61 protein-coding genes, 1 pseudogene and 1 other annotated feature (1 of these 63 running past the window's edge) are annotated in these 57,671 nt (G+C 44.2%); of the genes and pseudogenes, 47 read left to right on the top strand and 15 right to left on the bottom strand.

The features are described from left to right. The 14 genes from alaS to B2751_RS02650 all read left to right on the top strand — a co-directional run. On the top strand, positions 1 to 2,577 hold the 3' portion of the coding sequence (alaS, locus tag B2751_RS02715; protein WP_290772614.1) for an alanine--tRNA ligase. It extends 66 nt beyond the left edge of the window; the window shows 2,577 of its 2,643 coding nt (coding positions 67–2,643); its start codon lies off the left edge, out of view; it ends in the stop codon at positions 2,575 to 2,577. A gap of 34 nt (positions 2,578 to 2,611) precedes the next feature. Then, positions 2,612 to 2,881, top strand: a complete 270-nt coding sequence (locus B2751_RS02710) for an IreB family regulatory phosphoprotein (protein ID WP_029342229.1) — start codon at positions 2,612 to 2,614, stop codon at positions 2,879 to 2,881. Next, entirely contained in the window at positions 2,878 to 3,300 is a 423-nt protein-coding gene (gene ruvX / locus B2751_RS02705; protein ID WP_056062458.1) for a Holliday junction resolvase RuvX, read from the top strand. The genes B2751_RS02710 and ruvX overlap by 4 nt, the downstream gene beginning before the upstream one ends. 14 nt (positions 3,301 to 3,314) lie before the next feature. Then, on the top strand, positions 3,315 to 3,602 hold the full coding sequence (locus B2751_RS02700) for a DUF1292 domain-containing protein (RefSeq protein ID WP_023468909.1): 288 nt from the start codon (positions 3,315 to 3,317) through the stop codon (positions 3,600 to 3,602). Next, positions 3,589 to 3,882 (top strand): DUF1292 domain-containing protein, encoded by a 294-nt coding sequence (locus B2751_RS02695; protein ID WP_023468908.1) that lies wholly within the window; start codon positions 3,589 to 3,591, stop codon positions 3,880 to 3,882. The genes B2751_RS02700 and B2751_RS02695 overlap by 14 nt, the downstream gene beginning before the upstream one ends. A gap of 78 nt (positions 3,883 to 3,960) precedes the next feature. Further along, positions 3,961 to 5,109: an endolytic transglycosylase MltG gene (gene mltG / locus B2751_RS02690; RefSeq protein ID WP_290772610.1), complete on the top strand. Its 1,149-nt coding sequence runs from the start codon at positions 3,961 to 3,963 to the stop codon at positions 5,107 to 5,109. 71 nt (positions 5,110 to 5,180) lie between these two features. Further along, on the top strand, positions 5,181 to 5,819 hold the full coding sequence (locus B2751_RS02685) for an O-methyltransferase (RefSeq protein ID WP_081780346.1): 639 nt from the start codon (positions 5,181 to 5,183) through the stop codon (positions 5,817 to 5,819). A 16-nt stretch (positions 5,820 to 5,835) separates the two neighbouring features. Beyond that, complete coding sequence (gene udk, locus B2751_RS02680; RefSeq protein ID WP_035406565.1) at positions 5,836 to 6,483, top strand: uridine kinase; 648 nt, start codon at positions 5,836 to 5,838, stop codon at positions 6,481 to 6,483. Positions 6,484 to 6,539: 56 nt separating this feature from the next. Further along, a complete protein-coding gene (gene greA / locus B2751_RS02675; protein ID WP_029342224.1) occupies positions 6,540 to 7,013 on the top strand; it encodes a transcription elongation factor GreA in 474 nt (157 codons plus the stop codon). A 52-nt stretch (positions 7,014 to 7,065) separates the two neighbouring features. Next, positions 7,066 to 7,764, top strand: coding sequence for a 5'-methylthioadenosine/S-adenosylhomocysteine nucleosidase (mtnN, locus tag B2751_RS02670; RefSeq protein WP_029342223.1), 699 nt, complete (start codon positions 7,066 to 7,068; stop codon positions 7,762 to 7,764). 106 nt (positions 7,765 to 7,870) lie between these two features. After that, the gene (locus B2751_RS02665; protein WP_290772607.1) at positions 7,871 to 8,815 is read left to right on the top strand and encodes a beta-ketoacyl-ACP synthase III; all 945 of its coding nucleotides are present in this window, start codon (positions 7,871 to 7,873) and stop codon (positions 8,813 to 8,815) included. Position 8,816: 1 nt separating this feature from the next. After that, complete coding sequence (fabF, locus tag B2751_RS02660) at positions 8,817 to 10,055, top strand: beta-ketoacyl-ACP synthase II (RefSeq protein WP_035406574.1); 1,239 nt, start codon at positions 8,817 to 8,819, stop codon at positions 10,053 to 10,055. Between the two features lie 97 nt (positions 10,056 to 10,152). Next, the gene (locus B2751_RS02655) at positions 10,153 to 11,709 is read left to right on the top strand and encodes a peptide ABC transporter substrate-binding protein (protein WP_290772603.1); all 1,557 of its coding nucleotides are present in this window, start codon (positions 10,153 to 10,155) and stop codon (positions 11,707 to 11,709) included. 205 nt (positions 11,710 to 11,914) lie between these two features. Next, positions 11,915 to 13,558 (top strand): peptide ABC transporter substrate-binding protein, encoded by a 1,644-nt coding sequence (locus tag B2751_RS02650; RefSeq protein WP_035406580.1) that lies wholly within the window; start codon positions 11,915 to 11,917, stop codon positions 13,556 to 13,558. Positions 13,559 to 13,658: 100 nt separating this feature from the next. Here B2751_RS02650 and trpS read toward each other — a convergent pair whose 3' ends face one another. Both trpS and B2751_RS02640 read right to left on the bottom strand, forming a co-directional pair. Further along, entirely contained in the window at positions 13,659 to 14,660 is a 1,002-nt protein-coding gene (gene trpS / locus B2751_RS02645) for a tryptophan--tRNA ligase (RefSeq protein WP_035406584.1), read from the bottom strand. A gap of 51 nt (positions 14,661 to 14,711) precedes the next feature. Continuing rightward, positions 14,712 to 14,918, bottom strand: a binding site (T-box leader). 56 nt (positions 14,919 to 14,974) lie between these two features. Then, entirely contained in the window at positions 14,975 to 15,355 is a 381-nt protein-coding gene (locus B2751_RS02640) for a DUF3899 domain-containing protein (RefSeq protein ID WP_290772597.1), read from the bottom strand. 272 nt (positions 15,356 to 15,627) lie between these two features. Between B2751_RS02640 and B2751_RS02635 the strand changes: the two genes are divergently transcribed. The 5 genes from B2751_RS02635 (at position 15,628) to B2751_RS02615 (ending at position 21,590) form a co-directional block, all read left to right on the top strand. Next, positions 15,628 to 17,241, top strand: coding sequence for a peptide ABC transporter substrate-binding protein (locus B2751_RS02635; RefSeq protein WP_290772594.1), 1,614 nt, complete (start codon positions 15,628 to 15,630; stop codon positions 17,239 to 17,241). A 332-nt stretch (positions 17,242 to 17,573) separates the two neighbouring features. Beyond that, entirely contained in the window at positions 17,574 to 18,500 is a 927-nt protein-coding gene (gene opp3b, locus B2751_RS02630) for an oligopeptide ABC transporter permease (RefSeq protein ID WP_035406592.1), read from the top strand. Further along, complete coding sequence (gene opp3C / locus B2751_RS02625) at positions 18,500 to 19,531, top strand: oligopeptide ABC transporter permease (protein WP_035406596.1); 1,032 nt, start codon at positions 18,500 to 18,502, stop codon at positions 19,529 to 19,531. The genes opp3b and opp3C overlap by 1 nt, the downstream gene beginning before the upstream one ends. A gap of 32 nt (positions 19,532 to 19,563) precedes the next feature. After that, positions 19,564 to 20,637, top strand: a complete 1,074-nt coding sequence (locus B2751_RS02620; RefSeq protein WP_035406599.1) for an ABC transporter ATP-binding protein — start codon at positions 19,564 to 19,566, stop codon at positions 20,635 to 20,637. Continuing rightward, positions 20,637 to 21,590 (top strand): ABC transporter ATP-binding protein, encoded by a 954-nt coding sequence (locus B2751_RS02615; protein WP_035406602.1) that lies wholly within the window; start codon positions 20,637 to 20,639, stop codon positions 21,588 to 21,590. The genes B2751_RS02620 and B2751_RS02615 overlap by 1 nt, the downstream gene beginning before the upstream one ends. Before the next feature lie 46 nt (positions 21,591 to 21,636). On the opposite strand, the gene B2751_RS02610 is transcribed toward B2751_RS02615, so the two are convergent. Further along, on the bottom strand, positions 21,637 to 22,170 hold the full coding sequence (locus B2751_RS02610) for an HD domain-containing protein (RefSeq protein ID WP_035406605.1): 534 nt from the start codon (positions 22,168 to 22,170) through the stop codon (positions 21,637 to 21,639). A 223-nt stretch (positions 22,171 to 22,393) separates the two neighbouring features. Between B2751_RS02610 and B2751_RS02605 the strand changes: the two genes are divergently transcribed. The 3 genes from B2751_RS02605 (at position 22,394) to mecA (ending at position 23,900) form a co-directional block, all read left to right on the top strand. Next, on the top strand, positions 22,394 to 22,531 hold the full coding sequence (locus B2751_RS02605) for a hypothetical protein (RefSeq protein ID WP_023468890.1): 138 nt from the start codon (positions 22,394 to 22,396) through the stop codon (positions 22,529 to 22,531). 172 nt (positions 22,532 to 22,703) lie between these two features. After that, a complete protein-coding gene (gene spxA / locus B2751_RS02600) occupies positions 22,704 to 23,102 on the top strand; it encodes a transcriptional regulator SpxA (RefSeq protein WP_012370920.1) in 399 nt (132 codons plus the stop codon). Positions 23,103 to 23,273: 171 nt separating this feature from the next. After that, positions 23,274 to 23,900: an adaptor protein MecA gene (gene mecA / locus B2751_RS02595; RefSeq protein WP_035406608.1), complete on the top strand. Its 627-nt coding sequence runs from the start codon at positions 23,274 to 23,276 to the stop codon at positions 23,898 to 23,900. A 62-nt stretch (positions 23,901 to 23,962) separates the two neighbouring features. On the opposite strand, the gene B2751_RS02590 is transcribed toward mecA, so the two are convergent. Then, positions 23,963 to 24,685, bottom strand: coding sequence for an SDR family NAD(P)-dependent oxidoreductase (locus tag B2751_RS02590; RefSeq protein WP_290751705.1), 723 nt, complete (start codon positions 24,683 to 24,685; stop codon positions 23,963 to 23,965). A gap of 70 nt (positions 24,686 to 24,755) precedes the next feature. On the opposite strand from B2751_RS02590, the gene cls reads away from it, so the two are divergent. From cls to pepF, 3 genes are all read left to right on the top strand, one after another. Next, positions 24,756 to 26,267 (top strand): cardiolipin synthase, encoded by a 1,512-nt coding sequence (cls, locus tag B2751_RS02585; protein WP_290772591.1) that lies wholly within the window; start codon positions 24,756 to 24,758, stop codon positions 26,265 to 26,267. Positions 26,268 to 26,285: 18 nt separating this feature from the next. Beyond that, a complete protein-coding gene (locus tag B2751_RS02580; RefSeq protein ID WP_290772588.1) occupies positions 26,286 to 27,236 on the top strand; it encodes a competence protein CoiA family protein in 951 nt (316 codons plus the stop codon). Between the two features lie 64 nt (positions 27,237 to 27,300). Then, positions 27,301 to 29,103 carry an oligoendopeptidase F gene (pepF, locus tag B2751_RS02575; RefSeq protein WP_035406619.1) on the top strand — a complete coding sequence of 601 codons (1,803 nt, stop codon included), beginning with the start codon at positions 27,301 to 27,303 and terminating at the stop codon, positions 29,101 to 29,103. Positions 29,104 to 29,315: 212 nt separating this feature from the next. Here pepF and B2751_RS02570 read toward each other — a convergent pair whose 3' ends face one another. Together B2751_RS02570 and B2751_RS02565 are read right to left on the bottom strand one after the other, a co-directional pair. Beyond that, entirely contained in the window at positions 29,316 to 30,107 is a 792-nt protein-coding gene (locus B2751_RS02570) for a DsbA family protein (RefSeq protein ID WP_035406622.1), read from the bottom strand. A 94-nt stretch (positions 30,108 to 30,201) separates the two neighbouring features. After that, entirely contained in the window at positions 30,202 to 30,783 is a 582-nt protein-coding gene (locus B2751_RS02565; protein WP_231496835.1) for a CYTH domain-containing protein, read from the bottom strand. 96 nt (positions 30,784 to 30,879) lie between these two features. On the opposite strand from B2751_RS02565, the gene B2751_RS02560 reads away from it, so the two are divergent. Genes B2751_RS02560 through B2751_RS02550 form a run of 3 tightly spaced genes read left to right on the top strand, consistent with a single transcriptional unit; the run spans position 30,880 to position 33,248 of the window. Next, positions 30,880 to 31,524 carry a GTP pyrophosphokinase gene (locus B2751_RS02560; RefSeq protein ID WP_035396676.1) on the top strand — a complete coding sequence of 215 codons (645 nt, stop codon included), beginning with the start codon at positions 30,880 to 30,882 and terminating at the stop codon, positions 31,522 to 31,524. A 10-nt stretch (positions 31,525 to 31,534) separates the two neighbouring features. Further along, positions 31,535 to 32,338 (top strand): NAD kinase, encoded by an 804-nt coding sequence (locus B2751_RS02555; protein ID WP_035406625.1) that lies wholly within the window; start codon positions 31,535 to 31,537, stop codon positions 32,336 to 32,338. Between the two features lie 25 nt (positions 32,339 to 32,363). After that, entirely contained in the window at positions 32,364 to 33,248 is an 885-nt protein-coding gene (locus B2751_RS02550; RefSeq protein ID WP_290772583.1) for an RluA family pseudouridine synthase, read from the top strand. A 54-nt stretch (positions 33,249 to 33,302) separates the two neighbouring features. On the opposite strand, the gene B2751_RS02545 is transcribed toward B2751_RS02550, so the two are convergent. Then, entirely contained in the window at positions 33,303 to 34,472 is a 1,170-nt protein-coding gene (locus B2751_RS02545) for an FtsW/RodA/SpoVE family cell cycle protein (protein ID WP_056062414.1), read from the bottom strand. A gap of 144 nt (positions 34,473 to 34,616) precedes the next feature. Between B2751_RS02545 and fabI the strand changes: the two genes are divergently transcribed. Both fabI and B2751_RS02535 read left to right on the top strand, forming a co-directional pair. After that, complete coding sequence (gene fabI, locus B2751_RS02540; protein WP_029342212.1) at positions 34,617 to 35,390, top strand: enoyl-ACP reductase FabI; 774 nt, start codon at positions 34,617 to 34,619, stop codon at positions 35,388 to 35,390. A 119-nt stretch (positions 35,391 to 35,509) separates the two neighbouring features. Then, positions 35,510 to 35,728 (top strand): hypothetical protein, encoded by a 219-nt coding sequence (locus B2751_RS02535; RefSeq protein WP_035406634.1) that lies wholly within the window; start codon positions 35,510 to 35,512, stop codon positions 35,726 to 35,728. A 4-nt stretch (positions 35,729 to 35,732) separates the two neighbouring features. On the opposite strand, the gene B2751_RS02530 is transcribed toward B2751_RS02535, so the two are convergent. Beyond that, positions 35,733 to 36,245 carry a YjcG family protein gene (locus B2751_RS02530; RefSeq protein WP_056062411.1) on the bottom strand — a complete coding sequence of 171 codons (513 nt, stop codon included), beginning with the start codon at positions 36,243 to 36,245 and terminating at the stop codon, positions 35,733 to 35,735. A gap of 145 nt (positions 36,246 to 36,390) precedes the next feature. Here B2751_RS02530 and B2751_RS02525 point away from each other — a divergent pair, with 145 nt between their 5' ends. Genes B2751_RS02525 through B2751_RS02515 form a run of 3 tightly spaced genes read left to right on the top strand, consistent with a single transcriptional unit; the run spans position 36,391 to position 38,050 of the window. Next, on the top strand, positions 36,391 to 36,933 hold the full coding sequence (locus tag B2751_RS02525; RefSeq protein WP_035406640.1) for a phosphatidylglycerophosphatase A family protein: 543 nt from the start codon (positions 36,391 to 36,393) through the stop codon (positions 36,931 to 36,933). Next, complete coding sequence (locus B2751_RS02520) at positions 36,933 to 37,553, top strand: phosphatase PAP2 family protein (protein WP_290772576.1); 621 nt, start codon at positions 36,933 to 36,935, stop codon at positions 37,551 to 37,553. The genes B2751_RS02525 and B2751_RS02520 overlap by 1 nt, the downstream gene beginning before the upstream one ends. Beyond that, complete coding sequence (locus B2751_RS02515; protein ID WP_035406643.1) at positions 37,553 to 38,050, top strand: hypothetical protein; 498 nt, start codon at positions 37,553 to 37,555, stop codon at positions 38,048 to 38,050. The genes B2751_RS02520 and B2751_RS02515 overlap by 1 nt, the downstream gene beginning before the upstream one ends. Before the next feature lie 56 nt (positions 38,051 to 38,106). Here the strand turns inward: B2751_RS02515 and B2751_RS02510 are convergent, their stop codons facing one another. From B2751_RS02510 to B2751_RS02495, 4 genes are all read right to left on the bottom strand, one after another. Further along, complete coding sequence (locus B2751_RS02510) at positions 38,107 to 38,982, bottom strand: DegV family protein (protein WP_290772571.1); 876 nt, start codon at positions 38,980 to 38,982, stop codon at positions 38,107 to 38,109. A gap of 65 nt (positions 38,983 to 39,047) precedes the next feature. Beyond that, a complete protein-coding gene (gene brnQ, locus B2751_RS02505) occupies positions 39,048 to 40,373 on the bottom strand; it encodes a branched-chain amino acid transport system II carrier protein (protein ID WP_035406647.1) in 1,326 nt (441 codons plus the stop codon). A gap of 347 nt (positions 40,374 to 40,720) precedes the next feature. Continuing rightward, positions 40,721 to 41,014: a hypothetical protein gene (locus B2751_RS02500; protein ID WP_035406649.1), complete on the bottom strand. Its 294-nt coding sequence runs from the start codon at positions 41,012 to 41,014 to the stop codon at positions 40,721 to 40,723. 247 nt (positions 41,015 to 41,261) lie between these two features. Next, positions 41,262 to 41,993, bottom strand: a complete 732-nt coding sequence (locus B2751_RS02495; RefSeq protein WP_290772568.1) for a hypothetical protein — start codon at positions 41,991 to 41,993, stop codon at positions 41,262 to 41,264. A 132-nt stretch (positions 41,994 to 42,125) separates the two neighbouring features. Between B2751_RS02495 and B2751_RS02490 the strand changes: the two genes are divergently transcribed. The 7 genes from B2751_RS02490 to B2751_RS02460 all read left to right on the top strand — a co-directional run bounded on the left by B2751_RS02490 (position 42,126) and on the right by B2751_RS02460 (position 47,919). Further along, entirely contained in the window at positions 42,126 to 42,683 is a 558-nt protein-coding gene (locus B2751_RS02490; protein WP_035406655.1) for a GNAT family N-acetyltransferase, read from the top strand. A gap of 8 nt (positions 42,684 to 42,691) precedes the next feature. Continuing rightward, complete coding sequence (locus tag B2751_RS02485) at positions 42,692 to 43,405, top strand: alpha/beta fold hydrolase (protein WP_056062403.1); 714 nt, start codon at positions 42,692 to 42,694, stop codon at positions 43,403 to 43,405. Positions 43,406 to 43,491: 86 nt separating this feature from the next. Continuing rightward, positions 43,492 to 44,583 carry a conserved virulence factor C family protein gene (locus B2751_RS02480; RefSeq protein WP_056062400.1) on the top strand — a complete coding sequence of 364 codons (1,092 nt, stop codon included), beginning with the start codon at positions 43,492 to 43,494 and terminating at the stop codon, positions 44,581 to 44,583. A 359-nt stretch (positions 44,584 to 44,942) separates the two neighbouring features. Then, positions 44,943 to 45,155, top strand: coding sequence for a hypothetical protein (locus tag B2751_RS02475; protein WP_035406663.1), 213 nt, complete (start codon positions 44,943 to 44,945; stop codon positions 45,153 to 45,155). Positions 45,156 to 45,233: 78 nt separating this feature from the next. Beyond that, positions 45,234 to 45,680, top strand: a complete 447-nt coding sequence (locus tag B2751_RS02470) for a BsuPI-related putative proteinase inhibitor (protein WP_035406667.1) — start codon at positions 45,234 to 45,236, stop codon at positions 45,678 to 45,680. Positions 45,681 to 45,713: 33 nt separating this feature from the next. Beyond that, entirely contained in the window at positions 45,714 to 46,532 is an 819-nt protein-coding gene (nadE, locus tag B2751_RS02465) for an ammonia-dependent NAD(+) synthetase (protein WP_056062397.1), read from the top strand. Positions 46,533 to 46,647: 115 nt separating this feature from the next. Continuing rightward, positions 46,648 to 47,919: an FAD-dependent oxidoreductase gene (locus B2751_RS02460; RefSeq protein ID WP_056062395.1), complete on the top strand. Its 1,272-nt coding sequence runs from the start codon at positions 46,648 to 46,650 to the stop codon at positions 47,917 to 47,919. Positions 47,920 to 47,988: 69 nt separating this feature from the next. On the opposite strand, the gene B2751_RS02455 is transcribed toward B2751_RS02460, so the two are convergent. Further along, on the bottom strand, positions 47,989 to 48,384 hold the full coding sequence (locus B2751_RS02455) for a disulfide bond formation protein B (protein WP_035406674.1): 396 nt from the start codon (positions 48,382 to 48,384) through the stop codon (positions 47,989 to 47,991). 65 nt (positions 48,385 to 48,449) lie between these two features. On the opposite strand from B2751_RS02455, the gene B2751_RS02450 reads away from it, so the two are divergent. From B2751_RS02450 to B2751_RS02430, 5 genes and pseudogenes are all read left to right on the top strand, one after another. Continuing rightward, a complete protein-coding gene (locus B2751_RS02450) occupies positions 48,450 to 49,340 on the top strand; it encodes a LysR family transcriptional regulator (RefSeq protein WP_023468861.1) in 891 nt (296 codons plus the stop codon). Then, positions 49,324 to 50,436, top strand: coding sequence for an N-acetyldiaminopimelate deacetylase (locus tag B2751_RS02445; RefSeq protein ID WP_214854656.1), 1,113 nt, complete (start codon positions 49,324 to 49,326; stop codon positions 50,434 to 50,436). The genes B2751_RS02450 and B2751_RS02445 overlap by 17 nt, the downstream gene beginning before the upstream one ends. Positions 50,437 to 50,670: 234 nt before the next feature. Continuing rightward, positions 50,671 to 52,073 (top strand): annotated as a pseudogene (locus B2751_RS02440) (cytochrome ubiquinol oxidase subunit I). A 12-nt stretch (positions 52,074 to 52,085) separates the two neighbouring features. Next, positions 52,086 to 53,108 carry a cytochrome d ubiquinol oxidase subunit II gene (locus tag B2751_RS02435; protein ID WP_035406681.1) on the top strand — a complete coding sequence of 341 codons (1,023 nt, stop codon included), beginning with the start codon at positions 52,086 to 52,088 and terminating at the stop codon, positions 53,106 to 53,108. A 104-nt stretch (positions 53,109 to 53,212) separates the two neighbouring features. Then, positions 53,213 to 53,881 (top strand): potassium channel family protein, encoded by a 669-nt coding sequence (locus tag B2751_RS02430; protein WP_035406684.1) that lies wholly within the window; start codon positions 53,213 to 53,215, stop codon positions 53,879 to 53,881. A gap of 37 nt (positions 53,882 to 53,918) precedes the next feature. Here the strand turns inward: B2751_RS02430 and B2751_RS02425 are convergent, their stop codons facing one another. Beyond that, entirely contained in the window at positions 53,919 to 54,695 is a 777-nt protein-coding gene (locus B2751_RS02425; protein ID WP_035406686.1) for a Cof-type HAD-IIB family hydrolase, read from the bottom strand. A 173-nt stretch (positions 54,696 to 54,868) separates the two neighbouring features. Here B2751_RS02425 and B2751_RS02420 point away from each other — a divergent pair, with 173 nt between their 5' ends. Together B2751_RS02420 and rnjA are read left to right on the top strand one after the other, a co-directional pair. Continuing rightward, on the top strand, positions 54,869 to 55,084 hold the full coding sequence (locus B2751_RS02420) for a DNA-dependent RNA polymerase subunit epsilon (protein WP_029342182.1): 216 nt from the start codon (positions 54,869 to 54,871) through the stop codon (positions 55,082 to 55,084). After that, positions 55,081 to 56,748 (top strand): ribonuclease J1, encoded by a 1,668-nt coding sequence (rnjA, locus tag B2751_RS02415; RefSeq protein WP_035406688.1) that lies wholly within the window; start codon positions 55,081 to 55,083, stop codon positions 56,746 to 56,748. Before B2751_RS02420 ends, rnjA begins: the two co-directional genes overlap by 4 nt. A gap of 46 nt (positions 56,749 to 56,794) precedes the next feature. Here the strand turns inward: rnjA and def are convergent, their stop codons facing one another. Further along, entirely contained in the window at positions 56,795 to 57,334 is a 540-nt protein-coding gene (gene def / locus B2751_RS02410) for a peptide deformylase (RefSeq protein ID WP_290772562.1), read from the bottom strand. Positions 57,335 to 57,671: the final 337 nt, after the last annotated feature.

Genomic DNA, 57,671 nt, shown 5'->3' with positions numbered 1-57,671 from the left:
AAAGGGCATGCGATCGAACCGAGTGCTTCACTCGTGCCGGTCGAGGATCCATCGCTCTTGTGGATCAACTCGGGTGTTGCAACACTCAAGAAATATTTTGATGGTCGTGTCATTCCTGATAATCCACGTATCGTCAACGCACAAAAATCAATCCGGACGAACGATATCGAAAACGTCGGGAAAACAGCGCGTCACCATACGTTCTTCGAGATGCTTGGAAACTTCTCTGTCGGTGATTACTTCCGTGAAGATGCAATCAAATGGGGTTGGGAACTCTTGACGAGTGATGACTGGTACGGTCTTGACCCAGAACGTCTTTCGGTCACGATTCATCCGGAAGATGATGCAGCGCGTCAAATCTGGCTTGAACTCGGCGTACCGGCTGAGCGGATCATTCCGCTTGAAGATAACTTCTGGGAAATCGGTGAAGGTCCATCTGGTCCGAATACGGAAATCTTCTTCGATCGTGGTCCAGCTTTCGGAGACGATCCGAACGATTCAGAACTTTATCCAGGTGGCGAAAACGAACGCTATCTCGAGATCTGGAATATCGTCTTCAGTCAGTACAACCACGACGGACACGGCAACTACACGGAACTTCCGCGTAAAAACATCGATACTGGGATGGGACTCGAACGGATGGCGTGTGTCATGCAGGACGTGCCGACGAACTTCGATACGGATCTGTTCATGCCGATCATTCATAAGACAGAAGAAATCAGCGGCAAGATATACCGTGATGATTCGAAACTTGATGTAGCATTCAAAGTCATCGCAGACCACATCCGTACTGTATCATTTGCGATCGGTGATGGTGCTCTTCCTTCGAATGAAGGACGTGGATATGTCCTTCGTCGTTTACTACGCCGTGCGGTTCGTTATGCGAAGATGCTCGGGATCGAACGTCCGTTCATGTATGAACTCGTTGATACGGTTGGAAATGTCATGGTCGACTTCTACCCACAAGTTCCGGAAAAAGCGGACTTCATCAAACGCGTCATTAAAAACGAAGAAGAACGTTTCCATGAGACGCTTCATGACGGTCTTGCAATCTTGAACACGGTCGCTCAGACGTCTAAGGCAAACGGTGAGCACGTCATCAGTGGCGAAGATGCGTTCCGTCTGTATGACACGTATGGTTTCCCACTCGAATTGACAGTTGAGTATGCGGAAGATCATCAGATGTCTGTTGATGAAGAAGGCTTCAAACAAGCGATGGACGCACAACGTCAACGTGCGCGGGCAGCACGTGAAGAGAGCGGTTCGATGCAACAACAATCGGAAGTCCTCTCGACACTAAAAGATAAAAGTACGTTCGTCGGCTATACCGACCTTAAGGCGGATGCGAAAATCATCGCATTGTTGCATGATGGAGAACGAGTCACAGAAGTCGCTGCTGGTGAAGAAGCACAAGTCATTCTCGACATCACACCGTTCTATGCTGAAAGTGGTGGTGAAGTCGCGGATACAGGAACAATCGAAGGCAAAGACTTCGTTCTTGATGTCAAAGATGTTCAAAAGGCACCAAACGGTCAAAACTTGCATACGGTCATCGTCCGTACAGGAATCGCAACGGAAGCGGCGAATGTCGTTGCAAACGTCGAAGCAGCAGAACGTAAAGCCGTCACGAAAAACCATACAGCAACACACTTGCTTCATAAAGCATTGAAAGACACGCTCGGAACACACGTCAACCAAGCGGGATCACTTGTTTCTCCAGAACGTCTCCGCTTCGACTTCTCACACTTCGGTGCAGTGACACAAGAAGAGTTGACAAAAATCGAACAAGACGTCAACCAAGCGATCTGGGCATCATTACCGGTTGATATCGAAGAGATGAACATCGCTGATGCAAAAGCAAAAGGCGCGATGGCATTGTTCGGTGAGAAGTACGGTGAAACGGTTCGTGTCGTCTCAGCGGGAACTTATTCGATTGAATTGTGTGGCGGAATCCACGTCGGAAACACTGCAGAGATCGGTCTGTTCAAGATAGTCTCCGAGTCTGGGATCGGTGCAGGTACACGCCGGATCGAAGCCGTAACGGGTGCAGGCGCGTATCGTGTGATGAATCAACACTTGGAAACACTCGAACAAGCAGCAGCTGTCTTGAAAACGAAAACGACGGAAGTTCCGGTCCGTATCGAAGCACTGCAACAACAACTTCGTGAGACGGAACGGGCGAACGAATCGTTGCAAGCAAAACTTGCGAACATCGAAGCTGCTTCACTAAAAGACGATGTTGAGGAAATCAACGGCGTACGTGTGCTTGCGAAACGTGTCGACGTCTCAGATATGGATGCCCTTCGCGGTATGATGGATGAGTTGAAGAGCTCACTCGGATCAGCAATCATTGTTCTCGGTAGTGCGCAAGGTGAAAAAGTCAATCTCGTCGCAAGCGTTTCAAAAGATTTAATCGACCAAGGCTATCATGCTGGTAAATTGATCAAGGAAGTCGCAACACGCTGCGGTGGTGGCGGTGGCGGTCGCCCTGACATGGCTCAAGCTGGTGGGAAAGATGCGTCGAAATTAGAAGAAGCACTCGCGTACGCTTCACAATACGTGCAATCACTGGCATAATAGAAACGTAGTGTATATGAAAGAGGTGATGAACGTGAGTCAGATGGATCAAACGATGAAATTCAACTTTCCAGAAGACGATAACAAAGCAGCGACACGGGATGTGTTGTTGACGGTCTATCATGCTTTAGAAGAAAAAGGATATCATCCGATCAACCAAATCGTCGGCTATCTCCTATCTGGAGATCCTGCTTACATTCCTCGTCATAATGACGCACGTAACTTAATTCGTAAGATTGAACGTGACGAATTGCTCGAAGAACTCGTGAAATCTTATTTGGCGGAGAGTGGAAATTCAAAATGAAACGTGCAATGGGACTAGACGTCGGTTCGAAGACGATCGGGGTAGCGGTCAGTGACTTGATGGGCTGGACGGCGCAAGGTGTCGAGACGGTCAAGTGGACGGAACCGGATTACCCAGAAGCCTTCAAACGGCTCGATGTCATCATGGAGACATACAATGTCGAAATCCTAGTCATTGGTCTTCCGAAAAACATGAACGGTTCCATCGGTCCCCGTGCGGAGGCGAGTGAAGCCTTTGCGAAGGAAATCGAACAGCATACTGGGCTTGAAGTCGTCTTCATGGATGAACGGTTGACGACGATGCAAGCAGAACGGATGCTGATCGATGCAGATGTCAGCCGCAAGAAACGAAAACAAGTCATCGATAAGATGGCTGCCGTCATGATCCTGCAATCGTATTTGGATCGGGCGAATCGATGAAGGGGGAGAAACCGATGGCTGAAGAAAAACGTCAGTATCTCTTTCCAGATGAAGAGGGCGGCGAACATCTTTTCGAAGAATGGTACCGTTACTCAAGTGAACGTACAGGAAAAACCTATCTATTTCTTGAAATGATCGGTAACCCTGACGAAGGAGCGGATGATCTAATCATCTGCGAGATCGATGAATATGGAGAAGGCGAAGATGATTTTGAATTGAGCCTGATCGATGAAAATGATGAGCAAACTTGGGATGAACTCGAGCTTGCGTTAAAGGAGCGGATCACTGATGCAACAGAATGAGCCAACACGTTACGTAATTCCGGACGGCGAAGGAAATGATTTCGAATTCGTAGAACGTCTGCGTTATGAAAGCCCACGTTCGAGCAAGACATACATCTTCCTCGAGCCAATCGGAGCAGATTATGACGAAGCAGAAGAAGTCGATATCTTCGTTTACGAACTCGACGAATACGGTGATGGAGACAACGACTTCAACCTCGTACCAATCGACGAAGACGATACAGCGACTTGGGATGAAATCGAAGAAGTCTTTAACACGCTCGAAGATCAGTTAGACTAACCCGACTCATGACAGGTGACGTCGTAAGAGACTTTCTCTTACGGTGTCACCTTGTTTTAAGAGAAGAAGGAGGAACCGATGGAGAACGAATGGAAGCAAAATGCTGAAATCGAAAAAAGGCGACGCCGGACATCACGCCGGATCACGCTGATCATCCTTTCTGTATTGTTGACGATTTTTCTAGTTACCAGTGCGGTCATCTATGTCTTTTTGAAAAATGCGCTTGAACCGGTCGATGAAGCAGCGACGAAATCCGTCAAAGTCGAAATTCCTTTAGGCGCAGGAACGAGTACGATCGCTTCCTTACTAAAGGAAAAAGATTTGATTGCAAACGAGACGATTTTCCGTTATTACGTCCGTTATAAGAATGAATCGTCATTCCAGGCGGGTACATATACCCTGTCACAAGCCATGTCCCCGGATGAAATCATCAATGAATTGAAAACGGGAACGGTCATGAAGGCAGCGGATGTGAAAATCACGTTACCTGAAGGCATCACGATGGATCGTCAAATTGATTTAATCGCGAAAGCGACGAAGTTCAAAGAAGAGACGATTCGTAAAGAATTGACGGATACGATGTTCATCGATGCCATGATTGAAAAATATCCGATGTTGACGGATGAAGTGAAGAAGAATGGCGTCTTGTATGCACTTGAAGGATATCTCTTCCCAGCAACGTATGAGTTCGATAAAGGAAAAAGCATTGATCAAATCGTCGAGACGATGCTCGACGAGACAGAAAAAGTCTACGATGAAAATGAGGATGCCATTCGAAAGTCAGGCATGACCTTCCATGAAGTGCTCAGTCTCGGTTCAATGGTCGAGCGTGAAGCCGCGACACCGAAGGATCGTCGTGAAATCGCAGGCGTCTTCAAAAACCGTTTAGATGATGGCATGAAACTGCAGTCGGACCCGACGGTTTGGTATGGCACTGGCGAGAATACGGCATTGACGACGCTGAAGGATCTTGAGAATAACTCAAAGTACAATACGTATAAGTACGAAGGAATTCCGATTGGTCCGATTTCAACGGTCAGTAAGGATTCCGTATTAGCTGTCTTGAACCCGAATAAAACAAAATATGTCTATTTCTTCGCCCGTCCACCAAGTGATACACATCCACGAGGACAGATTCTTTACGAAGAGACATATGAAGAACATCAACGAAACGTCGTTAAGTATAAACCGGAATGGGTGGAATACGAAGCGAGTAAAGAGCAATGAGCAACGGGTTGGGTTGAAGCGGAAATGACGCTTCAAGTCAACCTGTTTATGCGGAAGAGGGAGTGAATGGCGTGAAGGATTTCACGACCTATGTCGAATCGATGATTCATCCTCGTGATGCCCTACTAGAAGAAATGGAGCGTTATGCGGAAGAACATCATATACCGATCATCGAGTTGACCGGTTCCGAAGTCTTGTTGTCGCTCCTGCGATTACAGCAACCGAAGCGTATTCTAGAAGTCGGAACAGCAATTGGCTATAGTGCGATCCGGATGGCACGTGCGTTACCGGATGCGCGTATTACGACAATCGAACGGAATGCAAAGCGGTATGAAGAAGCAAAAACCTTCATCGCCCGGTCAGATGTGGCGGATCGGATTGACATCATTTTTGGTGATGCAGTAGAATTAGCCGAAACGCTTGAAGACCAGTTTGATGCAGTCTTCATCGATGCAGCTAAAGGACAGTATAAAAAATTCTTTGCGGGATATGGGCGACTCATTCCAGAGGGTGGCGTGCTTTATACGGACAATCTCTTCTTACACGGAGATGTCCTTGAGCCTGACCCGAAGACGTTCGATCGAAGAAGACGTCGGCTCGTGCGTCTCGTCAAAGAATTCACGGTCTGGATGATGGAACAAGAACAATATGATACGACGATTTTTCCGCTCGGTGACGGTGTATCCGTCAGTCGGAAAAAGTCGAAATGATGGAGGAACGAATGACATGCAAAAACCGGTAGTAATAGGCGTAGCGGGCGGAACGGGTTCAGGGAAGACGACGGTGGCACGTTCACTTGTCGATGCGTTCCCAAGCGAATCAATCGTAATGATTGAACAGGACGCATACTATAAAGACCAAAGTGAATTATCAATGGAAGAGCGATATCAGACAAACTATGATCATCCATTTGCTTTCGATAATGGTCTTTTGATCGAACACATTCAAGCGCTCCGCGAAAACATTGCCGTTGAAAAACCGGTATATGATTATGTCGCACATACACGTGCTCAAGAAACGATTCGTCTCGAACCACGTGATGTCATCATCGTAGAAGGAATTTTAGCGCTTGAAGACGAACGGTTACGGGAACTAATGGATATTAAGGTGTTCGTCGATACGGATGCGGACGTTCGCATTCTTCGTCGGATGCAACGTGATATCAACGAACGTGGGCGTTCAATTGATTCTGTCGTTGAGCAGTACACGAATGTCGTCCGTCCGATGCATCTGCAGTTCTGTGAACCGACAAAACGTTATGCGGATATCATCGTACCAGAGGGCGGCGAAAACCACGTGGCAATCGATTTACTCGTAACGAAAATCCGAGCGATCCTTGATTATCGTTCGGCACTTGATCAAAGAGGATATTGATTCCAAAAAAGATGTGAATATACTATACTAGTGGAATAAAAAGGAGCGTGACAAAAATGGCAGAAAAGCAATACTACATGACGCTTGAAGGTAAAGCGAACATTGAAAATGAATTGAATGAATTGAAGTCAGTCCGCCGGAAAGAAGTCGTCGAGAACATCAAGATTGCCCGTTCGTTCGGTGACCTTTCAGAGAACGCAGAGTATGATTCAGCAAAAGAAGAGCAAGCAATGGTCGAAGGCCGGATTGCTCAACTGGAAGAGATGCTTCGCAACGTTGCCATCATCTCGGAAGAAGAGAAGGATATCTCAGTCGTCGGTATCGGAACGACAGTCACTTTCTTGAGTGTCGAAGACAACGAAGAAGATACGTATACGATCGTTGGTAGTGCCGAAGCAGATCCGTTCACGGGTAAAATTTCGAACGAATCACCAATCGCAAAAAGTTTAATGGGGCACCAAGTCGGAGATCAAGTCTCTGTACCAGCACCAGGCGGCGAATACGCAGTAAAAATTACATCGATCAAATAAAGAACACAGGAGCCGGAGCAATCCGGCTTTCTGTTTGATGGAGGAATGGACCATGCCAATCGCAATCATCGGCGCAATGGAAGAGGAAGTCAACTTATTGCGCAACGAGTTGTCAGAACGTAAAGATACAGTCATTGCAAACTATCATTTTTATGAAGGACTCTTGAATAGCGTTCCTGTCGTCATTTTGAAGTCAGGAATCGGGAAAGTGAACGCTGCGATCGGTACGACATTATTGCTTGACCACTACAAACCAACTGCTGTCATCAATACCGGCTCAGCAGGCGGATTTAAAGAAGGCTTAACGGTTGGGGATGTCGTCGTCTCAACAGAAGTACGTCACCATGACGTAGACGTGACAGCGTTTGGTTACGAATATGGTCAGGTACCTGGAATGCCAGCTGCCTACCAAGCAGATCCAAAGCTCGTAGCAACAGCAGAAGCTGTCATCGAGCGCATGGATGCAATTCGTGTCGTTCATGGATTGATCGCGACAGGCGACTCATTCATCCATGATTCAGAGCGTTCTGCTCAAATCAAGGCGCACTTCCCAGAAGTCGCAGCCGTCGAGATGGAAGCTGCGCCAATCGCACAAGTCTGTCATCAGTTTGGTGTTCCGTTCGTCGTGACACGTTCGATTTCAGATAGCGCTAATGAAGAAGCGTCACTCTCGTTTGATGAATTCCTCGAGATTGCGTCAATCAATTCCGCTAAAATGGTCATGGAAGTCGTTCGGACGTTAGCAGAATGAGGTAGAAGGAAGGGCACGGGAGACCTTGCTCTTCCTTTTTTCTTTGACAAAAGCAAATTAACGCTTTATATTAGTACCAGATACTAATAACAAAAGGGGATGCCTTATGAAGATCGGGATTGTAGGATTAGGAACGTCTTTGCCATCACGTCGCGTAACGAATGATGAGCTAGCAACGACGCTCGACACAAGTGATGAATGGATTCGGACACGAACAGGAATCGGGGCACGACGAATTGCAGCCGATGATGTGGATGTAACAGACTTAGCGACAGAAGCGGCTCAGAAGGCACTCGATGATGCTGGATTGACAGTAGAGGACATCGGCTTGATCGTTGTCGGAACGGCAACAGGACGTGCGTTCCCTTCTACAGCCTGTATCGTTCAAGAGCGCCTGGGAGCACGAGGGGCGACCGCTTTTGATATCAGTGCGGCCTGTAGTGGATTCATCTTCGCATTACAAACAGCTGCAAGCATGTTAGCAACAGTCGAAGGAAAACATGCACTTGTCATCGGTGCTGAAAAAATGTCGAGTATCGTTGACTGGTCAGACCGGTCGACAGCGATTTTATTCGGAGATGGTGCAGGAGCGGTCGTCATCGGACAAACTGAGCAAGAGGGATTAAATGCTTTTGAACTCGGAACAGACGGACGTGGAGCCCATCTGTTGTTTAAGGATATCGATGGACCAATCGAGATGAACGGTCGCGAAGTCTTTAAGTTCGCCGTTCGTAAATTACCGGAAATCGTTGAGAAGGTCATTCAAAAAGCAGACAGCACGCTTGAAGATGTCGATATCTTGATTCCGCATCAGGCGAACCTACGCATCATCGATGCAGCGTGTGAACGACTGCATATTCCGCAAGAAAAGGTCATCGTTACGATCGATGAGCATGCGAATACATCTGCTGCTTCGATTCCACTCGCACTCGAAGAAGCACGTAAGCAAGGTCGTCTGACACTAGGTACGAAACTTGTACTTGCTGGCTTCGGTGCCGGATTGACTTGGGGAGCAGCATATATTACTTGGACTAAAGGAGAGAACACATAAGATGATGAGAAAACGCGTTGTAGTCACAGGAATCGGGGCATTGACACCAATCGGGAATGATGCGAATACATTCTGGGATGCATTAAAAGAAGGAACGAACGGAATTCGTCCGATGGAGCGTCTCGATATCGATGAGTATCCAACGAAGGTTACGGGCGAATTACAGAACTTCGATGTCACAGAATTCATTGAGGCGAAAGAAGCACGGAAAATGGATCGCTTCGTTCATTATTCACTTGTCGCAAGCCTGGAAGCTGTAAAAGATGCTGGAATCGACATTAAAGAAATTGCAGAACGTGCTGGGGTCTGGATCGGATCTGGAATCGGTGGCGTTGAGACGATCGAGAAACAAGCGAAAATCTACTTTGAACGTGGACACCGTCGTGTCAGCCCATTCTTCATTCCAATGATGATCCCGAATATGGCAAGCGGTCAGGTATCGATTTATACTGGAGCTAAGGGACCAAATAACTGTTCCGTCACTGCATGTGCTTCAGGAACGAATGCCATCGGAGAAGCACTGCGTGTCATCGAACGTGGCGATGCGGATGTCATGATCGCTGGTGGAGCGGAAGCACCGATCACGAACTTAGCATTTGCTGGTTTTTGTGCCAACAAAGCGATGTCGACGAATCACGATCCTGAAACGGCAAGTCGTCCATTTGATGAAGGACGTGACGGATTCGTCATGGGAGAAGGCGCAGGTATCCTGATTCTTGAGGAATACGAGCATGCGGTAGCACGTGGTGCAAAAATCTATGCAGAGGTCAGTGGGTATGGATTAACAGCTGATGCGTATCACATCACAGCTCCGGATCCAGACGGAGACGGTGGAGCACGCGCGATGGCGATGGCGATTCAAGATGCGGGCATCACTCCGGAGGCAGTCGGATACATCAATGCTCATGGAACGAGCACACCGATGAACGACATTCTTGAAACAAAAGCGATTCACAGTGTCTTTGGTGAACAAGCGAAACAACTCGTCGTCAACTCAACGAAATCGATGATCGGTCACTTACTTGGTGGAGCAGGTGGTGTCGAGGCGATTGCAACAATTAAATCGTTACAAGAACAAACAGTTCACCCGACGATCCATCTGAAACAGCCGAGTGAAGGCTGTGATCTCGACTACGTGACAGAAGGTTCACGTCACGTCGAAATGACTTATGCGCTCAGCAACTCGCTTGGGTTCGGTGGACACAACGCATCACTCGTCTTCAAACGGTATGAAGCTTAAGCTCAAGCGACTCCCTTGAAACATCAAGGGGGTCGCTTTTTTGATGAAATTCTGATTCAATAGAGAAATGCGTGTTTGACGCAGAAAGGAGTCGTTTATGGCTAACATCACAAAAAAGACATCGATCATGGCACTGCTCCTATTTTTACTGATTGCACTTAGTGGCATGCTCATATATCGTCTGTCGTCGTCTCAAGAAACTAAAACAAGTAACGAAACAAAAACAGCAAAAGTCGAACTGATTGAATCATCGCTTCCGAAAACGTCAGATATTGCGCTGGCGACAGATAGTCGTTCACAGACACTTTTAGCGCAATTGTATGAAGGATTATATGTCTTTACTTCCGGAACATCGGTCCGTCGAGGTTTAGCGCAGGATATGTCAGTCTCGAAAGATCGATTGACGTATACGATTCAACTCAAAGAAACGAAGGATGCCAATGGTCAGCCGATTACGGCGCAGCAATTCGTCGATAGTTTTCGGCGTATCGCTGCTAATCAAACCAATTCACCGTATGGTTTCTTGTTCGAAGTATTTAAAAATGGACGCGCCGTCAATGATGGAAAAATGAAACCAGAGCGTTTAGGAGTCAAAGCCAAAGGACGCAATCAACTCATCATCACGTTGAATCAGCCGGTTTCGAATCTAAAGGAATTACTTGCGATGTCCGTCTTCTATCCACAACCGGAATCAAAGAAGTGGGAAGAACTTGTTGGAAATGGTGCATTTACACTAGAAAAAATGTCGAAAAGCGGATATACGCTTAAGAAAAATGATCAGTATCATCAGCAAAACGTTGTCACAGTAGCGAAAATAGAAAGCCGTATCACTCCCGATCATCAGACGCAATGGAGTTCGTATGAGAAAAGCAAGGCGGCTATCCTTCCATTACAAGAAAGTGTCGAAACACAAGGTGATCAGGTTTCACGACCGACCTATCAAAAAAAGCGGAGTGGTGTCTTTTATATCGCCTTTAATCAAAAAAATGACACGTTCCGCGATACGACACTCAGAAAGCGGATTGCTCACGCCTTGATGGAAAAAGAATCGGTTCAACTTCCTTTAGGATATGCAGGTATTCCGACGAATCGATTCGTCGTCACGGATACGAACGTATTGATGTCAGAATCCGTTCAAGAGAAACCTGAAAAATCACAAGAACATAGTAAACAACAAATTGAGATGCTTAATTTTGATGATCCACAAGCAAAACGGATTGGGGAACAACTCGAAACCTATCTTGAGAAACAAATACCTGAGATTGATATCATTCTTAAGCCAGTCGCGATTGAAGAGAAAATCGACAAAGAACAATCATCACGATATGCGATGACTTTGACTGGATGGATGCCAGATTATCCAGGACCGCTAGCCTATTTAAATCAGTTCGTCTCAGATAATCCTTTAAATTCGGTGAATTATCAATCCAAGGTATACGACCAGACAGTTGAAAAAGCAAGAAAAGAAAAAGAGATAAAACGAAAACAAGCACTCTATCATCGAGCCGAAGAACGGTTAATCCATCAGGATGCTGTCGTCGTTCCTTTGTATCAGACGACTGAGAAATTATATGTTTCTGATACGATTCAAGGAATTGAAGTACCGATTTATGGACCGGAATACCTACTCCGCTCGATGAAAATTTTAAAATAATCACTTAACTGGGACCATTATTTCTTAAGGTCCCAGTCTTTTTTGAAAAAATATTTAGAAAAATCGGATAAAAGGTTTGCAAAATTATCAGAACATTGTAAACTATTTGTAACGAAGGGTTTGATTCGAATATAGTAATTCTTTTTTTTTCGGTCAAAAACCTGACAGTATCATTTTTTTAGAAACCTAGGGGGGTCATCGTAACATGAAGAAGAAAAGCTTTGCTTTAGCTACATCGGTAGCACTCGTATCAAGTGCGTTCCTCGCAGCTTGTTCGACAACGGATTCAGGCGACAAATCGGGCGACACAGGTTCAAGCAAAAAATCAAACGATCAAACACTTAATTTGATCGAAGGTTCGGATATCCCGACACTCAACCCGACGACTTCAACAGATGCAGTGTCTTTCAACGTGTTGAACAACACGATGGAAGGTCTTTACCGTCTTGATGACAAGCAGCAGCCGACACCAGGTATCGCTGAAAGCCACACGGTTTCAGATGACAAATTAACATACACGTTCAAATTACGTGATGCGAAATGGTCTGATGGTACACCAATCACGGCAAAAGACTTTGAATATGCATGGAAAGAAGTTCTCAACCCGGAGAACGCTTCACAGTATGCATATGTCTTCTACAATATCGAAGGTGCAGAAGAGTACAACACGAAGAAAGGTGATCGTGATGCTGTCGGCGTTAAAGCGGTTGACGACAAAACGTTTGAAGTTAAATTAAAAGCCCCTGCAGATTACTTCCTCGGACTCACTGGATTCGGACCATTCATGCCGAAATCAGAAGAACTCTCGAAGAAAATCGGGAAAGACTTCGGTTCGACTGCAGATAAATCGCTGTACAACGGACCATTCAAGTTAACAGATTGGACACGTGAGCAAGGCTGGAAAATGGTTAAAAACGATAACTACTGGGATAAAGATGCCGTTAAACTCAAAACGATCAACGTTAAGGTCGTTAAAGAAGTTGCGACAGGCGTTAACTTGTATGAAAAAGGCGACATCGACCGTACAGGTCTAACTTCTGAGTTCGTTGCCCAGTACAAAGACAATAAAGAGTTCAAAACAAAAGGTGAATCAACGATTTTCTACCTTTACCTCAACACAAAGGTGAAAGCGCTTGATAATGAAAAAATCCGTCGCGCAATCGACATGGGTTACAACAAAAAAGGAATCACGGATGTCATCCTTGCAAACGGATCACTTCCAGCGAACTACCTCGTACCAAAAGATTTCGCAAAAGATGCTGACGGAAAAGATTTCCGCGACAAGTATCCGGCATTCAACGAATACAATGCCGATGAAGCGAAAAAACTCTGGGAAGAGGGTCTCAAAGAAATCGGTCAAAAATCGGTTGATCTTGAGCTCTTGAACTACGATAGCGACGATGCTAAGAAAATCGGTGAGTTCTTGAAAGGGGAACTTGAGAAAAACCTTCCAGGTATGAAGGTTACGATCAAACAACAACCATTCAAAAACAAACTTGATCTTGAAAACAAAGGTGACTTCCAGTTCTCATTCGCTGGCTGGGGTCCTGACTACCAAGATCCAATGACGTTCCTCGATCTCTTCGTCACGGGCGGACCATACAACCGTGGTAAATGGTCGGATAAAGAGTACGATAAACTCATCAAAGATGCACAAACTCAAACAGATGCAACAAAACGTTGGTCTGAACTACAAGAAGCTGAGAAAATCCTTCTTGATTCAGCAGCGATCTCACCTGTTTATCAGCGTGGACGTGCATTCCTCGTTAAACCATACGTTAAAGGAGTCGTCGAGCATAACTTCGGCGCAGACTTCTCATACAAATGGGCTTCAATCGAAGGAAAATAAGCAAAATAAAAAACGGTTTCCGATTTGATTCGGAAGCCGTTTTTTATCTGTGATATATAAAAAAGACCGGGACATCCCGGTCTTTCGCGTAGAGGACGAATTATCTTTTTACTTTCGCACGTTTCCGTTGTAAGCCCATTGCCTTTTCGATCTTCGCGAGTTTTTTGGCAGCGACTGCTTCTGCGCGATCACGTCCAGCGTCGAGAATTTGATCGAGTTCTTCAGAGTCAATCAATTCATAATAGCGCTGTTGAATCGGTTCGAGTTCCGCAATGATCGCTTCTGCGACATCTGCTTTGAATGTTCCATAATTCGAGCCCTCGTATTTTGCTTCAAGAGCTGGAATCGAGATACCAGCGAGTAGGGAATAGATCTCAAGTAAATTCGACACACCTGGTTTGTTTTCACGATCGAATTTTACGATGCCTTCTGAGTCTGTGACAGCTGATTTCACTTTTTTACGAATGACATCTGGTGCGTCAAGCATCGAGATGAAGCCTTTCGGATTTTGATCAGATTTTGACATCTTTTTATCTGGCGTCGTCAAACTCATGATCCGAGCACCTGATTCCGCAATGATCGGTTCTGGTAATGTGAACGTCTCATAATAGCGGCTATTAAATCGTTGGGCTAAATCGCGCGTTAACTCAATGTGTTGTTTTTGATCGTCACCGACCGGAACGAGTTCCGCGTCGTAGAGAAGGATATCAGCTGCCATGAGCGTCGGGTAGACGAACAACCCTGCACCAATCCGCTCTTTTCCTTGTGATTTATCTTTATATTGCGTCATACGTTCTAGTTCACCCATACCGGAAAGACATGTCAACATCCAGCCGAGTTGCGCGTGCGCTTTGACTTCTGATTGAACGAAAATCGTTGATTTTTCTGGGTTCAGACCACTTGCGATATAAAGAGCAGCAAGGGCGCGTGTATTGTTCATCAGTTCGACACGATCGATATCGACCGTGATGGAGTGCAGATCGACGACGCAGTAATATGCATCATGACCGTCCTGTAAGTTCACGAAGTGTTTCATGGCACCTAAGTAATTTCCGAGTGTGACCGTTCCGGTTGGTTTGATACCTGAGAAAATCGTTTTCATAATGAAATCCCTCCAAATAATAAGATCAAAATAAAAAACGCCCCTTGAAAATCAAGGGACGAGTCATCGCGTTGCCACCCAAGTTGCTATTTACATAGCCGCTCAATTTGCTGTAATGGGCAAACCCATCTGACTCTACTTGTTTTCGAATCAGCCACTCGAAAGTCCATTCACTTAGGCATCACCTGTCCATTTTCAGCACCATGGACTCTCTGAGAGGAGTGGATCTAAGTTACTACTCTTTGTCGTCGTGTTTTCTTGTTTGATTAGCTTGAGTTTACCATACCTTAGGTAGAGCGTCACGTTGATTTCGTTTAAAAATATGAGATGATCAGTGAGACGACGATGAAGATGATACCGCTTGAGACATAGGGTTTCGTCCGTGCTGAAGCACGGCGTTGCTTTTTGCGAAGCACTTCTTCCTCCTCGTCTTCATCTTCGTAATAATCGCCATCAATCTCTCGCAACTTCGCTTCCCGCTGCTTTTTGAATCCAGCTGTCATGCCACGGAAGAAACCGTTAGCAGACATATTCGAGAAGAATCCTACTGCAACTAACAAGAATCCTGCTATGAATAAACCACCAGACAGATGATACAAGATGCTGTGTGTTGAATCCGTCATAGTCGCCCAAATCGTGTAAAGCAGAACAAGAACGACCGCAATGATGACCGGTCGGAAATACGTCGATCGCATGAAAATCCCCCTTTACGTACATAGATATTCTTAGTATACGAAACTTTTAATGCTGTTACGAATCGGTAACAAACGAATGATGCAAAATAGCAAATAGTGTGACTATTCACTTGACGTTAATGCTATTCTCACATAAAATCAATTTATCACTTCGTTTAAGTTTTTGAAACTAGGTCAATGCATTTTGGGGAATACATTGCAGTTTCGACGGGACGTTATTGATGTCATAGGCATTATGGCAACTTGGAAATTGAAAAGGAGATGACTTACCGATGAAGAAAAAAACAGTCGGTCTCGCTTTATCAGTCATGCTTGCAGGAAGCGCAGTGCTTGCTGGATGTTCGACAGGTGGCGGAGACAAAGATTCAGGTTCAACAGACGGCAAGAAAAATCTACGTTTGACGGACACTTCGGACATCACGACAGTGGACCCTGCGAAAGCTACGGATTCCGTCGCTTTCAACATGATCGGGAACACGATGGAAGGTCTTTATCGTTTAGACAAAGATGGAAAAGCGATTCCAGCACTTGCAGAAAAAACGGATATCTCAAGCGACAATTTGACGTATACGTTCACGCTTCGTGATTCGAAGTGGTCTGATGGTTCACCGGTCAAAGCACAGGATTTCGAATTTGCATGGAAACGTGCTGCTGATCCGAAAACTGGTTCTAGTTACTCATACATCTTTGACACGTTAAAAAACGGCTCTGATGTCACACAAGGTAAAAAGCCTGTTGATGAACTCGGCGTTAAAGCAATCGATGATAAAACGTTAGAAGTAAAACTCGAGCGTCCAGCTCCGTATTTCCTCTCACTGACATCGTTCGGTACGTATACACCAATCAGTGAAGACTTCTACAAGAAAAACGAGAAAGACTTCTCGCTCAAACCAGATAAATTGCTTTATAACGGTCCTTTTGTTTGGGAAACTTGGAAAACGGATTCAAAACGTGTCCTGAAGAAAAACGATAACTACTGGGATAAAGATGCCGTCAAACTCGACGAAGTCACGATCAGTGTCGTTAAGGATAATTCGACAGTCGCAAACCTGTATGATTCAAACGAAATCGATTACGCAGGTCTGACTTCGGAGCAAGTTGAAGCATACAAATCGAAACCTGAATTCAAGACAGCGCTTCGTTCTTCGATCGCTTACTTGAAATTCAATAACGAAGATGCAACGATGAAAGATGTAAATGCACGTAAAGCAATCGCTCGTGCGATTGATCCAAAAGGAATCACGGATACGCTTCTTGCGAACGGTTCGATTCCGACAACAAGCTTCATTCCAAAAGATTTCGTTAAAGATGCATCAGGCAAAGACTACACGAGCGACATCAACTGGTTCGATCGTGACGCGAAAGAAGCAGCAGATCTTTGGAAAAAAGCAAATGGCGATAAGAAAACGACGATTGAATTGCTTTCGTTTGATAACGAAGACGCTAAGAAAATCGGTGAGTACATGAAAGGTCAACTCGAGAAGAATCTTCCGAATGTCACTGTTTCGATCAAACAACAGCCGTTCAAGAATAAACTCGATCTTGAAACAAAAGGCGACTACCAAGTTTCTTACTCAGTTTGGGGTCCAGATTATCAAGATCCAATGTCTAACCTGTCCATCTTCGAATCAACGAACAGCCAAAATGACGTGAAGTACAAATCAGCTGCGTATGATAAATTATTAAACGCGGCAAACGATGAGTCAGACTTGACGAAGCGTTTAGATTTGTTCAAACAAGCTGAGGCGCAATTGATTGAAAAAGATCAAGCCATCGCACCAATCTATCAAGCGGGTTCTGCATACTTGAGCCGTCCGACGGTCAAAGATTTCAACCGTCAATTGTTCGGAGCAGATTTCCAATACAAATATGTTGATGTGAAGTAATCGAGAACGGGAGCGTCCCTAAGTCAGTTCGGGTGCGCTCCTGTTTTATACTACTTTGAATGAACGGAAACTCATTTTTAGCGGAAATGTGAAATTTTCGTAAAAAAGTGGTTCTAATTACTTTGTTAGCAAAGTATAATGGAATCAAACGAAAAATTCTGACTATTGGACGACGTTAAAAAAGCGTCTGATCGAACATCGAATCAAAGCACAATTAAAAAGAATTTTAAATTTTTATAACAAAATTCTTGAATGTTCCGACAATTGTGGGTCATACTGATTTTATTGATGTTTCGAAAAAAACAGAAAATCTTTATAGGGGGTGCCATCTTATGGGCCGTTATTTAGCTCAACGCCTGGTTTACGGCGTATTGACGTTTTTACTCATCGCTTCGTTCACTTTCTTCCTGATGGATCTGCTACCAGGTTCACCATTCCAGAACCAGGAGAAACTTTCTCCTGAACAGTTGAATATCCTTCGGGATAAGTACAATTTGAATGATCCACTACCACAACGCTATGCAGCGTACATGGTTAACTTATTCCAAGGAGACCTTGGTGTATCGTTCAAATATGACAGCCGTCCAGTTACAGATTTAATTTCTGAACGAATTGGACCATCGGCTCAACTTGGAGTTCAAGCACTCGTACTTGGTGTACTCTTAGGTCTCGTACTTGGTGTAGTTGCTGCACTTCGTCACAACACAGTTGTCGACTACGGAGCAATGTTCATCTCGGTTCTCGGGATTTCAGTACCATCTTTCGTATTCGCCTCACTCCTTCAGTATTATGTCGGCGTGAAATGGGGCGCTTTGCCAGTAGCGTTCTGGGAAAGTCCGGCGCATACGATTCTACCAACGATTTCGTTGTCTCTTGGGGTCACCGCCTCGATTGCCCGATTCGTAAGGACGGAAATGCTTGAGGTTACAGGTCAGGATTACGTCACGTTAGCTAAAGCAAAAGGCCTAGATGGTCAATCAATCACTTGGAAACACATGGTTCGGAATGCATTGATTCCTGCTATTACGATTCTTGGACCTATGACTGCTGCATTGATCACAGGTACATTTGTCATCGAAAAAATCTTTGCTGTACCTGGGCTTGGTGAGTTGTTCGTATCGTCAATCACACAAAATGACTATACAGTTATCATGGGTACGACGCTGTTCTTCTCGGCAATCTTCATTCTCATGATTTTAATCGTCGACTTGCTATACGGTGTCGTTGATCCACGGATTCGTTTGGGGGGTAGTAAATAATGGCTGAACAAAATTCAAATGCAAAAGCGGAACAGTTCGATTCATCATTGTTTCAACAAGTTGAGTTCAATGAACAAGCCGGTGAACGAATTGCCGGTAAAAGCTTAAACTTTTGGCAGGATGCTTGGATGCGCTTGCGTAAAAACAAAGCAGCGATCATTTCTCTTGTCTTGATCATCGTGATTGCCATCATGTCATTAGCGGGTCCTGCAATCTCTGGTAAAGATGCTTATACCCAAACAATCACTCAAGCTAAACTTCCACCTAAAGTAACAGGATTAGAGTGGGCTGGCTTTGATGGTATGGCAACACTTGGTGAGACACCAATCGATTTTTATAAACAAAAACAAGTAAAAGAAAATTATTGGTTTGGTACGGACCACCTTGGTCGTGATCTTTGGTCACGTGTCTGGGAAGGGACTAAAATTTCACTCTTCATCGGTTTGATGGCAGCGCTTATTGACGTTCTCGTCGGTGTCACATACGGTGGTATTTCAGCTTATTACGGCGGTCGCGTCGATAATATCATGCAACGGATCGCGGAAATCCTGACAGGGGTACCGAACTTAATCCTGATCATCCTCTTCATCTTGATTCTTGAACCAGGAATCACGACGATCATCCTCGCGATGACGATTACTGGTTGGATCGGGATGAGTCGACTCGTTCGTGGTCAGATCCTGAAACTAAAGAACCAAGAATTCGTTCTCGCAGCACGTACACTTGGTGCTTCTAGCGCACGTTTAGTCTTCAAACATTTGATTCCAAATACCTTGGGTACAATCATCATCTCGCTCATGTTCACGATTCCTGGGGCAATCTTCTTCGAAGCTTTCCTAAGCTTCATCGGTCTTGGGCTTGCACCACCGCAACCGTCGCTTGGTACACTGATCAATGAAGGGTACAAAGAACTTAAGACGTTTCCTTTCTTGCTCGTCGTTCCATCGACAGTGCTCGTACTCCTCATGATCAGCTTCAACATGTTGGCAGATGGATTACGTGATGCGTTCGATCCACGTCTACGTCGCTAACAAATATTAGATTAGAGAGGAGCTCATCCAAAATGGAAACAATCTTGTCAGTCCGCGACCTGAATGTCGCTTTCCATACGTACGCCGGGACGGTTCAAGCCGTCCGCGGAGTATCGTTCGATTTAAAAAAAGGTGAAACACTCGCAATCGTTGGTGAGTCCGGTTCTGGTAAATCGGTTACTTCAAAAGCCATCATGCGTCTGATTCCAAATCCGCCAGGTGAAATCACAAAAGGTGAGATCTTATTCGAAGGTCGCGATTTGGTTAAGCTTTCCGATAAAGAAATGCAAAAAGTACGCGGTCGTGATATCGCAATGATCTTCCAAGATCCAATGACATCACTTAACCCGACAATGACGATCTACAAACAGATTGCCGAAGGTTTAAAACGTCACCAAGGATTGACAGGTGATGCTGCTAAAAAACGTACGCTTGAATTACTGACGCTTGTAGGGATTCCAAACCCAGAAGCACGTCTGAAACAATATCCACACCAATTGTCTGGTGGGATGCGTCAACGGATCGTCATCGCAATCGCACTTGCTTGTAATCCGAAAGTCTTGATTGCCGATGAGCCGACGACAGCACTCGATGTTACGATTCAAGCGCAAATCCTCGAGTTGTTGAAAGACATTCAACAAAAAACGGGTACAGCGATCATCTTCATCACGCACGATTTAGGCGTCGTAGCGAACATGGCCGATCGTGTAGCGGTCATGTATGCAGGTAAATTAATTGAGAAGGGTACAGTCGATGAGATTTTCTACGAGCCACGTCATCCATATACTTGGGGACTCCTTGGTTCAATGCCACGTCCATCGGATGACCGTTCACAAGATTTACCGGCGATTCCAGGAACACCACCTAACTTACTTCATCCACCAGTCGGTGACGCGTTTGCACCACGAAATAAATATGCAATGAAGATTGATTTTGAAAAAGAACCTCCTTTCTTCAAAATTACAGATACTCACGAAGCGGCGACATGGTTGCTCCACCCACAAGCACCGTATGTTGAGCCACCACTTGCAATTCGGGATCTGGCGTTGAAATACCGCCCAGATAGCGTATTCGCGAAATCGCTTCTGAAAGGCGGTCTGAAATAATGGAAAACCGTAATAAATTACTTGAAGTAAAAAACTTGAAGCAACACTTCAACATTGGACGCGGACGTGTCGTTAAAGCGGTTGATGGTTTATCATTCGATATCTATGAAGGCGAAGTACTTGGTCTTGTAGGTGAATCGGGTTGTGGTAAATCAACGACTGGTCGCTCAATCATCGGATTGTATGAGGCGACAGACGGCGAAGTCATGTTCAAAGGTGAAAACGTTCATGGTAAAAAGTCGCGTAAAGATAAACTGAAGTTCAACCGTGCGATGCAAATGATTTTCCAAGACCCTTATGCGTCACTTAACCCACGGATGACAGTCGGTGATATCATCGCTGAGGGAATTGATATTCATGGTCTAGCAAAGTCGAAAGACGAGCGGAATAACCGTGTGTACGATTTACTCGAAACAGTTGGTTTGACGAAAGAACATGCGAGCCGTTACCCACACGAGTTCTCGGGTGGTCAGCGTCAACGGATTGGAATCGCGCGTGCGCTTGCTGTAGAACCGGACTTCATCATCGCGGATGAGCCAATCTCGGCACTTGACGTATCGATTCAAGCGCAGGTCGTCAACTTGATGAAAAAACTGCAGCGTGACCGTAGTTTGACTTACTTGTTCATCGCCCACGACTTATCGATGGTAAAATATATCTCGGATCGTATCGGTGTTATGTACCAAGGTCACCTCGTTGAACTATGTAGTGCGGATCGCTTATATGAGAATCCGGTCCATGCTTATACGAAATCGCTCTTGTCTGCGATTCCTCTTCCGGATCCAGAGCACGAGCGTACACGTAAGCGGATCGTTTATGATCGTCCGACGAGTGGACCTGTTGGTAAATCAGATGAAGATTCAAGCATTCCACCACTTCGTGAAATCGAACCAGGTCATTTTGTTTCGATGACGGATGCAGAACTGGAAGCATATCAAGCGCAACTCGTATAATTGTTTAAAACAAAAGGCATTTCCACGTTGATCGTGGAAATGCCTTTTAATTTTCTGATGCAATTCGTGGAAGATGCGCGAAGCGATGAACGACAGAATCAATCGCATCAAGACGGCGCATGGCTTCATCAAAATCGATTTTTTCATAGTGATGTAGTCCGCCTGGTTGTTCTTCCAGCGTATCCGCATCGTGCACAAGTTGTTGAAGTGGTGTCCGGTTGATTGCACCAGGTGGAAGATACGAATCCGTATGCAAAAGAACGGCAAGTGCGATTTCTTTGGCGCGTGCTGGTTCTTCACCAAGGCGAATCAAAAGTTTATGGGCGCGTTCAGCCCCTTTAATGGCATGAATATCATTTTGACGATAGAGATCATAGTTCCAAGTGCCATCGGTATACCATTCGTAATGCCCGATGTCATGGAGGAGTGCAGCTTTCGTAGCTGTATCCGCATCTAAACCTCGCTTCGTAGCGAGCGTCAGAGCGCGTTCAGCTACTGAAATCGCATGATTCAAGCCAGAACGGGATAAATATTTTTGAGCGATCGGATGATCGAGAATAGTGACGAGTGTTAATGACATGAATGAAAAACTCCTTCCTGAGCGTTGATATTTCTATACACTCTACAGAAAATTGAAAGAAATTGCAACTATTTTTCATTACTTAATCGACAATCTCACATATTTAATTGTTTAAAGTAGGAATAGATTTTTGATATACGTGGTATAATTACTAATGTAGAAGATGATTATTTTGCTTTCGTAGGTTGTTAGTTCTGTTTCGGACCGATTGGGGTGTCGGAATATGAAAGAACGTGACAAAAAGAAAAAGCTGAAGAAGCGCCTTTTGCGGGATATTTTAGAGAAAAAACTAAAAGAAATGAAACTTCCTAAAGCAAAAGAAACGATTTCTCAGCCATTTGATCACACGCCAGCTTGTTAAAGCCACGTGGTGGCTTTAACAAGCTTTTTTACGAAAAGTTCTTTCATCTTTATAAAAAAGCTAGGTTTTCTGCTTTATTAGATGTAAACTGTCAAGTAATAGAACCATCATCGATATCTATGTATTCACTTAGGTGTTAAATGATGTTAAATCAGGGGGAGGATGTTTTTCAATGGTAACACTCTATACTTCACCAAGTTGTACTTCTTGTCGGAAAGCACGCGCGTGGCTTGAAGAACATGAAATCCCGTTCGTAGAACGTAATATTTTTTCAGAACCATTATCGCTCGATGAAATCAAACAGATTCTTCGAATGACGGAAGATGGAACGGACGAGATTATCTCAACGCGTTCAAAAGTCTTCTCGAAACTCGATGTTTCCGTTGAAAACTTATCGTTGCAGCACCTATACGATTTAATTCAAGAATATCCTGGATTATTGCGTCGTCCGATTTTGATTGACGAAAAACGTCTTCAAGTAGGATATAACGAGGATGAAATCCGTCGATTCTTACCACGCAAGGTGCGTACATTCCAACTTTTGGAAGCACAGCGTCTTGTAAACGAGTAATTTTAAAAAGCACGCTGCTTCGTGAGCAGTGTGCTTTTTGTTACCGATAAAAAAGGTTAAAATAAAGATAACAAAGGAATAGAAATATATCCTTCGGATTCGAAAGTATGAATCCAAGTCATGTCCTCGTTCGTATTCTAGATAAGGAACGAGAAGAAAGGAGTGGACAGATTGAAAATCGAACGCGTCAATGACAATACGGTCAAGTTCTTCATCACTTATACTGACATCGAACGCCGTGGTTTTGCCCGAGATGAGATTTGGTATAATCGGGAACGGGGAGAACAGTTATTCTGGCAGATGATGGACGAAGCGAATGAAAAAGAGTCCATCTCCTTCGAAGGTCCACTATGGATACAAGTGCAAGCTTTTGAAAAAGGTCTTGAAGTCACTGTAACGATCGCAAAAAATGCAGTCGATGGTGAGCAAGTCGATGAAGACGAACTCGATTCACTTTTACGATCAGCGATGTCTGAGACAGAAGATAAAGATACAGAATTAAGCCAGGATGTCTTATTCGAAACTCATGATTTCGAGCATATCATTGCGCTTAGTCAATATGCGAATGCTCCTGTCTTCGCAGAACTTGAAACAGCGCTTTACCAAAAGGATGGACTCTATCTACTACATGTTCATTTCGAAGATGATGTGAATGTAGAAGCACAAGAAAATGTCATGAGTTTAATTGCCGAATATCTTCATTTCAGCGAACAAACGATTCATCCTGTCGCTGAATATGGAAAACAAATCATTGCTTCAGACGTCTTTGCCTTTATTCGGAAATACTTTCCGAATTAAAAGAACTAAAAGTGCGAGTAAAAGGAGGATCACGAATCGTGATACCTCCTTTTATTCTGACATTAAGTGAGGGTATAACCACCGTCTACGATAAGGGCTTGCCCATTGATGTAACTCGCTTTATTCGAGAGTAAGAAACAAACGACTTCTGCGATTTCAGAAGGTTGTGCAGGTTCGCCACGAAGATGATGCTTCATCGCAAGATCAAACTTATCTTTCCCGCCATATAATGCGTGGCTCAATGATGTGTCGACCGGTCCCGGACAAATGGCATTAAAACGATACTTGCCATGGAAGCGGGCAGCGTATGTCTTTGTCAGTGTCAATAAAGCGCTCTTAGACGATGCATAGGGTAAGAGCATGGCGGGAAACTTGACGTGACCGACGATCGCGCTATTATTGACGATAGAGGCACCTTTTGAGAAACGTTTCGTCGCGAGCTGGATGATTCGTTCAGGGGCATGATAATTCACTTGGAACACTTCTTTTTGTTGATCGGAGATTCTCTCGGGTGCGACGGGTTTTCCAAATGTCCCTGCATTATTAAAAATCCCGTCGATTTCTGGAAAATCTTCGAGTGTTTCTTCAAAGAACCTGTCGATGGCAGAGGAATCAGTCAAGTCGACAGGGAAGAAATATAAACGTCCTTCTCCGCTAGATTCAAGAGAAGCTCCTTTGTCTTGATTACGACCAATGGCAAGAACGGTATGACCTTCTCGAATCAGTTGGAGGGCAGTTGCTTCTCCGATTCCACTTGTTGCACCAGTAATGATATACGTACCCATTTAAACGCTTCCTTTCTGTCATGAGTTCTTAACTACAATTTTTACAACATACATAAAAGGAGGGGGATTCATGCTACGACGTGTACAACTTCTCATGACCCTCATCTTGACCATCGGTTTAATCGCCTTTTTATCCTACTATTGGAGTGTCTATATGGTAGGCTGGCTGTCCATCGTCATCATTTTGGTCGTCATGAGCGTGTTCGTCATCATTTTGCTTGAAAATCGTAACCCAGAACGAACACTCGTCTGGGCACTTGTCATGATGGCACTACCTGTTGTCGGCGTGTTTGTTTATTTTACGTTTGGTCAGAACTACCGCCGGAAACGAATGTTTCGATTGAAAGCAATGCTTGATGAAGAGTCTTATATTAAATACCGTACCCAGTTTAAAACAGCAGTACACCAATCAGTGTTCCAAGAAGGACGTTATGGAAAAGTTGTCACACTTATCGATTCGATCAGTCGACTTCCGATTTCGTATAATACACATACAAGAATTTTGACGAATGGTCAGGAGAAATTTCCGATTCTTTTAGAAGAGATTCGTCAAGCACAACATCATATCCATTTGGAATACTATATCGTACGGGATGACGAGCTCGCATTGCAGTTACAGGAAGTATTGATTGAAAAGGCACAACAAGGAATTGAAGTCCGTTTTCTTTATGATGCCGTCGGGTGTTTTTCGACAGATAAGCATTATTTCAAGAAGATGCAGGAGGCAGGTGTTGAAGTTCGGGCATTCTTCCCTGTCGTATTACCGTTCATTTCGAGTAAGTCCAACTACCGAAATCATCGGAAGATCGTTGTCATTGATGGAACAGTTGCTTTTACGGGTGGAATTAACGTTGGGGACGAGTATATCGGTCGCGATCAGCATTTTGGATTTTGGCGTGATACGCATCTTCTTGTACGCGGAGAAGCTGTTTCTGAACTTCAATTGATTTTCCTCCAAGACTGGTACTATATGACGGGGGAACGCCTGTTTACACCGTTTTATATGGAACCACTGGAATATGTCGATGAAGCAACGGGAGGCGTTCAAATCATTGCCAGTGGACCTGATGAGCCACATGAGGCAATGAAGTCACTTTACTTCGGACTCATCACAGAAGCGCGTGAATCTGTTTACATTGCATCTCCATATTTAATACCAGATGAAGATTTGATGACAGCACTAAAGACAGCCGCTATGTCTGGAATTGATGTTCGTATTCTTCTGCCAAGCTTTCCGGATCATAAAATCGTATTTTATGCGAGTCGCTCTTACTTTGATGATTTACTCCAGGCTGGTGTGAAAATCTATGAGTATAACAAAGGATTCATGCATTCGAAAGTCATCGTCGTGGATGACGCCATCGCAACGATTGGAACAGCGAATATGGATTTACGGAGTTTTCATTTGAATTTCGAGGTAAATGCTTTTTTATACGGAACAAATTCGGTACATCAATTAACACGTGATTTTTATGAGGATTTTAGCCAGTCTACACAAGTTGATGCTGATTTGTTTCATCGTCGTCCATTACGCCGCCGTTTAGTTGAATCAATTTCACGCTTATTCTCACCGCTACTCTAGCAAAAGGGGACGATGCTGATGTTTGAAGCCATTGATGGGTCAGGTAAACGCATTCTGATTCATAGGTTTTCTGTCCATGAATTAAAAGCGATGTCCTTACGTTGTCCGTATTGTCTGAAGCCATTGCGCGTCAGGCAGGGACGACGACCACATTTTGCACATATCTCAGCATGTTCAGGAGAAAGTAGCTTACATGTATCTTGGAAACGACGAATTGCAGATTCGTTGATGAATGCAGGCGTTCGCGTCGAGACCGAATGGACGATTGGACAGCGACGCTTCGACCTGTGGATTCCGGAAAAAGAGATTGGGATTGAAATTCAGCGTTCTCCGATGTCGGCAGATGAATGGATTAGACGAGCAAGACTTGATGCGAAACAAGGACAAACGGTTCGTTGGATTGGGTTTCATCCGTCACATGGTGTCACATTTCGTTTACAAGGATGGATGTGTCAAGCCTTCTTAGAAAATGAGTATTTGGACTTGATTGTTGACAATCAAATCCGACGGTTTCGACATCCGCTCCCTTTTGCGAAACATTATGTCTATTGTACCGTTCAATCCCTTTCATTATCCGACTTCCTTTCGACGGAACTTCCGTCATTTCCTCGGAAATTTTCAATGGCTCGATGGCAAGGAATCGTCTTGCGCTATCGACAGCGTCCTTTTTATCCTTCGTTACCTCCACGAATGCTTAAACTTCCATTATATGAGGCAGGGTTTCATCTTCTGAATCTGCCGTCATCGGTCTTTCTTCCGATCAGTCACTTATTATCGTATCCCGTTCATCCTTTTGAGTTTCAAATGGCAGTCTTTTTGCGGTTAAAAGGGGTTTATTCCTCTACTGCTTTAGAACAAGCCGTCTTTCATTTACTTCATCGATTGGATATCCCGTTTGAACGACCGATGATCGATTTACTTATCACGGAATGGTTAGAGCGGATCGAGGAGGCGAATCGGCTGTTTTAGCAGGAGCAATTCGATTGTTTGTCGAAAAGAAAACAGGTATAACTGAATTAAAGGAGTGAGGGAAATGGCAGAAGTATTAACACGTCAAGATGTTGACGTTTCAGAAACTTGGAATCTAGAATCGATTTATGCATCAAACGAAGCGTGGGAAGAAGAATTTGAATCGGTGAAAGCGATGCTTCCATTACTCGTCGAGTATAAGGGTCGTCTTGGACAAAGTGCGGACACACTCTATGAAGGGTTACAGTTACGAGACGAAGTCTCAAGACGTCTTTATAAGCTCTATACATACGCGCACATGCGTTACGACGAAAATACAGCGGATAGCTTCTATCAAGCCATGAATGACCGTGCTCGGACGCTTGCGTCACAAATCGGAGCCACACTTGCTTTCATGACACCGGAATTGTTAGCTGTACCTGAAACAACGATAGAAGCGTATCTTAATGAGAATGCAGACCTTGCGATGTACCGTCATGCATTTGATGAGTTGAACCAAGAACGCGAGCATGTGTTGACGGAAGCGGAAGAAGCGATTCTAGCGAAGGCGGGAGAAGTTCTCGGTCAATCCGGTACGACATTCGGTATGCTGAATAATGCAGATTTGACATTCCCGAAAATTAAGGGGGAAGACGGGGAAGAGACGGAATTGACACATGGTCGTTTCATCACATTCCTTGAATCATCTGATCGTTCGGTGCGTGAAGCCGCATTTAAAGCGATGTACGGAACGTATGCGAAATACACGAATACGCTCGCCTCAACTCTTGCTGGGTCAGTTAAGAAAGACAACTTCTATGCAGATGTTCGGAAGTTCCCTTCGGCACGCGCGGCAGCCTTACATGGTAATGCAATCCCTGAATCCGTTTATGATGGGTTGGTTGAAGCGGTACATGAGCACTTACCATTGCTTCATCGCTATGTTGCCTTACGTAAACGGGTCCTCGGTCTTGATGAGTTACACATGTACGATATGTATACCCCCCTCGTTTCTGAGGTCGAGATGAAGGTCTCTTATGAAGAAGCGAAACAATTGATGGTCGAAGGGCTCGCGCCGCTTGGAGCAGAATATAAACATATTCTCGAAGAAGGGTTGTCTGAGCGCTGGGTTGATGTCCGGGAAACGCGTGGTAAACGGAGTGGAGCATACTCTTCTGGTGCTTACGATACACAACCATTCATTTTGATGAACTGGCAAGATAACATCAATAATCTTTTTACGCTCGCACATGAATTCGGACATTCGGTTCATAGCTACTACACGCGGAAATCTCAACCATATCCATATGGCGATTATTCAATCTTCGTCGCTGAAGTCGCTTCAACGACAAATGAAGCGTTGTTAAACGACTATCTATTGAAGAAAGTGACGGATCGTAAAGAAAAACTTTATCTATTAAACAATCAACTTGAAACATTCCGCGGTACATTGTTCCGACAAACGATGTTCGCTGAGTTCGAACATGCGATTCATGATGCGGCGCGTCTTGGACAATCGTTGACACCAGAATTCTTGACGTCAACGTATTATGCCTTGAATCAAAAATACTTCGGAGAAGAGATTGTATTAGATGAAGAGATTGGTTTGGAGTGGGCTCGGATTCCACACTTCTATTACAATTACTATGTCTATCAGTATGCAACAGGCATTTCGGCGGCGGCTGCTTTGACGGATCAAATCCTAGAAGAAGGACAACCGGCTGTAGAACGTTACATCAACAATTTCTTAAAAGCGGGATCAAGCGATTATCCAATCGAAGTACTAAAAGCTGCTGGTGTTGATATGACAACAAAAGCACCAGTTGAAGCAGCACTTCGTCAATTTGAACGAGTCCTAGATGAATTCGAAGCGTTATTAGCAGAGTGACATCTTTGTGACAAAGTGAACAAAGTGTGGAAAAGAAAAAAGACTCACGGTATACTTATATTGTGAAGAGGGTCACATTCCCCAGTCGATTCTCTTTTCCCCCCATCCAATGGTCAAAAGAAGAAGTCCTTCTCGTCATGAAGGACTTCTTCTTTTTCTATGAGTGAATACCAAAAAAGGACAGTGAAGCTTGCTCCACTGCCCTTTTTGTATTAAGCATGTGCTGAATCTTTTAAATGACGCCATACTTTTCCATCACAGTACGATAGAGAAGCACATTTCTGTTGTAAGACCAGTTTTTTTAGTTCGTGTTCAACCTGGGATTCAGGAGCGTCATAAATAAAGGCGATTTCAGCCGTAGTTGCTGTTTCATACCGTCTCAAGAATTGTTCAAGTGGTGGCTTCGATTGTTTTTCAATCGTATGATCTAGCAGTTCACTTAAGATCGAAACATAGACCAAATACTCATAAGGTCCTTCTGCCTTAATGGCTTCCTCATCTCCAACGAAAGCGAGTGTCGGAAGAATTCGGACATCCCATTCCGTGACCAGTTCAGTCTCTTTCTCGAGCATTTGCTGAATCGTGTCCGACGAGACATCACGGTGGAATTCATCTAAATCCAGACCATACTCTGTCAATGCTTCGGCTAACCGCATCAATGATGGACGGCTGTAAGCACTCTCACCTTCGACATTATGAAGCATCCGAAGGCGTCGCATGAACCGCATACCAAACGTTTTTCCTTGAAGCTCGATTGCTTTTAGGATGACGAGTGGTGACATATCGCACGCGGAACGTGAAGGAGCACAAGGAATCGTAGCAATCGTGCGGAGACGAAAAAGATGACCATATTCTAGCTCTAATTTCTTGAGAACGGGTATCAACCGTAAACCGTCCGTTTGTGTCACATCTAAAAAATGATAGATTTCCAGAGGTTTCGTCGGTTGTTGAATCGATGGTTCGTCCAATGAACAATAAGATCCGTTACATTGTGCGTGTTCCATCCGTTCACCCCTTCCTGTTGTTATCGTTACCCTATTTTAGCAACGAAAAAAAAGAAAGAGCAAAGGTTTTGCTTGTTCATTCTTACACGAAAAATCAAGAAAGCGCTTTACGTTCCATGAAGCGAACGATTTTATTTTTTGTTTTGCGCTGTGGAATGTCGTGTTCTGAAAGAATTCGCTCGAAATCCTTTTGCCCTTGTTCGAAGTTGCTGACCTCAAACTCTAACTCATAATCGGTATGTCCGAGATAGCGACTTTTATCAAGGACGAGTAAGCCTTCTGGAAGCACCGTCTCGATGCGTTCGGTTTCTAAACGTCCTAAATGTTCCAACGAACCTTGCAAGTCAAAAGACGACAACTGGTGATTCATCTCTTCGGAGTGAATCAGACCGTATTTGAATAGATCTTCCGCTTCACTTGCTGATAGTGTGACATGTGTTTCAAGCAATCCATTTTCATGAGGTTGTTTTAAAGTAAGGACAAGTCCTTGTTTTTTTTCACGTATCCGTAAGGCAGCACCTTTTTTTCGAAGTTCGAAATCAGGCGTATCAAAATAATCATTTGCTTGCCAAATGGGTTGTTTAGTTGACGCATAATGGGTAAATAACGATAGATATTCTTGTTCAGACAATAAGTTCTTGAATTCGATTTCCAATTCTTGTCTAATCGGAATCACGCCTTTCTAGTTGAATGTCTGAAAATATGATAACATGAATGAGGTAGGAACAGGCACTGAACCAATACTATTCGATTAAAAGTGGTGACAAATCAGATGACAAAAGAAAATTGGGATTTATTTCTTGCGCCGTATCAAATCGCGGTCGATGAGTTGAAAGTAAAGCTAAAAGCGATTCGTAAACAATTTCAGCAACGGGGAGAGCATTCACCGATTGAATTTGTCACAGGACGGGTCAAACCTGTAAAAAGCATTCTTCAAAAAGCAGAACGAAAAGCAATTGCGCGTGAATCATTGGAACAAGATATGCAGGATATTGCCGGATTACGCATCATGTGTCAATTCGTCGATGATATCATTCATGTTCTTGAACTATTACGTTCGCGCGGTGATTTTAAAATCGTCGAGGAACGTAACTACATCACTCAAAAGAAGGATAGTGGTTATCGATCGTATCATGTCATCATTGCTTATCCAGTACAGACGATCGAAGGTGAAGTACCGACATTAGTCGAGATTCAAATTCGTACGCTTGCGATGAACTTTTGGGCGACGATCGAACACTCGTTAAATTACAAGTACCAAGGGAACATTCCGGAAGAAACACGGGAGCGCCTGCGGCGTGCGGCAGAAGCGGCATTTTTGCTTGACGCGGAGATGAGTCAATTGAAAGTAGAAATTCAAGACGCGCAACTCGTCTTTCAACGCGATGCTAAGGCGTCGGAACGATTAAAAGAGTAGGGGGATGACCATGCGTTTTGCAATCACGGCTCGTGATGATGAGCGTTCTCATGCGCTAAAACAACAACTCGAGCAGGCGTTGACGGAGCGGGGATGTGTGCTTGATGTCAGTCAACCGGAAATCGTCGTTTCAATCGGGGGAGACGGGACAATGTTACAAGCGTTCCATTCGTATCTCGATCAAGTAGAGACGATTACCCTTGTAGGGATTCATACAGGGCACCTTGGTTTTTATGCGGATTGGCGTCCTGAAGAGATGGATGAGTTGATTGATCATATCGCGAAGCAGGATTTAGCGACGGTCGAATACCCGCTGCTTGAACTATCAATTGACTATGCGGATGGCTCGCATAATCAACTGCTTGCTTTGAACGAGTGTACGATCAAAAGTTTCAATCAAACACTCGTCTGCGATTTATCGATTCGAGGCGACTATTTTGAGACGTTTCGAGGTGACGGGTTATGTATATCGACACCCTCTGGTTCGACGGCATATAACAAGGCGCTCGGCGGTGCGATTGTCCACCCGGCACTCGAAGCGATCCAAATCACAGAAATGGCTTCGATCAATAATCGTGTTTACCGGACGATCGGCTCACCGATGTTGTTACCGAAACATCATGATGTCGAAATTCGTCCCGTCAATCCGATTGATTTTCAGATGACCTATGACCACTATGCTTCGATTGTCCATCAAAATGTGACATCGATCCGGTGTCGGGTATCAGATAAAAAAGTGAAATTTGCTCGTTTTCGTTCTTTCCCGTTTTGGCAACGGGTGCGGGAATCTTTCCTAGCAGACGAAAGACGTTGACGCAGTATGTAAAGGAAATGGAAACATGAATGGATTTCAGCTACAACAGACGGTTACTGATATCGAGGATGGCTGGCGCGTCAGTCATTTTTGTACGACCCGTCTAGGTATCTCACGAAAAATGTTAGTATCAATCAAAAATCATGGAGATATCACGCGGAACGGTCATCATGTCAACGTCCACGACGTCTTGTACGCGGGTGACCGTGTCCACGTCTTCTTCCCGGAAGAAACACCAGCACCGGACATGGTAGCGACAGAAGGGGAACTCGATATTTTGTTTGAAGATGATTGGTTACTCGTCGTCAATAAACCACCGGGGATGGCATCGATTCCATCACGATTGCATCCGGAACACTCATTGTCGAATTATGTTCTTGGTTATTATCGAAAACAAGGAATTCCGTATGCGATCCATATCGTCAATCGACTCGATCGAGACACGAGTGGTCTCGTCTTATTTGCAAAACACGGACTTGCCCACCACCGGATGAGTCTCATGCAACGATCGAACGAATTAGAGCGGCATTATTTAGCCTATGCACCCGGACATGTGCCGGTACAAACGATTAATCAACCAATCGGTCAAACCGATCATTCCTTCATGGAACGAATGGTACGACCGGATGGTCAACGGGCCATTACGCATATTTTAAATAGTCGACGGGTCCAAGCCTTGGATCGAGAGTTTTCCTTACTGGATATTCGACTAGAGACGGGACGGACGCACCAAATTCGTGTCCATCTTGCCTTTTTAGGACATCCTTTGATTGGAGATACGATGTATCAGGGTGAACCATTGCTCCCGCGTCAAGCACTCCATAGCGCGTCAGCGACGTTCCTTCACCCTGCGACAGGAGAACGTGTCCGATTTGAAGCGCCGCTTCCCGAAGATCTTCGATTAGAATAATGGACATACGAGAAAAGGCAGTGGAGTTAATCCACTGCCTTTTCTCGTATGCGATTAATCTTCATCAAACATGGAAATCCGAGACTGAGAAGCGATTGCCATAATTAATCCTAGACCGACGAGGTTTACGATCATCGTTGATCCACCATAACTGATGAATGGTAGGGGAAGACCTGTGATCGGTAAGACACCGATCGTCATTCCGATGTTCTGGAAGATTTGGAACGTGAACATGGCGACATATCCTGTCACGATATAGGTACCAAATGGATCTGCCGTCTCAAGAGCAATTTGAATCAAGCGATAGACGAACAGGAATAAGACGATCAATACGATGGCAGCCCCAATGAAACCATAGTGTGAGGCGATCGTCGTAAAGATGAAGTCTGTATGCAGTTCCGGAACGAATACCTGTAGTTTTCCGTATCCAACCCCGAACATTTGACCAGAACCTGTTGCATTGATTGCTTGGACGAGCTGATACGAGAGATCATCCGCATATTCAAAAGGTTGCAACCAAGCCATGATCCGGTTCATCGCGTGACCTGGGAAAAACGTTGCGAGTAAGTCGTTGTGGAAATAAAACAGGTAAAAGAAGATGATGACAGAACCTGCGAACAGGGCAAACATCGTCAAGAGCCATTTCCAGTTCAGTCCAGATAACAACATGGCACATGCAAGAATGACACATAAGATCAAACCGATTCCTAAATCGGGTTGGATGATAATGAGACCAAGTGGCAAAGCCGTGACAGCAACCATTTTAACGAGCAATAAGAAGTCGCGTTCGTGTTGAACATAACGGGCATTGTGCTCGGTGATGACAGCTGCCAGCGAAACAATCAAAAAGAATTTCATGAACTCAGCCGGTTGAACTGTACCAATGACCGGGAATTGATACCACCCGTATGCCCCTTTGATTTCAGTAACGACTGGAGTGTTTCGAAGAACAACAAGACCAATCAATGACAGGATACCAGCTCCGTATAAAAACCAATGGAATCGCTTCAACTGTTCATAATCGATGAAAATGACGACGGATAACGCCATGAAACCGATGACATACCACTGAATTTGTTTGGCGGAGAAGTTGATGGCACTGATGGCGCCTTTAAGCGAAGGTTGGGCCGTGTAGATGGCGATGACGCTGATGACCATCAGACAGGCGAGTAAAAACAACAACGTATGATCATAACGTTGTGTAAATGATTTGAATCGATTCATTTCATCCCTACTTTCTATCACTTTATATATTACCGTAATTTATCAAATCCGCAATATCAAGAGCGATGGTTGACAGAAGCGTTACGTTTTTGTAACCTGAAGATAGGTTTTATTACCAGGTACTAATTCAAGGGGGACTTTATTATGAATATTTATCCTTCACTCGAAGGCAAGACGTACGTCGTCATGGGCGTCATCAACCAACGTTCGATTGCATGGGGCATCGCACGTGCACTCGACGCTGCTGGAGCAAGCCTCGCATTTACATATGTCGGGGAACGTTTCAAAGCACCACTTGAAAAATTAGGACAGGAATTATCACGTCCGGCTTCTTATTATACGTGTGATGTCACGAGTGATGAAGAAATCGAACAGGTCTTCCAGACGATCCATGCGGATCACGGTAAGATTTCAGGAATCGCTCACTCAATCGCATTCGCGGATAAAGAAGCACTTCGTGGTGAATTTTCTGGTGTGACACGTGAACAGTTCGCGCAAGCACTTGATATCTCTGCCTACAGTTTGACGGCAGTCGTCAAGGCAGCGAAAGACTTCTTCACAGAAGACGCATCTGTCATCACATTGACGTACCTTGGTGGTGAGAAGATGGTTCCGAACTACAACGTCATGGGTGTTGCGAAAGCAGCATTAGATGCTAGCGTTCGTTATCTCGCTGCTGAATACGGACAGCAAGGTGTTCGTGTCAATGCGATCTCTGCTGGTCCGATCCGGACAGTTTCAGCAAAAGGTGTTGGCGATTTCAACTCAATCCTTGATAGCATCGAAGAACGCGCGCCACTTCACCGTAACGTTACGACGGAACAAATCGGTCAGAGTGGATTATTCTTACTTTCGCAAATGTCGAGTGGTGTAACAGGAGAAATCCTTCACGTCGATAGTGGATTCCACATTCTGTAATAGGTGATTTAGTGAACCGGGCTTCCCTTAGGAGGGGAGCTTGGTTTTTTTTGTGCTTAATCGGGGAAGTGTCAATTATGAACAACGTTAGAATTAGAAGGGGAGAGGAAGTGCAGAGGATGAACGCAATCGATTTTACGGTCGTACAATATGTGAATCGTCAAGTACGAGTCGACCCACAACTGAAAACTGAACCGGTCGCAAGGGTTCAACCGATACGCCCAGTCGATCCTTATCGAGAACATGAAACGCAAGATTTTTTAGAAGAACAGGCGAATGCATATGGAGTGTTACCAGAACTAAAACTTCCCGGTCGAAGCTTCGACCGGGAAGTTTAATCATTCATTGACCTGTAAAGCGGAATGTCTCGTAGACACTCCAAGCTCCATTTTCCAGTTCATACAATAAAGCCATTTTCGTGACATCTTCTTGGAAACGGATATCTTCCATCTTGAGACGTTCTAGTACATCGAACAATTCGACATCCGACAGTTCTTGACCAATCGTGATATGTGGCAAGAAATCGTATTTCGGATTATGTGCGAGTGGTCCTGTATGCAAGGCGCGATGTAATTGTTCTAACTCATCCGATGGCATTACTTTAAGGAACAAGACATTGTTCGTCGGATGGAACGACCGTGCTCCTTGGATGTGCAGATTGACCGGTTTCGTTTCGGACGCGATTCGATTTAACTCTGTCACGATGTGATCTAATTCTGTCTCATCGACTCCCATCCGCTCCCGTAACGTGATGTGCGGTGTAATCAGTGAATACTTCGAGTCATATCTCTTTCGGTATGAATTGGCAAAATCTTGAACGCGTTTCGATGGAAACAATACAACCCCGATGTTCATCGAAAATCCCCTACTTTCCCCTGAAATGATAACGCTTTACAAAATAATCATGACGGATTCTGGCGTCGATGTCAAAGAAGTTTGAGAGGAGCTTTAGAATCCGTGTATACTAATGAAGTACTTTGTTGGAGAGGTGGATACAGTCATGAAGAAAACACATTCAAAAGAGGTCAAACAAGCAGCAATTGACAAGTTACATGAACGCGGGGTGACGATTCATGCGATTGCTGAGATCGTTTACCAAATGCAAGCACCATACACAGTGGATCTGACAGTAGAAACATGTGTCAGTTCGGTTGAACGAGTTCTTGAAAAGCGTGAATTACAACATGCGATCCTTGTCGGGGCAGAATTAGATATTCTTGCTGAAAAAGGATTATTATCAGAACCACTCTTGTCCATCATCCAAAGCGATGAAGGATTATTTGGCGTAGATGAAACGATCGCGATTGGTGCTGTCAATACGTACGGTTCTATCGCTGTTACGACATTCGGATATTTGGATAAGGCGAAGGTTGGGATCATCAAAGAACTGGATACGAAGCTCGGAGACGGAAAAGTCAATACGTTCATGGACGATATCGTTGCAGCCATCGCAGCAAATGCATCAGGGCGTTTGGCACATCGTTTGCGGGATAAGGAAGATTATTCAGCAGAAGAATTAGAAGAACGTAAGGGGACATACTAATGCGGGGGGCAAGAGCGGCGTGGGTGGGTGCATCCATCGCTGTCGTCTTGTTCGTGATCATCGCCGTCTCGATTCGAATGACGGGCTATTTTTTATTTGACGCTCAATTATCGTCGTACATGTCTCAACATGTTCCAGGGGACTATGTCTCTTGGTTCACTCAACTAGGCTCTGGTCCTGGGGCGATGACAATGACGGTGTTACTTGGAGTAGTGAGTTATGTCTTGTGGCGAGATCGTATCGCAAGTATTTGGTATGTATTGATGGCGATCTCTGTAGGAGCATTGAATCAAGTCGTCAAATTTGCCTTCGTACGAGAACGTCCTTCATTGAATGAGTTAGTTGGTGGTGTTGGCTATAGTTTTCCAAGTGGTCATTCCGCGATGGCATTCGCTGTATATGTAGGATTTCTTGTCGTCGCTTTCCGGCATTTAAAAACGACTGGCAAAGTAATCGTATCGGTGTTGACGATTGGGTTATTTCTTGCCATGGGAGCTTCCCGCATCATTTTAAACGTTCATTATTTTTCAGACGTCATCGGTGGTTATTGTTTTGCAGCGATTCTTTTATGTAGCTCCTATGTATTCATAGTCTCCCGCAGAAAAAAAGGAGTGTCTTAATGCTAGTATTAGATGTAGATCATAGTTTATTATTTGATGAAGAAACGATGCGTTCTATTGATAAACCGACCTTGCTTGTTGAGCGAGTCGCCGGACGACCGCGATTCATGACGATGCGAGCGCATCTTAGATTAAAACGATTGGTCTCAATCAACGGTGTCATTCCGGTGACGAAACGAACGATGGAAGAATATCAGCAGTTGGAACTTTTCCAAATCGATGCGCCGCCTAAATGGGCAATCATTGCTAGTGGAGAGATATTGCTGAAAGAAGGAAAAGTAGATCGTCGATATGAAAACTGGCTTCGTCAATTTAAAAAGGAAAGCTCACTTGATTCTATCCTTGAGTATCTTATTGAGATGGAACAAGTGTCGTTTGATGTATATCCTTCCGACACATTATCGAATCAAATCGCACTTCCGCACGAACCGATTCATCGAACGTTGGACGAAGCGATGTTGCTAGAAGAATTATTTCGTAAATACGAAACAAAATAAAGAACCGGACGGTCTTTTTTAAGACCGTCCGGTTCTTTATTTTTTAATGTTAGGTATCAAGTTGTAGGTAGAGAAATGTCGTCGAACCAGAACACGCCGACCGTCTCAGCACCAGCATGTGCCAAGATGGAAGGACCGAATTGCGTGATACGAACGTTGATTTCAGGATGTTCCGTTACAATCAAACGTTTTAATTCTTCAGCAGCAGTATGAGCGAGCGTATGACCGATATATAGTGTTCGATCGTAGACTCCTTGTGCTGTCACTTTAGAAGTGATCTCGGTTACCATTTCCTTAAATGCTTTTTTGATCGAGCGTACCTTCTTGAAAGGAACAAGCTGTCCTTCTTCATTAAATTGAACGATCGGCTTGATGTTCAGCATATTCGCTAATAAAAATTGACTTCCTGAAACTCGACCACTACGTCGCATCGTCTCCATATTTCCAATAATCAGATAAAAATGCGATTTGTGTTTAAACGTTTCAAGTGTCGACATGACTTCCTTTGGATCGTTACCAGCAGCTACTAGTCGCTGTGCGATCCGGACAAGTTCTTGTTGATTGGCAGCACCCGTGTATGAATCAATCGCATAAAGCGGGAAACCGACAGCCTCAGCTGCAGCGACCGAACTGGAGTAGGTACCACTTAAGCCACTCGTGATGTGAATCGCATATCCGTAATCATAACCGTCTTCGAGTAACTGTTCGTATAGAGTTACGAAGTCACCAAAAGACGGTTGCGAAGTCGTAGGTGAGATTTTCAAATCGTCCTGCATTTTTTGATTCAATTGTTCAATCGAGATATCGACATACTCCCGGTAAGACTCCCCGTTCAAGATGAGTAATGTCGGTATCACATGGACTCCGATTTTTTCAGCCTCTCCTGGCTCGAAAAAAGCCATGCTGTCGGTAATCCAAGCAATCTTATCCATGTATATGACGCCTCCATTAATATAACCATTTTGTTCATCATACCATAGCTATGAAAACGGAATCACTAGCTAGCGCGTTTTTGTATGACGGAAGGGGTGGAAACGTGTCCAAACCATGAACTGAGACCAAAGGCAATAAGTGTCGGAAATAACCATTCTAAACTTTGATCCACTAAAGGAAGTGATTGATAGAAGGTTTTGAGATTTCCCGGGAAAAGAGAAAGTTGGTTTAACGCACTACAAAGTGAGAAGAAAATCGTTACTCCAAGAGTGAACTGATAAACGACTGACTTACGACGGAACAGATGACGCATGAATGTTAATGCGATTAAGACGATGACGATTGGATAAAGGAACATCAACACGGGAACAGCGATTGATAACAATGTCTGTAATCCGACAATAGATACCGTGAGACCAAGAACAGTCGTGAAGATACTTGCTGTTTTTAATGTGACACGTGTTGAAAGAGTCATCATATATTCTGCAAATGCAGTGACGAGACCAACTGAAGTCGTCAAGCAGGCAAGTAGGATCGCAAGACCAAGTACAGCTAAACCAATTGAACCGAATGCTGTATTCGCATAATGCTGAAGAAGGGTCGGACCATCGACTTTTCCGATTGCGGCAAATGTATTACGTCCGATCATTCCGAGTCCGATATAGACGAGAGTCAAAGCAACTGCAGCAATCGTTCCAGCACGAGTGACGACTTTAAATTGTGCTGTTCGTTCATGAACGCCTCGACTTTTTAATGTATGAAGTACCACGACACCGAAGACTAAGGCGCCGAGTGCATCAAGCGTTAAGTATCCTTGAAGAAAACCTTGAATGAATGCTTGACCTGTCGTCTCATAGGCTTTGCTTGGTGAAGCGACACTTGAAAGTGGTGAGACGATGCTACTGATGCTTAACGCAGCAAGTGCAATCAGCAATAAAGGTGTGATGAAACGTCCGATGATTTCAAGTAATTTACCAGGACGCAATACGAGGTAAAGCGTAGCAATGAAAAAGAGACTTGATGAGAGAACTAATGTCATTTGTGAAGGCGCACCGAGAAATGGTACAACACCGAGCTCATACGTGACAACCGATGTCCGAGGGATTCCGAAGAAAGGTCCAATGGCAACGTAGAGAGCAAACGTCAAGGCAGCACCTACAAAACGAGGAAGAGGAGCAGCAAGCGTTTTGATACCGCCTCCGATGGATGCGACAGCAAGTAAGCCGAGCAACGGAAGACCCACACCTGTCACGATAAAGCCGAGGATGGCTGGGAGGAATTGTTTACCTGCAAGGGCGCCGAGTTCTGGTGGGAAGATTAGGTTACCCGCACCGAAAAATAATGCGAAGATCATAAATCCTAAAGCGAACGTATCTTTTGTCTTAAACATGTGTTGTCCTCCATTCCTTCTAATTTCAATAAAAAAAGCCTCATCCACGATGTGCGTGGATAGGCGTCGTGTGATCAGACGCCTTGTCGAAATGACGAAAAGGGCCTGGTCTTCATCTTCTCAATCGAGAAATGAATCTTCAGTCCCTGGTCCTAATCACAATCAGTCGTACTGGGATAAGCGATGTATATGTCATGTTTAAAACCTCCTGTTTGAATTTTTCTAAGGATAACATGAAGAATCTAAGAAAACAATATTTTCTGAAAATTTATCACCGAGACTTTTAAACAGAAAAAAACCCTCAACTCATGAATGGAAGTCTTGAGTTAAGGATTTTCATACAAATGTCAGCTTGTCGCAATCGAGCGTATTTTTTTATGGCGTTTCAATTTATGGAGGAGCCAAGCGTGAACGACCTCACAGGATTGACGTGGTAACGTCAGTTCAACAAGCGATTCCTGCTGTTGCCCTTTAATGACGAAAAGTCCATTTTCTTCATCGACAGGGGCGATGGTCATTGAACTCGCTTCATTCAGCGACAGTTTCACTTCACCGAGTGTCGCATCCTTTAATTTGAGGATGTTCCCGTTCGTCGCAAATTTCGTGAATGAGCCAATTCCGTTCACTTTTAACTGATCCATATTGAATTCCTCCTTCTGCTGATTCCAATACCATCCCTACAAAAAAACAGGTCTAACTTCTATCTTAAAAAGGTTATCCTCATTATAGCGAAGTCCTCACAAGATGCTAGTCTTATTTTGTGTGAAAATTCGAAAAATTTTTTAACGATATTGTCACATTGTCCATAATAACCGTAAAGAAGGAATCATCATTTAAAATTCAAATAGAACAAAAGCATCCTTTTCTAAAAGAAAAAGATGCTAAAGGTCAATCTAACTCAAAACTCCATTTCTTTTTTCGACACAAAAGCGTTCCACGTCTAAGAATCGATTCTTTCTCGGCTTCAAAATCTTCATGTAATACGCTCATGTCTTCATAACGGCCAGCCACGTAGACAGGAATCGTAATATTTCTTGAAAAAACAGATCGCTTTGCGCTTTCGAAATCAATCAGGACCCCTTCTCCGAGAAAATGACGGATATGGATCATGATTTCAGCTGTTAAAGCAACAGAGGCAACGGATCGTGCGTGCTGTCGGAATTTTCGTTGCACAAGATCAGCAATCAATTGTTCGACGCGTGCCCAGTCTTTTAAGTAAACGGAAGCATGAAGTCCGTCATGCTCGCTAAAATAGACCAATTCATTTTCAATCGAATCAAGGAAGGGAAGTGGCATTCCACGTTTCATATGCATTAGAAATAACAACTCTGCGATTTCGACATCCGTTAATACGTCGAGTGAATGGGAGGAACGAATATCGATAGCGATCAATGGATGACGCTGCACATCCGTGGATTGTGAAAACTGTTCGATTTCATGCGCTTCGATATAATGTAGCATTGTCCGAAACGATTGTTTCGTCTGCTTGAAATCACTTCCTGAAATAAGCAAAGGACGCTTCAAATCGACGGCTGCGGCGAAATCAGAGAAATGCACCCCTGACATCGTCAAGCGTTGATTTTCCTCGTCCTCATATAAGTAAAGTAACGCACTTGACATACCACTTCGCTTCCTTTCCGTGACTAACTCCTTCATAATTCAATAGTAGCAAAACTTCGAATTGCCTGAAAGGATATTTACTCCTGAAAACGGGCATACTACATAGAGAAGCATAAAGAGAGGTGATGGAGCATGTGGGGCTTGCGAAAGCCATTCCCGGAATTGCGAACCGAGCGCTTCGTATTACGTGAGCTCGAAAACCGTGACGCACGTGAATTGTTTAAAATCCTATCAGATGATGAAGTCATGTACTATTACGGATCAGATCCGCTTGTGACAGTCTATGAAGCAAAAAATGTCATCAGTTACTTCAAGGAACAGTTTACACAAGGTAAAGCGATTCGCTGGGCAATTGCTGATGCAGAAACGAATCAATTGATCGGTACGATTGGTTTTCATAACTGGCTCTCCCAATACCATCGAGCTGAAATTGGCTTTGAAGTCAGTCAAGAGTATTGGCAACGCGGAGTGGCTTCCGAAGCGGCTCGAGCTGTTCTGACTTACGGATTTGAGGAATTCGCTCTCCATCGCATCAGTGCTCTCGTAGCACCTGAGAATCTTGCTTCCAATGCATTGGTGCAAAAATTAGGGTTTCAAGCAGAAGGATTATTAGAAGATTATGCATATAGTCATGGTCGTTTCATGAACTTGACGATGTACCGTATGCTCGCATCTGAGTGGAAGGGATGAGGTAGTCAATGGAAAAACAAACACTTGTACTCCTACATGGATTTACAGGAGGGACAGATTATTTTAATCGGGTAGAGGCAAATTTACGACATTCTTTTGAAGTTTTACCGTTGAGTTTACCAGGACATGAAGGACTGGATGTCGGACCTGATACGATTGAGGGATTCGCAGAATGGGTCATGGATGATCTAGAGCGACGTGGTGTTGAAAAGCCAATCATCGTTGGTCACTCTTTTGGCGGGTACATCACGGCTGCAATCGTGGAAAGGTATGCCGAACAAATCAGTGGATATGGTCTCGTTTACTCAACGGCGAAAGCAGATGATGAACAAGCGAAACAAAAACGAAATCAAAATATCACGCGCGTCGAAGAAGTTGGTGTAAGAGAATTTGTCAATGGTCTTGTTCCGTCCTTATTTGCGGAAGGAGCCGATGAATTCGCTGTTGCTGAAGCACTTGAAATTGGGTATATGATGACCGTCGAAGGAGCCATCCGTGCACTCTCTGCGATGCGAGATCGTCGGGATATGACGAAAGCTTTAACGAAAGCAAACGTAAAAGGTGTCATCATTCATGGTACGAAGGATCCATTGATCTCAGAGGAAAGTGCGTTTGCACCAACAAATGATCATCTCATACATCGGTCAACAGACAGTGGACACATGGGGATGCTTGAGACACCGGATGCCTTCGTTGCAATTATCGAAGAAGCATTCAAGTAAGTTTTTGCCCTACGGTCATGTCTGTAGGGCATTTGCTTTGCATTTCAGATTAGATATCTGAAATGATAGAAGTGGAGGGGATACACATGAAAATCGTAGCGATTGAACCAACACCAAGTCCAAATAACATGAAAGTCATCGTTGATGAGGTCTTTTCGGAAAAGGGGCAGACATTCGAGCATGCCTTTGGCGCACCGGAACACATTCAGAGATTACTTGAAATACCTGGCGTTAAGTTTGTTTATCAGGTCAGTGACTTTTTATCGATCGAGCGTTATCCGAAATATGATTGGCGTTCGCTTGTCATCGATATACGACGTGCGTTCGGTGAAACGTTAAATGACGTTGAACAGCACGAGACAGATGCTGAGTATGAGCCAGTCCATTTATTTGTACAGTTCATTTTAGGCGTACCAATGCAAATCAAAGGTGTGAAAGGATTAGAAGAAAAACGAGAAGGGTTGCCAGAACGATTCCGAGAAGCAGCGCTATTCGTCCAACCATTCGTTCAGAATGTCATTAGCGATCGACGCTGGGTGGAACAAGCACCTCGATACGGTGACCTTGACGAAAGTTTGCGTGAAGTAGCGAATGAGATTGAGATCGCATATCCAGTCGAACGTATCGAACGTCTCAAGTCGCTCGCAGCAGGGGAAGATATTGCCTTTAGTGGTCAAGCTATTCGTTCGTCTGATTGGAAAGAACGATTTGCGGCGCTTGATGAACTGCCTGTTGAAATGGAATGGGTTCCGGCGTATGCACGATTATTACAGGATGAAAAAATGCAAATTCGTCGTCAAGCAATCGTAAAGCTTGGGATGTTCGAAGAACATCGGGAAGAATTATTAGAGTATCTGACAAGTGCACTCCATGATCCATCAGGTATCGTACGACGAACAGCAGGTGATACGATTTCGGATTGGGCGATGCCAGAGGCTGAACCAATGATGATGGAGGCTTTGACGGATAAAAATAAACTAGTACGTTGGCGGGCTGCTCGATTCCTGTTCGATGTTGGAACAGAACAGTCGATTCCAAGACTGCGTGAAGCGAGCCGAGACCGAGAATATGAAGTCGCTTTACAGGCGGAACTCGCCTTGACTCGAATCGAAAGTGGGGAAGAAGCACTAGGGACGGTCTGGCAACAAATGAATCGAATGATAGATGAAAGTTCATGAGAACTCAAAATAATATTGTGTGAAAGAATCATTCGACAAAATGAGCCATCGATTGTCTAGGTATATTTTCCCTGTTATCTAAAAATGATGGTAAAATAATCAAAATTATGTTGTCATCTTTTTGAAATCGAAATGAAATGTGTTGGAAACGCTCGTAAAAACGCTTGCATGCAACAACTATATAGATTATTCCAAAATATCCCTATTTGAACTGGAATATTGTTTTGAAATGAAATGTCGAATGACTATTCTCTTCTTTTTTCATCTCTTTGATACAGTAAACCTACAATAACGAATTCGAAGCATGTAGGTCATCTTTTGGCTTGGCATATGAATGAGAAAAGGGGAGAATCGGGGATATGTTACTTTTCGCTGAAACTGATTTAGCAGTAGGATACAAGGAACGGACAACAACAGGGGTATATGTCACGATCGAAACAATTGACAGTCGTACGATTACATTGGTTGCACCAGCAAACGCGGCAGAAGATATTTGTGACGAACTGTTTGCGACAGGTTTAGAGCAATTGTTTTCGTTCAAGATGAATCCATCTACTTTACCTGTAGCATAAGAGATGAAATGTGCGAGAGAGGAAATCCTCTCTCGCTTTTTTTTGTGATAAAATTGATTAGATAAAAGGAGGGATGAAATGAAACGTCTCGTTTTCATTCTGTTGCTGCTTACTGTTTGTTTAGCAGGTTGCCAAGAAAAGAAACAACAGGCAACAAAAACCATGAACGAACCGATTCAGATTGCAGTCAAAACGACAAAGCAAGACAGTATGATGCAATTAGACATTTCCTTAACGAATCCAAATGATCACAGTGTAAACGTGACATATCCTTCCTCGCAACGATTTCAGGCTCAATTGATTGATGCGAAACAACACGTAACGTATGATTTTGAGAAAGAGCAAGTATTCACGCAAGCGATTGAGAAGGATACGTTCACAAAACGCGAAACGAAACAGTACACGGTTGAATTACCGATCTCCTCTTTAGGTGATAGCAAGGAAGTTCGCGTATCGACAATCCGCCAGTTCAAAGGAGCAAATGCAAAACAAACGACGGATCACCAAATGATTGATTCAAAATGACGATCAAAACGATGTGAAGGAGTGAATTTATTCATGCAACAAGAAATCATCCAAGTAACAGGCGTTAAACCTATCATTGATCCAGCCCAAGAAGTAAACGAGCGGGTAGCCTTCTTGAAGGCGTATCTCAAGCATACAGGGGCGAAGGGATTCGTATTAGGCATCTCCGGGGGACAAGATTCAACGCTCGCAGGTCGTCTATGCCAACTGGCAGTTGAAGAGTTGCGAAAAGAAGAGGGACAAGATGTCTCATTTTATGCGGTCCGCTTGCCTTATGGTGAACAACAAGATGAAGCAGACGCACAGGCAGCCTTGACTTTTATTCAACCGGATCATTCGCTTCGTGTGAATATCAAACCAGCGGTCGAAGCATCGATGCGGGCATTCGAAGAGGCGACAGGTGCAGAACTTTCAGACTTTAGCAAAGGAAATACGAAAGCGCGAGAACGAATGAAGAGTCAATATGATTTAGCCGCTCATTATGGCTGTTTAGTCGTTGGAACGGATCATGCAGCCGAATTCGTGACGGGATTCTACACGAAACATGGGGATGGTGCATGTGATTTAACACCATTATCGGGACTGAATAAACGGCAAGGGAAACAACTCTTACGTTACTTGAACGCCCCAGAAGTCTTGATTGAAAAAGTTCCGACAGCAGACCTTGAAGAAAATCGTCCGGCACTACCAGACGAAGTGGCACTCGGAATGACATACGAAGAAATTGATGATTATTTGGAAGGTAAGTCGATTTCAGAAGCAAGTCAAGAAAAGTTAGAGACGCAGTATAAACGTGTTGGACATAAGCATCATATGCCCGTCTCACCACTTGATGAATGGTGGAAAGCATAATCAAAAATAAGGAGATATGATTTCATGATTGAAATCATGTCTTTTTTCATGTTCTTCGATTCTTCTCCGGTCGTTATGGGAAAAGAAGAGAAACGATGGTTGAGGAGGCGAGAGTATGACGATTGGGATCATAGGTGGAGGGTTATCCGGATTGACAGCAGCGGCGTTATTTGCAAAACAAGGAACACCGGTCACGCTCTGGGATGCTGGATTACTCGGAGGACGTGCCACCTCTCAAACCGTAAAGGGCTTTACATTTAATTACGGTGCCCATGCGATTTATGGACGCGATCAATCAATTCTTCGCAAATTAACGAAACAACTCGGTATCGAAGTGACGTGGCTTGATTTTTCAGCGAGTCGTGCGAAATATGAGTTTTCAGGTCATTTGACGGCTGTTCCTGCGAATGCCTGGGGACTACTGAAAACAGAAGTCATCGAAGGAACGAACAAAGTACGTTTTACATGGGAGATTATTAAAACGATTTTACGAGTCGAACGAGGGAATCCGCAACAATCCATCGGGCAATGGTTAAAAACAGAACGCGTCGATGAACAAGTGGCACAGTTGATGCTTGATTTGGCATCAACGAATTTTTTTACGGCAGAACCAGAAAAAATTCCATCAGATGTCTATTTCGAGTATTATCAAAAGCTTTTTCGGACGCGAAAGCCTGTCTCATACATCGAAGGGGGCTGGCAAGGGTTAGTACAGGAATTGGAACGGATCATCCTAGAGAATCGCGGAGAGATCTTGAAAAAAACAAAAATAACAGCAGTCGAATTGACTACGACAGGATTCTTGGTACGTGATCGAAAAAAACAAGAATGGAATGTGGAACGGATCATCTTTGCCGTACCACCACGTGAAATCTTAAAAATGGCGACTCCAACGACGATCCAAAAATTCGTGACACCGCATGCGAGTCATGAACCCGTCGAAGTTTTCGTGTATGATCTCGGACTTCAGCCTTATATCCAAACACCGTATTCATACATCTACGACCGTTCGCATCGAGCGTTCATCACGGATTTATCGCATTATGATGCAAGCCTCGCACCAAAGGATGGTCAAGTCCTTCAAGCAATCGCTTATCTTGAACACGATCGACTTGAGGATCCTGATTATATCGGACATGTTCGAACGGGAATCGAACAGATGCTTGACGTTCATTTCACAGACTGGAGAGAACGTATCGTTGCAGAACGAACGATTAAACGAGCAGTCGTACAAGAAATCAAATGGAAAATGGGGCAAGGTCCTCTTGCGACTCAAATTCCGGGACATGCAGGTGTTGCTTTCGTCGGAGACTGGTGTGAAGGGACGGGACAACTCTCAGAGCTTGCGTTCTCAAGCGCCGTAAGTGTTTTCAATCGATGGACGTGATGTAAAACGACAAAAGAAGGAGAAGCCGAATTGACTTCTCCTTCTTTGTATTGACCAAAGATTCATATCTTACGCTTCATTGTTCGAACGTGCTGGATAGAACGCTAGAATCAAGAGTAATGTAAAGGCAATGAGACTCATCATCGGAATCGTCAAGAAACCGAAATAGTTGACCCATTTGATGAGACAGCCACTCGAACATAACGCTTCGCCATCGGGTAAACGCTCAAGGATGACATGGTACAAGGCGACACCAAAGCCGGCAAGCACATATAGGCGTACAAAGAGTGGATCGATCGTTTTCGACCGGAACAAGGATATGAGCAAATAAAAGGCTGTCGTATACATGAATAGTCGTTGCCACCAACAGAGAGGGCAGGGAATGAATCCACGAATTTCACTAAAATAGAGACTGCCAAGCGTTGCAATCGTTGAGATGATGAACATAAAATGATAGCGTGTCATATGTATCGTCCTTTCTAACGTGTTAAACTAATGCCATCTTATATCATGAGGAGTCGAATCTCACATTGCAAGTGTCGGAAATGGAAATGTTGATCACTTTATCGGAAGAATTGAATATGAGGCGAGCTGCTGAACGATTATTCGTTTCACAACCTGCGCTTAGTCAACGTCTTGTTGCGATTGAGAGACGCTGGGGAACCAAACTATTCATTCGTTCATCGCGTGGCTTAAGCATCACACCGCAAGGAGAAAAAGTGATTGGTCTCGCAAAAGAGATGAATCGGAAGGAACTCGAACTAAAAAGTGAATTGACGGCAGAAGAGGGTGCCGTTTACGGAACGCTTCGGATTGCTGTCGCCTCCATCATGGGACAATACTGGCTCCCGCGTGTCTTAAAACGATTCGTCGAGCGTTATCCGCATGTGCGTGTCCAGTTGGTCACCGGATGGTCAAGTGAGATGATGCGTCATATGTTAGAGGAACACTTTCATATCGGGATCATTCGTGGAAACCCGGACTGGAAAGGTGTTAAAGAGCGCCTTTTCTCAGATCCGCTCTATCTAGTTGATAGTGAGTTGACGTCGATTGAACAATTGCGTGTGACGGATCGCCCGTTCATCCAGTTCAAAAGTGATTCGACGTACTATCAAGAAATTTTAGAGTGGTGGCAAGATCGGTTCGCAAGTCCACCCTCTCGGACTTTGGTCGTCGATCAAATCGAGACATGCAAACAGATGGCGTTACATGGCATCGGTTTTGCTATCTTACCTGAGTCGACGATTCAGCAATCGAATGAAGTCATGCAGCTTCCGTTGAAGACATCATCCGGAAAAGTACTGAAGCGAGATACTTGGATCTTGTCCACGGAATCGATGCTTGAATTAAAACAAGTCCAAGCTTTTTGGGACATCGTAAAAGAAGAAGGAGGAAGTCAGTCAGATGGAATACGCCATTGAGATGCGGCGCGCGCTTCATAAAATACCGGAACCAGGGTTCAAGGAATTTAAGACGCAAGCTTTTATATTGGAACAAATTCGTGCATATCCGCCAGATCGTGTCACATATGACACATTTGAAACAGGTGTTTTCGTTCGAGTGAAAGGATTGACTGGAAACCGAACGATCGGGTATCGCGCAGATATTGATGGGTTACCGATTGAAGAAGCGACAGGGCTTCCGTATTGCTCAGAACACCCAGGGTTCATGCATGCGTGTGGTCATGACATGCATGCCTCGATTGCTTTAGGGTTGATGAAACGGATTGTTGAACTACCAGTCATGGATGATGTCGTCTTTTTATTCCAACCGGCAGAAGAAGGACCGGGCGGGGCGGAGCCGATGATTAAAAGTCCATTGTTTGAAAAATATCGTCCGAGTGAGATGTATGGTCTTCACGTTGCACCGGAATATCCAGTCGGTACGATTGCTAGTCGTCCAGGCGTACTGTTCGCGAGTGCTCGAGAAGTTCATATCACGATCTATGGTCAAAGTGGTCATGCGGCTTTTCCTCATTTGACGATTGATACAGTTGTTGCGCAAGCAGCCTTGATCATGCAATTGCAAACGATCGTCAGTCGATCCATTAATCCGATGAATTGTAGTGTCATCACGATTGGGAAAGTGGATGCAGGTATTCGTGAGAATGTCATTGCCGGTAGAGCGGTTCTTGACGGAACGATGCGTGCGCTAAACGGCGAAGACATGGAAAAACTCGAACGTCGTGTCCGTGACATCATTCGAGGAATCGAAGCTTCGTTTGGTGTTAAAATCGATCTGCAATTCGGTAATCGCTATTATGAAGTCGTCAACGACCGGCAAATCGTGGATAAATTCTCATCATTCGTAAAGATGAATGCCAACTATATCGAATGTGACGCGGCGATGACAGGGGAAGATTTTGGTTTCATGCTGAAAGAGATCCCAGGGATGATGTTCTGGCTCGGCGTCGATAATCCGACATCTGGTTTGCATCAACCAACATTAAACCCGGATGAATCAGCCATTTCTTTTGTCATTGATTTACTTGACCATTATTTCCGAGAGTATGTTTAAAAATTTTTATGAAATAATAAAGGATATAAAGCTTTCCCTTTCGAATTCAGGAATGGGAAAGTTTTTAATATATGTAGGAATAAGAGTTTTCGAACATTTTGTGAAAAAAATCACGTGTATATGTGAACAATTTGTTACATCAAACATTATAAACAGACACAAAGGGTTATGTTCTCTATGATACGGTTATAGACCATATAGAGAAGTATGTTTTAGGAAGAGGGGGCTAAATACATGTTCAATGATCCCGTAGTGCTCAGTCGATTGTTGACAGGGCTCACACTAGCGTTTCATATTATTTTCGCGACGATTGGTGTCGGAGTACCGCTCATGGTACTGGCAGCTGAATTCATCGGTCTGAAACGCAAAGATCCAGATTATATCTTATTAGCAAGACGGTGGACGCGTGGATACGTCGTTACCGTAGCAGTCGGTGTCGTAACAGGGACGGCAATCGGCTTGCAACTATCATTACTTTGGCCGTCACTCATGCAAGTAGCGGGTCAAACAATTGCTTTGCCACTATTTATGGAAACGTTCGCGTTCTTCTTTGAAGCGATTTTCCTTGGTATTTACTTGTATACGTGGGACCGGTTCAAAAATCCATGGTTGCACTGGTTGATTGGGATTCCAGTCGTCATTGGTGCGACAGCATCAGCGTTCTTCATCACGACAGTCAACTCCTTCATGAACTCACCAGAAGGATTTAAGATCGTCAATGGTACGTTAACGCAAATCGAACCATTAAAAGCAATGTTTAATACAGCGACACCGACGAAGGCGACACACGTCATCGTTTCAGCTTACTTGACTGTTGCCTTTATCTTGGCAGCAATCGCGGCGTTCCATTTGCTTCGCAAAAAGACACTCTCAGCAGCAGAGACGGCATATCATAAGAAAGCTCTTCGTCTCACTGTCATGGCTGGTCTGATTTTCGCGTTCTCGACAGCACTTGTCGGTGACTTCTCAGGGAAATATTTAGCGAAATACCAGCCAGAAAAACTAGCAGCTGCGGAATGGCATTTTGATACGACAAATGAAGCAGAATTGATTTTTGGTGGGATACTTGATCAGCAAGAAGACGGCAGTTATGAAATCAAAGGAGCCGTCAAAATCCCATATGCGCTCTCAATTCTTGCAGGTGGGGCTCCGAATACGGAAGTCATCGGTTTAAACGAATTCGCAAAAGAAGATCAAGCACCACTGATCGTCCACTATTTCTTTGATATCATGGTATCGATTGGGATGTACTTGACTGCTATCTCTGCTTTGTTCATCTTGGCATTCCGATTGAAAAAATTGAATCCATATAATAAGTGGATTTTACGAGGGGTGTTCATCGGTGGTCCGTTAGCGATGATTTCAATCGAAGCGGGATGGATGTACGCTGAGATTGGTCGTCAACCTTGGACGCTTTACGGTATCATGCGAACTNNACAGCGGACGCGGCGACGACTTCAACAGCGGTTGGTCCGATGCTCATTTTATTCAGTGCATTGTACTTGTTGCTTGGTACGATTTGTACGGTCGTCTTATTACGGATGTTTAAGAAAAACACGGTTGGAAAAGAACTTCAAGAACTTGCTGAAAACCACCATGCACGCGGTGAAGCAATGTTCGTGGATGATAACAAGTAAGGAGGGAACGATTTGGACGTTCAAACACTAGGGATCACAGTCCTTTGGACTTTCCTGTACGGATATCTCATCGTTGCCTCAATTGACTTCGGTGCTGGATTTTACGCCTTTTATTCAAAATATACGAAGCGGGATCATCTGACGAATCGATTGATTCTTCGTTACCTCTCTCCTGTTTGGGAGGTAACGAATGTCTTCTTCGTATTCTTCTTCGTAGGACTAGTTGGGTTCTTCCCAGACTCCGCTTATTATTTCGGTACGGCACTACTCGTACCAGCGTCAATTGTTCTTGTCTTGATTGCGATTCGTGGTAGTTTTTATGCGTTCGCCAATTATGGATCAAACGACAGCATGTTCTACACATTTTTATATGGAGCGACAGGGTTGCTGATTCCTGCTGCGATGTCGACGACATTGACAATCAGTCAAGGTGGTTTCATCCGCAAAACGAATGATACAGTTGAGTTTTTAGGAACGAAATTATTTTCGAACTTTTACTCGTGGACGGTCGTAGCGCTCGCTATCGTATCTGTCTTATACATCAGCGCGATGTTCCTCTTATTCTACGCGGATAAAGCGAAAGATGAGGGAGCTACGCCGCTTATTCGGAAATGGGCACTCTTTTGGAGTGGACCAACAATCCTCGTCTGTGCGCTCGTCTTCTTTGGACTGAAGAACCAAGCGGCATGGCATTATGAAAATATCCTAAACGGCAACTGGTGGTGGTTCGCTGCTAGTTTCTTATTTTTCCTCATTGCCGTGACACTCGTCTATATGAAGAAAAACTATGGCATCGCGTTCGTCGCGGTCATGTTACAGTATGCAGTCGCGTGGTTCGGTTACGGATATACACACTTGCCGTATATCTTGTATCCATATATCGATATCAACAAAGCAGTCGTAAACGAAACGATGGCTTCCGCACTCGTCGTCGTTTTCATCTTCGGACTTTTACTCTTAATTCCGGCGTTGTATTTGATTTTACGGCTCTTCTTGTTCGATAACGATTATGTACGTGGAAAATCATCAAAATAATGAATGGATAAACGCCTCTGCGATTCGCAGAGGCGTTTATAGTATTTTTAAATTGAATCGGGTACACTACTAATGAAGAGCGATTGTGAAGGAGAGTTGTGAAAATGAATGGAGAGTTTGCAGTAATCGGACTAGGGCGTTTTGGTGGCTCGATTGTCCGCGAATTATCGAAAAACGGCTATGATGTCTTGGCAATTGATTCCGATGAGGAACGTGTCAACGAATTCATGGGGATTGCGACACATTCTGTCATTGCCGATACGACCGATGAGAACGTTTTAAAAAGTTTGGGGATTCGAAACTTTGATCATGTCATCGTCGCTATTGGGGAAAACATTCAAGCGTCTATCTTGACGACGTTGATTTTAAAAGAGCTCGGTGTGCAATCGATCACCGTCAAAGCAACGAATGATTACCATGAAAAAGTATTGCGAAAAATTGGAGCGGATTTCATCGTTCACCCTGAGCGGGATATGGGGGTTCGGATTGCGAACGGATTGATGAGTTCGAATATCCTTGACTACTTAGACTTATCACAAGAATTCTCAATCGTTGAGATTAAAGTCAGTGATCGGATGGCAAAACAAACCTTGATTGATCTCGACTTACGAAGTAAATATGGAGCAAATGTTGTCGCCATCAAACGGGGTGAAAATGTCATGATCTCCTTGCAGGCAGATGAAGTCATCGAAAAAGGCGATTATCTCGTCGTCATTGGTGAGAACGAAGATCTTGATCGCTTAGAACGCGCGATTCATAAAGTAAAGAACTAAAAAAAGCTGAGGCATGCCTCAGCTTTACATCTATCTATTAGATGAGTTGGAATTCTTTAAGTCCATGTGCGATACCGTCTTCAAGAATAGGTTTCGTGACATAATCGGCAGCGGCTTTTGTTTCCGGAAGTCCGTTGCCCATTGCAATACCGGTTCCGACATAGCGTAGCATTTCAAGGTCATTGAGAGCATCTCCAAAAGCGAAGGTATCCTCGCGGCGAATGTTTGTCAATTTCAAGAACTGTTTGATGCCTTCTGCTTTCGAGGACCCGACGTTGATGACATCCATCGCATGGGGATGCCAGCGAATGAAATCAAAAGCATCGTAACGTTTGATGTAATCTGCTTCTTCTTCTGCCGTGCAGTAGACAAGCGTTTGAAACACATCGTGAGACAAGAAGGCTTCTTCATCGTGAAGCGGTAACGGCATGTCGAGATCTCCGAGCGAATCAACGACATGAAAATCATTTGATTTCGTTGTAAAACCTTTTGTTTCGCCAAGATAGACAAGCGTATGTCCGTTTTCCTTTGCTTGTTGCGTCAAATGTGTCAGATCGACTTTAGGTTGTGGACGTTTGTAGATGATTTCGTTTTGATGAACGACAATTTGCCCGTTGTAACCGATGATCGTATCAATGTTGAGCAACTCACGAATCCCAGATAACATTGCGGGACCGCGTCCAGTCGCGAGCGCTACATATACACCGTTTTCTTGAAGTTGACGAATTGCCTGTTTTGTTGATTCCGGAACGAAATGACCATCATGCAATAAGGTTCCGTCGATATCGAAAAAGACGACTTTCTGATTTGCCATGGTTTCACCTTCTCTTTTTAATTGGTCGAAATGACCTGTTCATGTGAAAGTATAGCATAACCAAAAGCGTGTTGCCGGAAGGGAACATGCGGAATAAGGATGAAAAATAGTCCATGTATCGTGTATACTGTACTAAGGACAAAAAACAATGTACTGATAAGGAGTTGCTAGACATGATTTTTAAAGTATTTTACCAACCGCTTCGTTCGGAAGCACCTGTTCGTGAACGGACAGAAACGATGTATGTAGAAGGGGAAAGCATTCGTGACGTGCGATCAACGATTGACCACCTCAAAGAGATCAACATTGAGTTCATCCGCGAAGTTAGTGGAGAATTTTTGACATACGAACAACAACATCCTGACTTCAAGGTTGCGACGTTCGAATGAAGTTCGTCAAAAACCATCAAGCCGCCGTCTTCGCACTCGGTGGACTCGGGGAAATCGGAAAGAACACGTATGTCGTTCAATTCCAAGATGAAATCATCGTCATCGACGCGGGTGTCATGTTCCCTGAGGATGAATTACTCGGAATCGACTATGTCATTCCGGACTACACTTATTTGATCAAGAACAAAGATAAGGTCAAAGGGGTCTTCATCACGCACGGTCACGAAGACCATATTGGCGGTCTTCCTTTCTTGCTTAAACAAGTAAACTTACCGATTTACGCTGGAAAAATTGCAATGGGTCTCATTAAAGTCAAACTAGAAGAACACGGTTTGCTTCGGAATGCAGAACTTCATGAAATCGATGAAGATTCGATCATCAAGTTTCGGAAGACGAGTATCTCGTTCTTCCGTACGACACACTCGATTCCGAACTCGTTCGGTGTCGTCGTCAAGACACCACAAGGCAATATCGTGCATACAGGGGACTTTAAGTTCGATTTCACACCGGTCGGAGAACCTGCTGATTTAGCGAAAATGGCTGAACTTGGTAAGGAAGGCGTCTTGTGCCTCTTATCGGATTCTACGAACGCTGAAGTGGAAGGTTTTACGATGAGCGAACGTGTCGTTGGGGAAACGATTTCAGACATCTTCCGTAAGGCGGAAGGACGAATCATTTTCGCGACATTCGCATCGAACATCTATCGTCTCCAACAAGTCGTCAATGCTTCTGTTGAAGCAGGACGAAAAATCGTCGTTTTCGGACGTAGCATGGATAAGGTCATGATGATTGGTCAAGAACTTGACTTCATCAAGGCGCCGAAGGGTACGATCATCGAGCCGAACGAGATGAAGCGTTATAAATCAAACGAGTTGACGATCCTTTGTACCGGTTCACAAGGAGAACCGATGGCGGCCCTTAGCCGTATCGCAAACGGAACACACCGTCAAATTTCAATCATTCCAGATGATCTCGTCATCTTCTCTTCGTCACCAATCCCAGGAAACGTCGTTTCTGTCGGAAAGACGATCAATCAGCTATATAAAGCTGGCGCAGATGTCATGTACGGTAAACTGAATGATATCCATACATCAGGTCACGGTAGTCAACAAGAGCAGTTGCTCATGTTACGTCTATTGAATCCGAAATACTTCATGCCGATTCACGGGGAATACCGGATGCTGAAGAAGCATATGTCGCTTGCGATGGATGCTGGTGTACCGGAAGAGAACTGCTTCGTCATGGATAACGGTGAAGTACTGGCATTAGATGCGAATGCAGCCGCTATCACTGGGAAGATTCAAGCGAATGCCGTTTATGTCGATGGAAAAGGAATCGGTGATATCGGTAACATCGTCTTACGAGACCGCCGTATTCTCTCAGAAGAGGGACTTGTCGTCGTTGTCGTGACGCTTGACTCTAAAACGAATCGTCTCGTCTCAGGACCGGATATCATCTCGCGTGGTTTCGTCTACATGCGTGAGTCAGGTAATTTGATTAAAGATGCTGAACGTCTACTTAAGCGTTCGCTTGATCAATCGCTTGCGAACCGTAACACGAAATGGACGGACATCAAACAAGTCATCAATGATACGCTCACACCGTATTTAACTGAAAAAACACAACGTCATCCGATGGTCATGCCGATCATCATGGAAGTCTGATTCGAAAAAATCCTCGTTTCCGGAAACGGAAACGAGGATTTTTGTATTATGTGGCAGGACCATATTCCTTGAATGGTTCTTTTTTATCGATCCGATCATAGAACATGACACCATCTAAATGATCATATTCGTGTTGACAGACGATTGCTTTCATCCCTTTTAAACGTAATTTTACCGGATTTCCGTTATGATCGATGCCAGTTAGGGTAATACGCATATAGCGCGGTACATGTCCTTCGACTTCACGGTCGACGGACAGACATCCTTCGCCGCCCGTTAAATACGTCTGCTCAACGGAATGACTGATGATTTTTGGATTATAGATACCAAATTCCAGCAAATCATCACCATCCGGTAAGCGGATTGCGAACATGCGCTTGTTGATACCGATTTGTGGTGCTGCAAGTCCAATGCCGCTTCGTAAATCGTATTTCTTCGCAATTTCGTCATCTTGACTGTTGGCGAGGAACTCGCGCATGAGTCGCATCGTTTCCTTATCCTCATCGCTGAGAGGGAAGGTCACTTCTACTGACCGTTCGTGAAGAGCAGGAACGTCTTCGCGTACGATTTCATTCATGGTGATCATGAACAACACTCCTTTCGTCTACAAAAAGTATAGCATAGGAAAGTGGGGAATGATGACAACTAACACAGTAGGAAAATATCGAATGATACAGAAGATGGAATATTCTAGTTTTGTGATTGAATTCACAATGTGAAACACGAAAAAAATAAAACATTTCCTTTGATTTTAAGGTGTTACAGATTTATACTTGTAACGTAATGAACAAGACACTATAACGTGTCGATTCATGATAATACAGTTTACTCAACTGAATAGGTACACAGACACATGTTCAAAGGATAGTCACACGGGACTTCGTTTTTTGGACACTATTGTCATGTGGGCAAATCAGTCAGAG

Origin of the sequence: Exiguobacterium sp. UBA6282 (assembly GCF_002440475.1) — a bacterium.
In the GTDB taxonomy this organism is placed as follows: domain Bacteria; phylum Bacillota; class Bacilli; order Exiguobacteriales; family Exiguobacteriaceae; genus Exiguobacterium_A.
The sequence above is the reverse complement of the archived record's forward strand: the minus strand, read 5'-3'. Positions and strand labels throughout refer to the sequence as shown.

Coding starts and splice junctions, on each gene's coding strand:
- ruvX (WP_056062458.1), top strand. CDS start 2,878: ATGAAACGTGCAATGGGACTAGACGTCGGTTCGAAGACGATCGGGGTA.
- B2751_RS02700 (WP_023468909.1), top strand. CDS start 3,315: ATGGCTGAAGAAAAACGTCAGTATCTCTTTCCAGATGAAGAGGGCGGC.
- B2751_RS02695 (WP_023468908.1), top strand. CDS start 3,589: ATGCAACAGAATGAGCCAACACGTTACGTAATTCCGGACGGCGAAGGA.
- mltG (WP_290772610.1), top strand. CDS start 3,961: ATGGAGAACGAATGGAAGCAAAATGCTGAAATCGAAAAAAGGCGACGC.
- udk (WP_035406565.1), top strand. CDS start 5,836: ATGCAAAAACCGGTAGTAATAGGCGTAGCGGGCGGAACGGGTTCAGGG.
- greA (WP_029342224.1), top strand. CDS start 6,540: ATGGCAGAAAAGCAATACTACATGACGCTTGAAGGTAAAGCGAACATT.
- mtnN (WP_029342223.1), top strand. CDS start 7,066: ATGCCAATCGCAATCATCGGCGCAATGGAAGAGGAAGTCAACTTATTG.
- B2751_RS02665 (WP_290772607.1), top strand. CDS start 7,871: ATGAAGATCGGGATTGTAGGATTAGGAACGTCTTTGCCATCACGTCGC.
- fabF (WP_035406574.1), top strand. CDS start 8,817: ATGATGAGAAAACGCGTTGTAGTCACAGGAATCGGGGCATTGACACCA.
- B2751_RS02655 (WP_290772603.1), top strand. CDS start 10,153: ATGGCTAACATCACAAAAAAGACATCGATCATGGCACTGCTCCTATTT.
- B2751_RS02650 (WP_035406580.1), top strand. CDS start 11,915: ATGAAGAAGAAAAGCTTTGCTTTAGCTACATCGGTAGCACTCGTATCA.
- trpS (WP_035406584.1), bottom strand. CDS start 14,660: ATGAAAACGATTTTCTCAGGTATCAAACCAACCGGAACGGTCACACTC.
- B2751_RS02640 (WP_290772597.1), bottom strand. CDS start 15,355: ATGCGATCGACGTATTTCCGACCGGTCATCATTGCGGTCGTTCTTGTT.
- B2751_RS02635 (WP_290772594.1), top strand. CDS start 15,628: ATGAAGAAAAAAACAGTCGGTCTCGCTTTATCAGTCATGCTTGCAGGA.
- opp3b (WP_035406592.1), top strand. CDS start 17,574: ATGGGCCGTTATTTAGCTCAACGCCTGGTTTACGGCGTATTGACGTTT.
- opp3C (WP_035406596.1), top strand. CDS start 18,500: ATGGCTGAACAAAATTCAAATGCAAAAGCGGAACAGTTCGATTCATCA.
- B2751_RS02620 (WP_035406599.1), top strand. CDS start 19,564: ATGGAAACAATCTTGTCAGTCCGCGACCTGAATGTCGCTTTCCATACG.
- B2751_RS02615 (WP_035406602.1), top strand. CDS start 20,637: ATGGAAAACCGTAATAAATTACTTGAAGTAAAAAACTTGAAGCAACAC.
- B2751_RS02610 (WP_035406605.1), bottom strand. CDS start 22,170: ATGTCATTAACACTCGTCACTATTCTCGATCATCCGATCGCTCAAAAA.
- B2751_RS02605 (WP_023468890.1), top strand. CDS start 22,394: ATGAAAGAACGTGACAAAAAGAAAAAGCTGAAGAAGCGCCTTTTGCGG.
- spxA (WP_012370920.1), top strand. CDS start 22,704: ATGGTAACACTCTATACTTCACCAAGTTGTACTTCTTGTCGGAAAGCA.
- B2751_RS02590 (WP_290751705.1), bottom strand. CDS start 24,685: ATGGGTACGTATATCATTACTGGTGCAACAAGTGGAATCGGAGAAGCA.
- cls (WP_290772591.1), top strand. CDS start 24,756: ATGCTACGACGTGTACAACTTCTCATGACCCTCATCTTGACCATCGGT.
- B2751_RS02580 (WP_290772588.1), top strand. CDS start 26,286: ATGTTTGAAGCCATTGATGGGTCAGGTAAACGCATTCTGATTCATAGG.
- pepF (WP_035406619.1), top strand. CDS start 27,301: ATGGCAGAAGTATTAACACGTCAAGATGTTGACGTTTCAGAAACTTGG.
- B2751_RS02570 (WP_035406622.1), bottom strand. CDS start 30,107: ATGGAACACGCACAATGTAACGGATCTTATTGTTCATTGGACGAACCA.
- B2751_RS02560 (WP_035396676.1), top strand. CDS start 30,880: ATGACAAAAGAAAATTGGGATTTATTTCTTGCGCCGTATCAAATCGCG.
- B2751_RS02555 (WP_035406625.1), top strand. CDS start 31,535: ATGCGTTTTGCAATCACGGCTCGTGATGATGAGCGTTCTCATGCGCTA.
- B2751_RS02550 (WP_290772583.1), top strand. CDS start 32,364: ATGAATGGATTTCAGCTACAACAGACGGTTACTGATATCGAGGATGGC.
- B2751_RS02545 (WP_056062414.1), bottom strand. CDS start 34,472: ATGAATCGATTCAAATCATTTACACAACGTTATGATCATACGTTGTTG.
- fabI (WP_029342212.1), top strand. CDS start 34,617: ATGAATATTTATCCTTCACTCGAAGGCAAGACGTACGTCGTCATGGGC.
- B2751_RS02535 (WP_035406634.1), top strand. CDS start 35,510: ATGAACGCAATCGATTTTACGGTCGTACAATATGTGAATCGTCAAGTA.
- B2751_RS02530 (WP_056062411.1), bottom strand. CDS start 36,245: ATGAACATCGGGGTTGTATTGTTTCCATCGAAACGCGTTCAAGATTTT.
- B2751_RS02525 (WP_035406640.1), top strand. CDS start 36,391: ATGAAGAAAACACATTCAAAAGAGGTCAAACAAGCAGCAATTGACAAG.
- B2751_RS02520 (WP_290772576.1), top strand. CDS start 36,933: ATGCGGGGGGCAAGAGCGGCGTGGGTGGGTGCATCCATCGCTGTCGTC.
- B2751_RS02515 (WP_035406643.1), top strand. CDS start 37,553: ATGCTAGTATTAGATGTAGATCATAGTTTATTATTTGATGAAGAAACG.
- B2751_RS02510 (WP_290772571.1), bottom strand. CDS start 38,982: ATGGATAAGATTGCTTGGATTACCGACAGCATGGCTTTTTTCGAGCCA.
- brnQ (WP_035406647.1), bottom strand. CDS start 40,373: ATGTTTAAGACAAAAGATACGTTCGCTTTAGGATTTATGATCTTCGCA.
- B2751_RS02500 (WP_035406649.1), bottom strand. CDS start 41,014: ATGGATCAGTTAAAAGTGAACGGAATTGGCTCATTCACGAAATTTGCG.
- B2751_RS02495 (WP_290772568.1), bottom strand. CDS start 41,993: ATGTCAAGTGCGTTACTTTACTTATATGAGGACGAGGAAAATCAACGC.
- B2751_RS02490 (WP_035406655.1), top strand. CDS start 42,126: ATGTGGGGCTTGCGAAAGCCATTCCCGGAATTGCGAACCGAGCGCTTC.
- B2751_RS02485 (WP_056062403.1), top strand. CDS start 42,692: ATGGAAAAACAAACACTTGTACTCCTACATGGATTTACAGGAGGGACA.
- B2751_RS02480 (WP_056062400.1), top strand. CDS start 43,492: ATGAAAATCGTAGCGATTGAACCAACACCAAGTCCAAATAACATGAAA.
- B2751_RS02475 (WP_035406663.1), top strand. CDS start 44,943: ATGTTACTTTTCGCTGAAACTGATTTAGCAGTAGGATACAAGGAACGG.
- B2751_RS02470 (WP_035406667.1), top strand. CDS start 45,234: ATGAAACGTCTCGTTTTCATTCTGTTGCTGCTTACTGTTTGTTTAGCA.
- nadE (WP_056062397.1), top strand. CDS start 45,714: ATGCAACAAGAAATCATCCAAGTAACAGGCGTTAAACCTATCATTGAT.
- B2751_RS02460 (WP_056062395.1), top strand. CDS start 46,648: ATGACGATTGGGATCATAGGTGGAGGGTTATCCGGATTGACAGCAGCG.
- B2751_RS02455 (WP_035406674.1), bottom strand. CDS start 48,384: ATGACACGCTATCATTTTATGTTCATCATCTCAACGATTGCAACGCTT.
- B2751_RS02445 (WP_214854656.1), top strand. CDS start 49,324: ATGGAATACGCCATTGAGATGCGGCGCGCGCTTCATAAAATACCGGAA.
- B2751_RS02430 (WP_035406684.1), top strand. CDS start 53,213: ATGAATGGAGAGTTTGCAGTAATCGGACTAGGGCGTTTTGGTGGCTCG.
- B2751_RS02425 (WP_035406686.1), bottom strand. CDS start 54,695: ATGGCAAATCAGAAAGTCGTCTTTTTCGATATCGACGGAACCTTATTG.
- B2751_RS02420 (WP_029342182.1), top strand. CDS start 54,869: ATGATTTTTAAAGTATTTTACCAACCGCTTCGTTCGGAAGCACCTGTT.
- rnjA (WP_035406688.1), top strand. CDS start 55,081: ATGAAGTTCGTCAAAAACCATCAAGCCGCCGTCTTCGCACTCGGTGGA.
- def (WP_290772562.1), bottom strand. CDS start 57,334: ATGATCACCATGAATGAAATCGTACGCGAAGACGTTCCTGCTCTTCAC.